Source organism: Aquimarina celericrescens (assembly GCF_042682765.1).
Taxonomy (GTDB): Bacteria; Bacteroidota; Bacteroidia; order Flavobacteriales; family Flavobacteriaceae; genus Aquimarina; species Aquimarina celericrescens.
Genome location: NZ_JBHUHY010000002.1, coordinates 692,056 through 749,726, shown reverse-complemented (window position 1 = coordinate 749,726; position 57,671 = coordinate 692,056). Strand labels below are relative to the sequence as shown.

Annotated in this window: 49 protein-coding genes (2 of these 49 only partly in view); 18 read left to right on the top strand and 31 right to left on the bottom strand. The window is 35.0% G+C overall.

Features of this window, described 5'->3' with window-relative positions; translation table 11 throughout:
• The 5 genes from ACFSJT_RS03275 to ACFSJT_RS03255 all read left to right on the top strand — a co-directional run.
• Positions 1–584 carry the 3' portion of a hypothetical protein gene (locus ACFSJT_RS03275; protein ID WP_378318767.1) on the top strand. Its footprint begins 88 nt before the window's first position, so only the last 584 of its 672 coding nucleotides appear in the window; its start codon lies beyond the left edge, outside the window; the stop codon is at positions 582–584.
• 19 nt (positions 585–603) lie between these two features.
• Positions 604–1,272 carry a TapB family protein gene (locus tag ACFSJT_RS03270; RefSeq protein WP_378318766.1) on the top strand — a complete coding sequence of 223 codons (669 nt, stop codon included), beginning with the start codon at positions 604–606 and terminating at the stop codon, positions 1,270–1,272.
• Positions 1,273–1,407: 135 nt separating this feature from the next.
• A complete protein-coding gene (locus tag ACFSJT_RS03265) occupies positions 1,408–2,007 on the top strand; it encodes an autotransporter outer membrane beta-barrel domain-containing protein (protein WP_378318765.1) in 600 nt (199 codons plus the stop codon).
• Positions 2,008–2,018: 11 nt separating this feature from the next.
• Positions 2,019–2,564 (top strand): hypothetical protein, encoded by a 546-nt coding sequence (locus tag ACFSJT_RS03260; RefSeq protein ID WP_378318764.1) that lies wholly within the window; start codon positions 2,019–2,021, stop codon positions 2,562–2,564.
• Between the two features lie 11 nt (positions 2,565–2,575).
• Positions 2,576–3,856, top strand: a complete 1,281-nt coding sequence (locus ACFSJT_RS03255; RefSeq protein ID WP_378318763.1) for a DUF6242 domain-containing protein — start codon at positions 2,576–2,578, stop codon at positions 3,854–3,856.
• Between the two features lie 61 nt (positions 3,857–3,917).
• Here ACFSJT_RS03255 and ACFSJT_RS03250 read toward each other — a convergent pair whose 3' ends face one another.
• The 4 genes from ACFSJT_RS03250 to ACFSJT_RS03235 all read right to left on the bottom strand — a co-directional run bounded on the left by ACFSJT_RS03250 (position 3,918) and on the right by ACFSJT_RS03235 (position 10,022).
• Complete coding sequence (locus ACFSJT_RS03250; RefSeq protein ID WP_378318762.1) at positions 3,918–5,651, bottom strand: amidohydrolase family protein; 1,734 nt, start codon at positions 5,649–5,651, stop codon at positions 3,918–3,920.
• Positions 5,652–5,683: 32 nt separating this feature from the next.
• On the bottom strand, positions 5,684–6,559 hold the full coding sequence (locus ACFSJT_RS03245) for a TolB family protein (RefSeq protein ID WP_378318761.1): 876 nt from the start codon (positions 6,557–6,559) through the stop codon (positions 5,684–5,686).
• A 70-nt stretch (positions 6,560–6,629) separates the two neighbouring features.
• Positions 6,630–7,748 carry an MFS transporter gene (locus ACFSJT_RS03240; RefSeq protein ID WP_378318899.1) on the bottom strand — a complete coding sequence of 373 codons (1,119 nt, stop codon included), beginning with the start codon at positions 7,746–7,748 and terminating at the stop codon, positions 6,630–6,632.
• Positions 7,749–7,814: 66 nt separating this feature from the next.
• Positions 7,815–10,022 carry a bifunctional alpha,alpha-trehalose-phosphate synthase (UDP-forming)/trehalose-phosphatase gene (locus tag ACFSJT_RS03235; RefSeq protein WP_378318760.1) on the bottom strand — a complete coding sequence of 736 codons (2,208 nt, stop codon included), beginning with the start codon at positions 10,020–10,022 and terminating at the stop codon, positions 7,815–7,817.
• Positions 10,023–10,201: 179 nt separating this feature from the next.
• On the opposite strand from ACFSJT_RS03235, the gene ACFSJT_RS03230 reads away from it, so the two are divergent.
• Positions 10,202–12,004 (top strand): glycoside hydrolase family 15 protein, encoded by a 1,803-nt coding sequence (locus tag ACFSJT_RS03230; protein WP_378318759.1) that lies wholly within the window; start codon positions 10,202–10,204, stop codon positions 12,002–12,004.
• A 48-nt stretch (positions 12,005–12,052) separates the two neighbouring features.
• On the opposite strand, the gene ACFSJT_RS03225 is transcribed toward ACFSJT_RS03230, so the two are convergent.
• From ACFSJT_RS03225 to ACFSJT_RS03190, 8 genes are all read right to left on the bottom strand, one after another.
• Positions 12,053–12,850 carry a sugar-binding protein gene (locus ACFSJT_RS03225; protein WP_378318758.1) on the bottom strand — a complete coding sequence of 266 codons (798 nt, stop codon included), beginning with the start codon at positions 12,848–12,850 and terminating at the stop codon, positions 12,053–12,055.
• Positions 12,851–12,988: 138 nt separating this feature from the next.
• Positions 12,989–15,268, bottom strand: a complete 2,280-nt coding sequence (locus ACFSJT_RS03220) for a starch-binding protein (protein WP_378318757.1) — start codon at positions 15,266–15,268, stop codon at positions 12,989–12,991.
• Positions 15,269–15,916: 648 nt separating this feature from the next.
• Positions 15,917–17,728, bottom strand: a complete 1,812-nt coding sequence (locus ACFSJT_RS03215) for an acyl-CoA dehydrogenase family protein (protein WP_378318756.1) — start codon at positions 17,726–17,728, stop codon at positions 15,917–15,919.
• Between the two features lie 36 nt (positions 17,729–17,764).
• Positions 17,765–18,955, bottom strand: a complete 1,191-nt coding sequence (locus tag ACFSJT_RS03210) for an acetyl-CoA C-acyltransferase (protein WP_378318755.1) — start codon at positions 18,953–18,955, stop codon at positions 17,765–17,767.
• 16 nt (positions 18,956–18,971) lie between these two features.
• Positions 18,972–19,352, bottom strand: coding sequence for a four helix bundle protein (locus tag ACFSJT_RS03205; RefSeq protein WP_378318754.1), 381 nt, complete (start codon positions 19,350–19,352; stop codon positions 18,972–18,974).
• Positions 19,353–19,390: 38 nt separating this feature from the next.
• Positions 19,391–21,796: a 3-hydroxyacyl-CoA dehydrogenase/enoyl-CoA hydratase family protein gene (locus ACFSJT_RS03200; protein ID WP_378318753.1), complete on the bottom strand. Its 2,406-nt coding sequence runs from the start codon at positions 21,794–21,796 to the stop codon at positions 19,391–19,393.
• 17 nt (positions 21,797–21,813) lie between these two features.
• Complete coding sequence (locus ACFSJT_RS03195) at positions 21,814–22,269, bottom strand: MarR family winged helix-turn-helix transcriptional regulator (protein ID WP_378318752.1); 456 nt, start codon at positions 22,267–22,269, stop codon at positions 21,814–21,816.
• 192 nt (positions 22,270–22,461) lie between these two features.
• Positions 22,462–24,234, bottom strand: coding sequence for an AMP-dependent synthetase/ligase (locus ACFSJT_RS03190; RefSeq protein WP_378318751.1), 1,773 nt, complete (start codon positions 24,232–24,234; stop codon positions 22,462–22,464).
• A gap of 480 nt (positions 24,235–24,714) precedes the next feature.
• Here ACFSJT_RS03190 and ACFSJT_RS03185 point away from each other — a divergent pair, with 480 nt between their 5' ends.
• The gene (locus tag ACFSJT_RS03185; protein WP_378318750.1) at positions 24,715–25,314 is read left to right on the top strand and encodes a DUF4136 domain-containing protein; all 600 of its coding nucleotides are present in this window, start codon (positions 24,715–24,717) and stop codon (positions 25,312–25,314) included.
• A 53-nt stretch (positions 25,315–25,367) separates the two neighbouring features.
• Here ACFSJT_RS03185 and purL read toward each other — a convergent pair whose 3' ends face one another.
• Together purL and ACFSJT_RS03175 are read right to left on the bottom strand one after the other, a co-directional pair.
• Positions 25,368–29,033 carry a phosphoribosylformylglycinamidine synthase gene (gene purL / locus ACFSJT_RS03180; RefSeq protein WP_378318749.1) on the bottom strand — a complete coding sequence of 1,222 codons (3,666 nt, stop codon included), beginning with the start codon at positions 29,031–29,033 and terminating at the stop codon, positions 25,368–25,370.
• A gap of 118 nt (positions 29,034–29,151) precedes the next feature.
• A complete protein-coding gene (locus ACFSJT_RS03175; RefSeq protein ID WP_378318748.1) occupies positions 29,152–30,363 on the bottom strand; it encodes an RsmB/NOP family class I SAM-dependent RNA methyltransferase in 1,212 nt (403 codons plus the stop codon).
• Between the two features lie 75 nt (positions 30,364–30,438).
• Here ACFSJT_RS03175 and ACFSJT_RS03170 point away from each other — a divergent pair, with 75 nt between their 5' ends.
• Positions 30,439–31,497, top strand: coding sequence for a sialidase family protein (locus tag ACFSJT_RS03170; RefSeq protein ID WP_378318747.1), 1,059 nt, complete (start codon positions 30,439–30,441; stop codon positions 31,495–31,497).
• A gap of 41 nt (positions 31,498–31,538) precedes the next feature.
• On the opposite strand, the gene ACFSJT_RS03165 is transcribed toward ACFSJT_RS03170, so the two are convergent.
• The 8 genes from ACFSJT_RS03165 to ACFSJT_RS03130 all read right to left on the bottom strand — a co-directional run bounded on the left by ACFSJT_RS03165 (position 31,539) and on the right by ACFSJT_RS03130 (position 40,202).
• A complete protein-coding gene (locus tag ACFSJT_RS03165; protein WP_378318746.1) occupies positions 31,539–31,991 on the bottom strand; it encodes a hypothetical protein in 453 nt (150 codons plus the stop codon).
• Between the two features lie 56 nt (positions 31,992–32,047).
• Positions 32,048–32,584 (bottom strand): hypothetical protein, encoded by a 537-nt coding sequence (locus tag ACFSJT_RS03160; protein ID WP_378318745.1) that lies wholly within the window; start codon positions 32,582–32,584, stop codon positions 32,048–32,050.
• A 31-nt stretch (positions 32,585–32,615) separates the two neighbouring features.
• Complete coding sequence (locus ACFSJT_RS03155) at positions 32,616–33,164, bottom strand: RNA polymerase sigma factor (protein ID WP_378318898.1); 549 nt, start codon at positions 33,162–33,164, stop codon at positions 32,616–32,618.
• 993 nt (positions 33,165–34,157) lie between these two features.
• Positions 34,158–35,981, bottom strand: a complete 1,824-nt coding sequence (locus tag ACFSJT_RS03150) for an ABC transporter ATP-binding protein (RefSeq protein ID WP_378318744.1) — start codon at positions 35,979–35,981, stop codon at positions 34,158–34,160.
• Between the two features lie 28 nt (positions 35,982–36,009).
• Positions 36,010–37,740, bottom strand: coding sequence for a phospho-sugar mutase (locus ACFSJT_RS03145; RefSeq protein WP_378318743.1), 1,731 nt, complete (start codon positions 37,738–37,740; stop codon positions 36,010–36,012).
• Between the two features lie 342 nt (positions 37,741–38,082).
• Entirely contained in the window at positions 38,083–39,030 is a 948-nt protein-coding gene (locus ACFSJT_RS03140; RefSeq protein ID WP_378318742.1) for a glycosyltransferase family 2 protein, read from the bottom strand.
• Between the two features lie 6 nt (positions 39,031–39,036).
• Positions 39,037–39,561, bottom strand: a complete 525-nt coding sequence (locus tag ACFSJT_RS03135; RefSeq protein WP_378318741.1) for a DUF4199 domain-containing protein — start codon at positions 39,559–39,561, stop codon at positions 39,037–39,039.
• Positions 39,562–39,698: 137 nt separating this feature from the next.
• The gene (locus tag ACFSJT_RS03130; protein WP_378318740.1) at positions 39,699–40,202 is read right to left on the bottom strand and encodes a DUF4199 domain-containing protein; all 504 of its coding nucleotides are present in this window, start codon (positions 40,200–40,202) and stop codon (positions 39,699–39,701) included.
• A 329-nt stretch (positions 40,203–40,531) separates the two neighbouring features.
• On the opposite strand from ACFSJT_RS03130, the gene ACFSJT_RS03125 reads away from it, so the two are divergent.
• From ACFSJT_RS03125 to ACFSJT_RS03115, 3 genes are all read left to right on the top strand, one after another.
• Entirely contained in the window at positions 40,532–40,987 is a 456-nt protein-coding gene (locus ACFSJT_RS03125; RefSeq protein ID WP_378318739.1) for a hypothetical protein, read from the top strand.
• Positions 40,988–41,146: 159 nt separating this feature from the next.
• Positions 41,147–41,398, top strand: a complete 252-nt coding sequence (locus tag ACFSJT_RS03120; RefSeq protein WP_210198042.1) for a type B 50S ribosomal protein L31 — start codon at positions 41,147–41,149, stop codon at positions 41,396–41,398.
• 268 nt (positions 41,399–41,666) lie between these two features.
• Positions 41,667–42,839 carry a GlmU family protein gene (locus ACFSJT_RS03115; RefSeq protein ID WP_378318738.1) on the top strand — a complete coding sequence of 391 codons (1,173 nt, stop codon included), beginning with the start codon at positions 41,667–41,669 and terminating at the stop codon, positions 42,837–42,839.
• 199 nt (positions 42,840–43,038) lie between these two features.
• Here the strand turns inward: ACFSJT_RS03115 and ACFSJT_RS03110 are convergent, their stop codons facing one another.
• On the bottom strand, positions 43,039–44,646 hold the full coding sequence (locus tag ACFSJT_RS03110; RefSeq protein ID WP_378318897.1) for an ABC transporter substrate-binding protein: 1,608 nt from the start codon (positions 44,644–44,646) through the stop codon (positions 43,039–43,041).
• Positions 44,647–44,804: 158 nt separating this feature from the next.
• On the opposite strand from ACFSJT_RS03110, the gene mtaB reads away from it, so the two are divergent.
• Complete coding sequence (gene mtaB, locus ACFSJT_RS03105) at positions 44,805–46,133, top strand: tRNA (N(6)-L-threonylcarbamoyladenosine(37)-C(2))-methylthiotransferase MtaB (RefSeq protein ID WP_378318737.1); 1,329 nt, start codon at positions 44,805–44,807, stop codon at positions 46,131–46,133.
• Between the two features lie 66 nt (positions 46,134–46,199).
• Here the strand turns inward: mtaB and ACFSJT_RS03100 are convergent, their stop codons facing one another.
• Positions 46,200–46,502, bottom strand: coding sequence for an N-acetyltransferase (locus ACFSJT_RS03100; protein ID WP_378318896.1), 303 nt, complete (start codon positions 46,500–46,502; stop codon positions 46,200–46,202).
• Between the two features lie 290 nt (positions 46,503–46,792).
• Between ACFSJT_RS03100 and ACFSJT_RS03095 the strand changes: the two genes are divergently transcribed.
• The 3 genes from ACFSJT_RS03095 to ACFSJT_RS03085 all read left to right on the top strand — a co-directional run bounded on the left by ACFSJT_RS03095 (position 46,793) and on the right by ACFSJT_RS03085 (position 48,908).
• Positions 46,793–47,464 carry an alpha/beta fold hydrolase gene (locus ACFSJT_RS03095; RefSeq protein WP_378318736.1) on the top strand — a complete coding sequence of 224 codons (672 nt, stop codon included), beginning with the start codon at positions 46,793–46,795 and terminating at the stop codon, positions 47,462–47,464.
• 64 nt (positions 47,465–47,528) lie between these two features.
• Positions 47,529–48,476: a lytic transglycosylase domain-containing protein gene (locus ACFSJT_RS03090; protein WP_378318735.1), complete on the top strand. Its 948-nt coding sequence runs from the start codon at positions 47,529–47,531 to the stop codon at positions 48,474–48,476.
• A gap of 63 nt (positions 48,477–48,539) precedes the next feature.
• A complete protein-coding gene (locus ACFSJT_RS03085) occupies positions 48,540–48,908 on the top strand; it encodes a sulfite exporter TauE/SafE family protein (RefSeq protein WP_378318734.1) in 369 nt (122 codons plus the stop codon).
• Between the two features lie 7 nt (positions 48,909–48,915).
• On the opposite strand, the gene ACFSJT_RS03080 is transcribed toward ACFSJT_RS03085, so the two are convergent.
• Together ACFSJT_RS03080 and ACFSJT_RS03075 are read right to left on the bottom strand one after the other, a co-directional pair.
• Positions 48,916–49,779 carry a TlpA family protein disulfide reductase gene (locus tag ACFSJT_RS03080; protein WP_378318733.1) on the bottom strand — a complete coding sequence of 288 codons (864 nt, stop codon included), beginning with the start codon at positions 49,777–49,779 and terminating at the stop codon, positions 48,916–48,918.
• Positions 49,780–49,928: 149 nt separating this feature from the next.
• Positions 49,929–50,444 carry a DUF2892 domain-containing protein gene (locus ACFSJT_RS03075; RefSeq protein WP_378318732.1) on the bottom strand — a complete coding sequence of 172 codons (516 nt, stop codon included), beginning with the start codon at positions 50,442–50,444 and terminating at the stop codon, positions 49,929–49,931.
• Positions 50,445–50,618: 174 nt separating this feature from the next.
• Between ACFSJT_RS03075 and rpmH the strand changes: the two genes are divergently transcribed.
• From rpmH to ACFSJT_RS03060, 3 genes are all read left to right on the top strand, one after another.
• Positions 50,619–50,777: a 50S ribosomal protein L34 gene (rpmH, locus tag ACFSJT_RS03070; RefSeq protein WP_073314535.1), complete on the top strand. Its 159-nt coding sequence runs from the start codon at positions 50,619–50,621 to the stop codon at positions 50,775–50,777.
• A 105-nt stretch (positions 50,778–50,882) separates the two neighbouring features.
• Positions 50,883–53,735, top strand: a complete 2,853-nt coding sequence (gene carB, locus ACFSJT_RS03065; RefSeq protein WP_378318731.1) for a carbamoyl-phosphate synthase large subunit — start codon at positions 50,883–50,885, stop codon at positions 53,733–53,735.
• A gap of 295 nt (positions 53,736–54,030) precedes the next feature.
• The gene (locus ACFSJT_RS03060; RefSeq protein WP_378318730.1) at positions 54,031–54,384 is read left to right on the top strand and encodes a T9SS type A sorting domain-containing protein; all 354 of its coding nucleotides are present in this window, start codon (positions 54,031–54,033) and stop codon (positions 54,382–54,384) included.
• Between the two features lie 3 nt (positions 54,385–54,387).
• On the opposite strand, the gene ACFSJT_RS03055 is transcribed toward ACFSJT_RS03060, so the two are convergent.
• From ACFSJT_RS03055 to ACFSJT_RS03035, 5 genes are all read right to left on the bottom strand, one after another.
• A complete protein-coding gene (locus ACFSJT_RS03055; RefSeq protein ID WP_378318729.1) occupies positions 54,388–54,768 on the bottom strand; it encodes a hypothetical protein in 381 nt (126 codons plus the stop codon).
• A gap of 71 nt (positions 54,769–54,839) precedes the next feature.
• Positions 54,840–55,388, bottom strand: coding sequence for an acyl-CoA thioesterase (locus ACFSJT_RS03050; protein ID WP_378318728.1), 549 nt, complete (start codon positions 55,386–55,388; stop codon positions 54,840–54,842).
• 1 nt (position 55,389) lies between these two features.
• Positions 55,390–55,758: a 6-phosphogluconate dehydrogenase gene (locus ACFSJT_RS03045; RefSeq protein ID WP_378318727.1), complete on the bottom strand. Its 369-nt coding sequence runs from the start codon at positions 55,756–55,758 to the stop codon at positions 55,390–55,392.
• Between the two features lie 2 nt (positions 55,759–55,760).
• The gene (locus ACFSJT_RS03040; RefSeq protein WP_378318726.1) at positions 55,761–56,912 is read right to left on the bottom strand and encodes a serine hydrolase domain-containing protein; all 1,152 of its coding nucleotides are present in this window, start codon (positions 56,910–56,912) and stop codon (positions 55,761–55,763) included.
• Between the two features lie 214 nt (positions 56,913–57,126).
• A protein-coding gene (locus tag ACFSJT_RS03035; protein WP_378318725.1) for a DNA recombination protein RmuC crosses the window boundary here: on the bottom strand, positions 57,127–57,671 show its end. 799 nt of this gene lie beyond the right edge of the window; the window shows 545 of its 1,344 coding nt (coding positions 800–1,344); its start codon lies beyond the right edge, outside the window; the stop codon is at positions 57,127–57,129.

The following is a 57,671-nucleotide window of genomic DNA, read 5'->3' as shown; positions in this document are numbered from 1 at the left end:
ATACCATTTGGGTAGAAAATATCAAATTGGGCGAAAGTAACAAACGCACGTACGGGCCTTTAATAAAGCTCAAAACTGAATATGGTAGCCTTGAATGTGAACGACGATTTACGAATTGTCGCTGCGAAGATACTCATTTAGCTACGTTCTGTAGATGGAAAGTAGATTTTCTTGAAGTACCGCCACTTGAGTTTGAAGAACCACCTGTAGTTTATGACCCTTGCCAGGAAGTGCCATGCGGATGGAATCATACAGATCCATGGGATGTGTATGAAAATATTGATCCTCTAGAATTTGGATCTATAAAAGATCATTTGCAATTAGAGATTGAGCAACCTACCGCCGAAGCATTCATTGTTGCGCTTAATGAAGAACTACTGGTAGCACAATTCTACGAAGAAAACCAAATGATGGGAGAGCCTAGTTCGGAGCCTAATGTTTATTACTTGAATAATGAAATCATATTCGAAGAGTCTCTTGCCGAAGAAATTGGGTTGAATGGAACGATAATAGAACCCGGGGAGTACCCCATATTATACAATGAAGAAAACCAAACCTATAATGTGATATTCAAGGTTCACTAATAAATTTAAATTTAAGAAAATGAAAAAAGTAATATCTGTACTGATAATATTGATTACAATATCAGTAGCTGCTCAGGATAGCTGCTCGCCGTTTTATCCGTCAAAAGAAGGAAAAACTTATATCATTCATCACTATGATAAGAAAGATCGCTTATCTACAGTATCAGAAAATACGATAAGCGATAAAAGCTCCGGATCTATAGAAATCGTTTCTAAAGTAAAAGATAAAAGAGGGAAGGAGATAGTCTCCGGTAATTTTAAAGTAGTATGTAGTGGAGGGACCACAACGCTTACTCCCGAAGCCATTATAGCTCCTGGATTGTTAGAACAATATAGAAATATGGAATATAGTATTACCGGAGACGGTTTGTCCTTTCCTGCAAATCTGTCTGTCGGACAAGAATTGGCTGATGGTCAAATTGTAATGAAAGTAGATGCGGGGATTATGAATATGACTACAACGGTTACTATGACAGACCGCAAGGTCATAGGAAAAGAAAAAATGACTACTCCTGCAGGTACTTTTGATTGTTATGTGATTACCTACACAAATAAATTGGAAATGGGTATGGTACAAACCAACACATCTAAGCAATGGATTGCCAAAGGTATTGGGATGGTAAAAGAAGAAACCCGTAAACAAAACGGAAGATTGGTCACCACAAGCATTTTAAATCAAATCAAATAAACACCTTTTGAAATGAGCATAAATAGATTTCATCATCGCACACCAATCAATATGATTAAATTTTTTATGCGAATTCCTGAGTGTGCGTAAATTTTTAGTTTACTCATTTTCAATAAATTACAAAGCTTTAAACAGATGAAAAACACGATTACATTTTTAGCATTTTTATGGGTTACTGTTACTTTTCAAGCGCAGGACGAAAGTTTTACTGCAAAAACCAAAGGAACTTATTTCGCTAATGGTAGCTTGAATATATTTTCTACCACCAGAAAAGTGAACGATAATAAATCAGACGCTTTTACCATCGAATTTATGCCACGAGCTGGATATTTCATTATGGATCGTTTAGCTGTAGGTTTAGGGCTAGTGGTAAGCAGTAATAAAGAAACTACAGACTCCGGATTAGGAGAAATTGAAACCACGGTAACCGGTTTCGGAATCGCCCCACTGGCAAGATATTATTTTGAAAATAACATATTTGGAGAAGCAGCAGTTGGTTTTGGAACCACTAAAACAAAAATTGAGGGGAGCGGGTTTGGAGATAGCAATGTAAAATCCAATACGTTCGGATTCAGAATAGGAGCTGGATATGCTTTTTTTCTTGGAAATCATATTGCTTTAGAACCTAGTATAAACTACTCTTGGGAAGATATAAATCCCGAGGATGCACCATCTGGCTACGATGAAAGCCTTTCTTCAATTTTTTTAAATATAGGAATAACAGCATTTTTTTAAAACTAAAAATTATGAAAACAATAAAAAATGTTTGGGTAGCACTAGCATTGATTTTAGTATATGCATGTGATGCTGACGATGATACAGGGATTGATGAATCTCAACCGAGATTCAGTTTTAGAATTTCAGGAGATGGTTTTTCAAGAACTTTTACCAACGATGATGATCTGGAAAATATTCAACTTAATTTGAAGCATGATGCTGACTACGAATTCATTTTTTCTGGCGGTGATACCGGTGGGACAAAATTGATCCAAATGCAGTATCCTACAGATTATATAGAGTTTGATACAACACCATTTCCTCCTGCTCCCTGGGAACAAACGTTTCCATCGGGTTCTTTATCGGGAATTATCTTTTGGGAAGGTGATCCCAGTAATCCGATAACAGGAAATATCCTTAATGGAACTTTAAGACCTAATGGAGAATTAGTTTCAATCACCCTGTATTTTAGAGTAGAAGATTTTGGAGGAGAGGCAAGAACATCTAATGTAACCGATGGCTCCTTACAGATTTTGATCGATGATCACCCAACCGAACTTATTAACCTAAATTAATCACTTAAATTATGAAAACTTTAAAATTAATAGGTGCCATATGCATTTGTATGGTCTTTTTTTCTTGTAGCAGTGATGATGATGGTGGAAGTAATCCGCCGGTACTTGAGAGCATTACATTATTACAACCTGTACAGCAAGGAACTACGGTATCTGTACAACCGCTATTTACCTGGGATGCATTTGCCAGTGATGAAGAGGTTATTTATCAAATTCTGTTAGGGACATCAGAAGATAATCTCTCTGTTGTTAATAACGATTGGGACAATACAGATTATGTCTTTGGCGTTGATAATGATATTACTCTGGAAACAAGTACCGTATATTATTGGAGAATTCTTGCCAGCATCAATGGTACTCCTGTAGCAGAGAGTGAAATACAATCTTTTACTACAGAAACGATCAATGCCGTACTTCTAACCGAAAATGCTACATATTCTAAAAGGACCAGAGCCTCTGCAGCCGCTTTTAATAATAAATTATGGATTATAGGGGGTGCTGATGAAGCAGGTAATGATTTGAATGATATCTGGTCCAGCCTCGATGGGATTACCTGGAGTAATGAAGGTACATTTTCGTTTGGGACTGTTTTGGGGCATAAATTAATTGTCTTTAATAACAAACTATGGTTGTATGGAGGAATAATAAACGGATTTACTTCTACCAAAATTTACAGTTCTGATGACGGCGTTAATTGGATAGAAGAAACTGAAAGAACACCGTTCAGCCAATATAATCAAGTACGTATGGCTGTTTTAAATGATAGAATATATAGAATAGCTGGTTATAATGCGAACTTTGATGATCTATCCGACGAACGTGCTGTATATAGCAGCACTGATGGTCTCAATTGGGATTTGTTGGCGTCCAACCACGGTTTTGTTAGCAAATACAGTTTCTGGGTTGAAGGCATCGGAAATCAGTTAATTGCTATCGAACCTTCTACTGATGAAGTATCTATAACTTTATACAGTAGTCAAGATGGAATTACTTGGAATAACCTAAGAAGCTGGGAAACTGCAGAAAGAGGATATTTTTCTGTTAAGCCTTTTAAGATAAACGACAAAATTATTTTGGTGACTCCACCAGCTTCCAACTTTGCTTTGGTTTCGACATTTTATGAATCTGAAAATGGTATTGATTGGACCTTGGCTACATCTTCTAATCAAACATTTTTAGAACCAAGAGATTATGATTTTGTGAATCTAAACGGGAAGCTATATGCTATCGGCGGTACCACAATAACGACACAAACCCTTTCAGCAGATAACCAGGTTTGGATACTTAATTAGCCTTTGATTCCCCATTTTCTAGTAAGAAAGGTTCTGAAGTTTAGGTTTTAGAACCTTTCTCTTACTTAATAAAAGTAACTTTAGAAATTTTTCCATCTTCAACTTCGTAGATCGCTATTACACTTGAATACTTTTCTCCAAATCTAACATATTCTCTGTCTACTACTTTATTGCCTAATACAATCCGGTTTTTTATTTCACAATATAAATTCGGAACTCGATCAAACATATTCTTGAAGTTTTTCTTCATTTGTTCCTTCCCGTCCATAGAAAGTTCTTCCGGAAAATTATAAATTTTAATATCCTCTGCATAGGTACCCATAAAAGCTTCAATATCTCGGGCATTGTACGCATTTACCTGGCGCTGCACGATCTCTTCTGGTGTTTCTTTAATTAATGTTTTGATATTTAAAACTTTACCATCCTTAAGAACTTCAGCAATGTGATTCAGGTTTTGAATATCGACTATCGGGTTTTTATCCAATAGGATTAAATCGGCTAATTTTCCTTCTTCCACAGTACCTAAAAGCTTTTCCAAACCAAATCCAGTAGCGGCATTAATGGTAGATGCTTTTAGGATATCCATATTCGATATACCCGATTTTTGCATGGCTTCCAATTCCTGAATATATGAAGAAGCATGCGTGGTCCCGATATTACCTGCATCTGTTCCCGTTGCAACATTAACTTTCTTGTCTATAAGAATTTTAAGATTACATAGCATAATACTATCCTCTTTTTGGTATCTGTTTTCTAACCATTCACTATCTTTTCTTAGTTTTTGTATTCTTTCAGGAACTTCTTTATCAGAAAGCTTTTTCATATCGGTTAATGATCTGTAAACCATTGGATTTGCAAATACTAGATCTTGAGGATGATTATCGGGTTTTGCGAGAAAAGATTTTCCATAGTTTTTGGAAACTATTAATGTGGGGATGTAGGTCACCTTATTTTTTTTCAGAAGATCTGCAAATTCGTCATCCACGATTTCATCTTGTATACTATGAACTAAAATATCTGCACCAGCCTGTACTGCTAATTTTGCAGTTTTGAGATTCGTAGCATGCACAGTGAGCTTTAAATTATGCTCATGGGCTAATTTTGAAATATATTCAACAACAGGATAGGATTGTTCTGCAGTAATTCCACGACCCGTGATATACCATATTTTAATAAAATCAGGTCGAAACGGTAGCATTTTATTGAACAGCGCAGTGGCGTGTTCTATAGTTGTAATTTTTTCAATAGGAATATCTTTAAGTTTAGAAAATGCTTCCGGCTGATAAGGAGAAAACAAAGGTCCTGTAACGTAAACGTTAGGTGAAAGATTACTTTTTGCAATACTATCCCTGATGTGAAAATTATAAAAAGGGCCTCCTACATCCATTACCGAAGTGATACCTAATCGTAAATATCTTTTAAAACTATCGGGAACCATATCTTTTGCAAACTGAATTTCATCTTCATACGAAACGATATGTTTTAGGTCTAATGCATCTGGACGTGTATACAGGCCTCCGGTCTGGAAAAAGTGTATATGGGTATCGATCATCCCGGGCATTACGTATCTGTCTGTTCCGTCAATGCGTATAGCAGTTTCTTTAGGGGTAATTTTTTTTGAAGATATGGTGACAATTTTATCACCTTCAATTAAGAGGTGCTGTTTTGGTTTTATCTTACCGGTAGTAACATCTATTATATTTGTATTTTCTATAAGAACAGAAGAGGTAGTTTGTGCCTCAATTGTAACTTTGCAAAGCAAGAAAAGGCAAAGTAGCATTAAAATTTGTTTCATTATTTGTGTGTTTAATAAGATAGACTGTTAATTTAATGATTTCCTTCGGATGATCTTTCGGAAACAACAGCCAGTTTGCTCGAATTTGAATTGGAAGCCAAGCGAGTGATCTGTTGCATTTCTGGGTTATCGAAGGTATAAAAAACACTCCAATCGATATCTTTTGAAGGGTTAAATTTATAAATTGTATTTCCTTTTCCCATAAGAATGGTACCATTGATCAACCAACACATATCCTCAGCTTCAGGAATAGTATTTATAATTTTTTTGGTGGCTCCCGAGATGGGATCCAATGACTTTATTTCCCAGGTATCATTTTCTTTACTGATATAACTTATCAATTTTGAATTAGGAATCCTATGTAATGATCTTCCTACTTTTTTCTGAAACGTGTAACTTGTATTATCTTTTATATTTGAAATAACAAGGGACATGGCTTCATCTTCGAGTACGGATGATACGATTATATATTTATTAAACCAAGTGTGATAGCCTACCTTCAGGCTTTCAAGCAAAACTGTTGATTTTCCTGTTTTGTAATCATAGGTATAGAGACGTTGTTTACCATCGTTATCTAATCGTATGGCAGAAACCCGTTTTTGATTGGGGATTTTGATAGGTGAGTATTCACTGCCATCAGGTGTATCAGTTATCCAGTTGGTTTTTTTATCTCTAATGTTATAGGCGGCAATATCAGTTTCACTATCACGTGTAGAAGAAAACAGAACAATATCGTCATTGTAAAATGAAGGTTGATTGTCGTAGCCTTCATTATTCGAAATATTTCTTTGATTACTTAACCCTGGGGTATTATTTTTATTGTTAATGTCAAATAGATAAACTTCAGTATTAGATTGAGAAGAAGCGAATAAAGTGGCCAGTAAAGAAATGACAAGTATATTTCTCATTGTTTTTGTTTTCTAAAGTACATCGAATAGCAATTTGTTTTTCTTAAGAATATGTTAAGACTATTTGGTGTTATTTTCGTAGAGCATATAATCCTATGATCGGTCCTATGCTCAAGAATAGATATAATAAAGTAGGATCAATTTTTTCCAGCAGAAATGACAGCAATTGTATGCTTATGATAGTAATTGCAAATCCAATACTGTTAGTGATGGTCAATGCTGTTCCTCTTAACTCTGGTGGTGAGGTTGCAGCAACCATTGTAGAAAATTGGGGTGAATCTGATATGACCACCATTCCCCAGATACAAAGGGCAATGATGAACCATTGAGGGGGTAATAAAAAAAGTAGAGGAGAGGTTACACAAAACACTCCGGAAATTAACAATGAATTATACGCTACTTTTCGGCTTCCGGTGCGTAAGGAAATTAAACCTCCCAAGATACATGATACCGTTCCAATAGCTATGACAATAAAAGACCAGAATGAAATTTGTAACTCAATCCGGTGTATATCTGCATATGTTTTGAGAATAACGGGTACAAACCCCCAAAACGCATAGAGTTCCCACATATGGCCAAAATAACCAAAAGCAGCCTTTCTAAAGTTGGCAATACCAAATATTTGGGTTATTACGCCAAGTTGTAATTTGGATACAGGCCTGCGATAAGGACCATCTGCTACAAGTAGCCACATACTTAGTCCTCCAACAAAAGCTAAAATAGAGGTGGATATGATCACAGCTTTGTAATCACTGCTCCATGAAAACTCATTGATAAAATGTGGGAAAGCAGTACCTAAAACTAGTGCTCCAACTAAATATCCCAATGCTCTTCCTAATCCACCTTTATAATAATCTGATGCTATTTTCATACCAACGGGATAAATTCCAGCAAGAAAAAAACCAGTACCAAAACGTGCTGTTAATAAATTGAAGATCGTGATATTTGGAATCAGTAATAAAAGGTTACAAATACTACCTAAGAAAGCACAGATCATAAATATTCGAGAAGGAGAAAATCTGTCTGCCAGAGTTAGTAAGGCAAAAGTTAGTGTTCCTGCAATGAATCCAAATTGAACAAAAGATAAAAGATATCCTAGAATATTAAATTCAACATTGAATTGTACAGCTAAATCATCAATGACTGCATTACCTGCAAACCACAAAGAAGTGCAAAAAAATTGCGAAATAATTATTGTCGGAAGTATGTAGAATTTTGGTTTCAGATTTGAATCGTATTTGTATTTGGTTTTAAATTATTTGAAAGCTGATAAAAGTTGATAAACTTGATCAATATCATCTACATAGTATTGTGCTACAGTTTTCTTTATTCCAACTTTTACGGTATGAGCCTCTCTTGGTAATTCTTTAAACATATGCTCGTCTGTCCAGTCATCCCCAATGGCAAATATAAAATCATAAGTGGTATCTAATAGCATTTTTGACGCAGATTTTCCTTTGCTTACTCCACTCACTTTGATTTCTAAAACTTTATCTCCTTCCAAAATTTCAAGATTATGATTGGCAATTAATTGTTGGATGGTGGTTTTTAACTCAGTTGACCTTTTCTTTCCCAAATCGGGATCTACATTTCTAAAATGCCAGGCTAACGAATATCTTTTTTCTTCTACAAGGGAGCCAGGAGTACGATCGGTGAAAGATTCGAGAATAGGACAGATAGATTCAAACCATTTGTTATCTACTCTTTCCATGAGTTCCCAATCTTTACCATTTTCTTTTAACCAAGCTCCATGTTCGGTTATTAGTGTATAATCCTTATGACCAAACCATTTTTGAATGGTATCGCGATCTCTTCCTGTGATGATAATCACTTTGGTGTCAGGTTGTTGGTGTAATGTATCTAAAGTATCAAAGACTCTTTGCGTTGGTTTTGCATTTTCTGGTAATTTTTCAAAAGGCACCATAGTCCCGTCATAATCAAGGAATAATATTTTCTTTGAAGATGCTTTATATTTGTTAGCGATTTCTTCTCGTAGAGTACTATTAATTTTCTTCAAAATATACTTTTTGGTATCATTTTTAGTTGCTTCCAAAGCTTCAAAAAAATCACTGGCCCATTTTTCAACATTGTACCTTTTTAGGCGTTTTTGTAGAGCATTATTACGTTTTATTTGTTCTTCTTCTGGCATTTCCAAAGCAAATTTCAGCGTATCTGCTATTTCTTCAAAGTTATTCGGATTAATAATAAGTGCTTCTCCCATTTCGTTTGAAGCTCCTGTCATTTCACTCAGTATTAAAACCCCTTTTTTATCAACTCTCGAAGCGATATATTCTTTAGCCACCAGATTCATTCCATCTCGAATAGGTGTTAAAAGGGCGACTTCGCTCGATGTATATAGATCGATAAGGTTTTCAAAGGGCATAGAACGATAAAAATACCAAATAGGAGTCCAGCTTACCTCGGCAAATTTTCCGTTAATTCGGCCTACCAATTGATCGATTTCATTTTTTAGTTTTTGATATTGAGGTACATTGGCGCGAGAAGGAACAGCGAGCATTACAAGCCGAGCTTTTCCTTTAAACTGCGGGTATTTATCTAAAAAATATTCAAAAGCCCTTAGGCGATTGGCAATCCCTTTGGTATAATCAAGCCGATCTATAGAAAGGATTAGTTTCGCTTGATTGCTACCTTCTTTGAGATGTTTGTTTATTTCCTGTTGTATTTCGGTTTGCTCTTTATTCGATTTCTGATCGTGAGTTTTTGCGGCATTATGAAATTTATCATAATCAATACCCATCGGGAAGGAGTCCACCTTTACCATTCGGTTATCTAAATGAATATTATTAAAATTTATCTCATGTCCAAGAATTCTCTGTACTGCGCTTAAAAAATGCCTTTCATAGTCATACGTGTGAAAACCAATTAAATCTGCACCTAACATTCCTTTTAACAAATCTTCTCGACAGGGAATAGTTCTAAAAACTTCGTAAGAAGGGAAGGGGATATGTAAAAAGAATCCAATAGATGTATCAGGTTTTTTCTTGCGTATTAAATCGGGTAAGAGTAATAGTTGATAATCATGTACCCAAACGGTATCTCCATCTTCTATATGTTGTAACACAACGTCGGCAAATTTTTGGTTTACCATTTTGTAGGTTTCCCAGGTACTTTTTTCAAACTCTGTATATTCCATAAAATAATGAAATAACGGCCAGAGCGTATTATTACTAAAACCGTAATAAAAACCTTCAATATCGTCTTCGGTTAGTGGTACTCCAACACACTGATGCTTTTTTAATGCTGCATTTACTTGAGTTTTTAAATCTAGATTAAATTCTTCTTCTGTCAGTCCACTCCAACCAATCCATAAACTGTCGCTCTGCGAGTGTACCGATTTCATACCCGTTGCCAATCCTCCAACACTTGGTACTGTTTCGATAGTATTATCATGGATTTTTAATTGTAAGGGTAGTCTATTTGAGATTATGATAGTTTTACTCATAAAGTGGGTTAAAGTTGGTTGATTTTTTTCGAATTTTGTTAAATTTCGGAAAAAGAAGATTAAAAAACGGCTATTTAAAGGAAATTTATGAAATGGTGTGACGATACATTTCGATTAGACTAAAAATGAATTGTCATGCGATTTCCTTCTGACCTTAAAACGCACTAATAAATTAATGGATGAATAATCTTGACTATGGTATTATTGGGAACTGCCAAAGTGCAGCTCTAATTTCAAAATATGGTTCTCTAGACTGGTGTTGTCTGCCAAATTTCGATTCATATTCTGTTTTCGCAAAAATATTAGATGAAAATAAAGGAGGAAGCTTTGAAATAGAAGTAAGTGACGACTATGTTATTTCTCAGAAATATATTCATAAAACTAATATTTTGGTGACAGAGTTTAGTAACGGAGAGGATATTTTTGAATGTATTGATTTTATGCCCAGGTATAAAAACGATGACGGAACATATTATGCACCGTCGGATATTGTTCGATACATAAAATTAGTTTCGGGTGCGCCAAAATTTAAAATTAAATATGACCCCAAGTTGGAATATGCTATGGGGACAACTAATCATGAAATAAAGGAGGAGTATATAAAAAGCGTTACCAACGAAGAAAAATATGATACCCTGTATCTATATTCTGATCTTGACCTTGTTTCTGTTCTGGCCGGGGAAGAAATTGTTTTACAGGACCACGCTTTTTTCTTAATTAGTTATCATGAAAAAATATTAAAACAATCTTTGGAGCGGTGTTATTTGAAACTACAGCGCACAAGGGTATATTGGCTAAACTGGAGCGAGAATACCACTTCATACAAAATATATAATGATCAAATCCTGCGAAGTGCATTAGTATTGAAGCTTCTAAGTTATGATAAGTCAGGAGCTGTACTGGCCGCAGCAACTACATCGCTTCCGGAAACCATAGGAGAGGTGCGTAATTGGGATTATCGTTTTTGTTGGATCCGTGATGCATCCATGGTAATTAAAGTAATTTCTAATCTTGGGCACAAAAGATTGGCCCAACGCTTTCTTCAGTTCATTATTGATATTATCCCTGATAAAGATGAGAAAATTCAGATTATGTACGGGATTAATGGTGAGAAAAGATTAACTGAAAAGACTCTGGACCATCTTGAAGGGTACAAAAAATCAAGTCCAGTAAGAATTGGTAATGCCGCTTATCACCAGAAGCAAAATGATATATATGGAATTTTGATGGATGTTATCTATCAACAATTTATGAAATTTGACTGTAATTTGGATAATAGTGAAGGGTTGTGGACAATCTGTAAAAGTATTGTGCATATTGTAAATGTTAATTGGGAAAAACCTGATAAAGGAATTTGGGAATTCAGGACCGAAGAAAGACATTTTACCTTCTCAAAATTATTATGCTGGGTAGCTGTAGATAGAGCTATAAAAATTGGTAAATTGATCAATAAAACCAATAAAAATGAAAGGTGGATAGTTTTAAGGGATCGTATACATAATGACATCTATCAAAACGCCTGGAACGAAGAAAAGCAAGCATATACCCAATCTTACGGCTCACCTGATCTGGATGCTTCAACATTATTGATGGAGCCCTATGGATTTATTGAGGCAACAGATCCACGTTTTGTGAGTACGGTTATGGCGACAGAAAAAGAGCTCTGTAATGATGGCCTCATGTACCGATACAAAAATAAAGATGATTTTGGATTGCCATCTTCATCCTTTACCATCTGTAGTTTTTGGTTTATTAATAGCTTGTACAAAATAGGAGAGCAGGAGAAGGCTAAGAAGCTATTTGATCAATTATTAGGCTATAGCAATCATTTGGGACTTTTTAGCGAGGATATCGATTTTAAAACCAAAAGATTGCTGGGTAATTTTCCCCAGGCATATTCTCACTTGGCACTAATTGAGACTGCTGCTAATTTTTCGGGAGGTGTAACTAAAGAGGAGAAGCTCATGGAAACTATACATTAATCTGGATATAAATCATATAAAGTTTCTGAGGTGGTCTGGGTGTAAAGCTTATTCTTTTAGTACAATAGTGCCAAAAACATCAGCATTGATCCAACCCAAATTTTTTTCTTCACCAGGAATAAAAACAGAACCAATAAAGTTTTCTCGTTCTTTACTACCATCATTATCGTTATATGCTAGTGCAAAACCAAGTTTCTGATCTTTTTTAAGTATAATTGGATCGTTTATTTTGCCTTCTTCATAAGTGTCATCATAAACAATGATCTCAAATTCCCATATAGACACGTCGTCATTAGTAACTCTTTTTGTGGTTACATGGTTGTTATAAAGTAATGGTTTTTTATCAGTACCCAGATCGACTACGTTCCCATCTAAAGCGACATGATATGCAAAAGCATTATTTGAATATTGATGATCCCCACCAGAATTGTCTGCATCGATAAAAATTTCAACACAATCATCATCCCACCATAATTTTAAAGGATCTTTATGCTGATCGAATAGGAGGTTGTCTTTAACTTCTACCAAAATATAGAGAGCTTCGGGAGTCCAGACCAATTTATAGCGCCCAAAAAAGTCACCAAAAGTATAAGGATCTCCTATCCATCTTTGATCTAGACCATACCAAAGAGCCTCTTTCCAGGCGGGATCATCCATCTTTCCGTCTAGCTTAGGCACAATAACAGCTTTTTCTACTTCTCTAATCTGATGATCTTTTTTGATGTTAGATTGAAAAGCATCCATAGGGGCTATACTAGAACTTTGTGAGATATTATAAATGACTTTCTTTTTGCAGGATATTACAAATAATAAAGCGATACTAAACAGAATAGCTATTCGGTTCATAAGTAGAGTTTGATGCATGATTTAGTATAAATGTAAGAAACAAAATTTAAAAAGCGGTTGCTACCAATGTATAAGTAACAACCGCTTTTGATTCTAACAGTAGAATTACTGAAAGTAAAAAACAAGAGGGCAAAAAAATTATTGTTTGATCACTTTTAGTTGGTTAATAGTACTTCCATTAAGGCGTATAGTATAAAAATATATTCCTGGCCTTTTTAAACTCATATTTCCAAGGTCAATGGTTTGGTTTCCTGAAGACACGTTTTTACTGTAAATGGTTTTGGTTTTTCCAATAATATCAGAAACAGTTACTTGCAATACTCCTTTTTCCATGGTAGCAACATATAATTTACTTTGATTAGAAATAGGATTTGGAGAAATTATTGCTGAGCTTTTAAGTAAAACAAGTTTCTTTTGATTATCAATACTTTCTAAGATACTTCTTGAAGGACATCCCGTTGTACAATCATTAGACCAGGCTCCCGTTCTTTTACCGCTAGTACTACCTGTTACACTAAACCATCCATTAGTGCCTCTGGTAAGATCTACGGTCTGTTGATTTCCTCCATTATTGAAAACTACACCAACGTTATTTGCAGATACCTCACTTGGTAAGGTAAAGGTATTTCTACACCACGAAGTACCGCTAACATTAGCCATAGACTGGCCGGGCCATCCGGGAGTTCCAGAGAGCGTTTGGTTGGTGGCTTTGTTGTATAAATAAACATTGGTAGTATTACCCCAGCCACCACCTGGTTTTCTAAAGTTAAGAGTAACTTGATTAGAATTTGAAGATCCACTACATGCTGTTGCGCACGTATCAGACCATGTTCCATTGGTATACCATCCTGTGGTGCTTCGCGATAAATTATTGGTTTGATTACCTCCATCATTAAAAATGACTCTAATATTATTTGCTGAGGTTCCTGCTTGTGGAGTTATTGTAAAAGAATACCAATCGGTTCCAGAAATGTTTGTCATTTGCTGTCCTGGCCATCCTGATGTTCCGGGCAAGGTTACATTCGCCGAAGCATCAAAGAAATATGCATTTACGTTGTTTCCCCATCCGTTCGGTTTTTTATAGTTTACCGTAAAAGGAGCGACAGTTTCTCCACCTGGATTGCTTCCACCCTGAGTCCATACTGCATAATCACTACCTGAAGTCTGCAATACCCATCCGTTTCCATTAGGGGACCAATTACCACTACCTAATTTCATTGCAATTGTTCCACTTCTACCATCTATATACGCTGCATATAGATCATTTCTTGCTTCAGCAATATTTATTGTAGAACCTGCATAGACTCTAACACTTTTTCTTACCGCAATAAGATCCTTGATTGCGTTACGAACTCCTGATCCACCATCAAAAAAATGTGTCCAGAACACGGCAGGGTTACCAGGGTGTGTTAAGATATATGCATACCCTTTTCTTAAGTTGGTTTCACCTCCCGGAAAAACATAGTTTGATCCACAACATTGTTGTGCAAATCCAGTATCATGATTATCTAAAAATGTAACAGATTTAGTAGGATTTATACCAATCATGCCAGATGGTCTACCTTGTCCGTCCCTTAAATAGGAAAGATTATTATCTCTAATGGCATTTTGCAAACTAACTTTAGTATTAAAATCAAATGCAGAAGAAGATTGTTGAGCAAAATTAACGAAGTTGTTGGTCTGTACTCTACTGCTTTCCAACAATTCTCCAACCGCAAAATACGGATTGGTAGCATCGTTATACTCTTTATTATAAATAGGATCATAGCCATGAACAAAATCATATCTCCAACCATCAAAGCCAATATCATTTTTCAAGAAATTCATCCATTTAATAATTTCTGCTCTTACAGCCGGATTTTTATGATCTAAATCTCTGGCGGCTGCAAAAGTACCGTTAGAGCCGTCAGATTTTAAGGCGGTTCCGGGTACATAATCTCCATTAATACTAAATTCTACAGGGCCAGGTACAAAATTTCTTCCTTCATCATCTGCGGTGATGTAAAAAGTTGGCCAGGCGGGATTAGTGAATGTTACGGCATCATTGGTGCCTACACGATGATTAATGACAATATCACTTAATACTTTTATATCCAGAGCATGATATTGATTGATAAGGTTCCTAAGTTGAGCTTCTGTACCATAAGCACTATTAAAATTATATAATTCTCTGGGCAAATATCCTTGGGGAGCGGCAGAATTACTTGGAGGTGGCATCCAAATCATATCGATACCGGCATCTTTAATAAGGTTTCTATTTTGTGATACAACATCATACCATGTTTGACCTGTGGGTTGATTTTGTACATTCCAGTCGAACGCCTGAAAAAGTACATCTTCATCTTGTGCCTTACTGTTGATGCAAAAGATTAGCATTAGCAATGCTACTAAAACTGGTTTTAAGTTTTTTCGTTTCATTTGTACGATTTTTTTAGGTTTAGATCAATTAAGATCTAGGTTTTATAATGAGTTTGTGTTTAATGTGAAGCTATCTTCACAAATTGGTAATCAATAAACTAAGTGTGTGAATTACATAAAATGATTGATGTTAAGGCTACAAAGAGGTATAACCTCTTCATTAGCAATACAGTTATATGCTGCAGGATTTGATAAAAGGAAAAATTCTAAATGTTTGTTGCATGCTACTATTGATAAAAACGGGCACCAGAGTAAAGTTTCCTCATAGATAAATCAAAAAATGAATATTACTTATTGTTGTTAAATAAACGTGGCTCAGACATACTCACAATATTAGTTGGAGGAGAGGATGATTTCATAATTAGCAAAATTTTAATTAGTAAAGTGTTTTTTGTGTTATATTTTCACTAAGTTATTACGAAATAGTCAATATGGTAAGCGTTATTATACACTACAACGTTTTCGTGTTGATAAATAAATAATTTTTTAAAGAAAAGACAGTATTCTAAACGATGTATTGAAGTATTCCGTTTTTTTAGACGAATAAATTCATAAAAAAACCGCTTTACCCAATGAAAAGCGGTTTTTTAAATCAAAATTAAACAACTCCCTAGTTTAGTGCCATAGGGAGGGCAATATTAGAACCGATTATCCTAGAAAATATCCATTTTCCTCGGCGATTTTATCAGCAATTTTAGTTCTTAATGCAACTACATTGGGTTGATTAGCATACTTTGTGAAACGTTTAAGTCCCATAAGCATCATTCGTTGCTCATCACCTTCGGCAAAAGAAACGATAGCTTCTTTTCCTTTTTTAATTGCGATATCAACAGCATTATAGAGATACAATTGAGACATTGCTATTTGCGTCTCTTGAGCTGCTTCACCAAAACGTTTTGCATTTTTCTCTGTTCGCAAAATTGCAGATTCAGCCATGTATATTTCAATTAAAATATCTGAGGCAGCCAAAAGCAACTGCTGGTGTTCTTCTAATTTAGGTCCAAATTTCTGGACTGCTGATCCTGCCACCATCAAGAATACTTTCTTAAGTTTAGCAATAATTTCTTTCTCTTCAGAAAATAAAACTGAATAATCTGGAGTATCAAAAGATGGAATACCGGTAAGCTCATCGGCAACTTTCATGGCAGGTCCTAAAAGATCTACATGGCCTTTCATAGCTTTCTTAACCAGCATTCCTACGGCTAGCATACGGTTAATTTCGTTCGTTCCTTCATAGATACGTGCAATTCTAGCATCTCTCCAAGCAGATTCCATAGGTGTATCCGCAGAGAATCCCATACCTCCAAAAATTTGTATTCCTTCATCTGTAGTATTTTGGACATCTTCAGAAACTGCTACTTTCAAGATAGAACATTCGATCGCATATTCTTCTACACCTTTAAGTTCTGCTTCCTGATGAGAATTTCCTTCCGCTTGACGGATAGCTATTCTATCTTCTATATTCTTGGCAGCTCTATATGAAGCCGCTTCATCGGCATAGGTATTGGTTGCCATTTCGGCAATCTTAGCTTTAATTGCACCAAAATTGATAATTGGTGTTTTAAACTGAATACGTTCGTTGGCATATTTAGTTGCTTCTCCGATCACTCTTCTTTGTGCATCTAAACAAGCAGCCGCTAGTTTTATACGACCTACGTTTAACGCATTCATTGCGATTTTGAATCCGTTTCCTCTTTCCGATAACATATTCTCAACCGGTACTTTGGTGTCACTAAAAAATACCTGACGCGTAGAAGAGGAATGAATACCTAATTTCTTTTCTTCATCTCCTAAAGTTATACCATTGGAAGGATCATTTTCAACAATAAATCCAGTAATGTTTTTATCGTCTTCAATACGAGCAAAAACGATAAATAGATTACAGAATCCCGCATTCGAGATCCACATTTTTTGTCCAGAAATTAAATAATGCTTACCATCATCAGAAAGTACGGCTTTTGTCTTACCAGAATTTGCATCGGATCCAGCTCCGGGCTCAGTTAAACAATATGCTCCAAACCATTCTCCTGTAGCCAGTTTCGGGACATATTTTTTCTTCTGCTCTTCATTACCATATAAGGTAATGGGCATTGTACCAATACCAGTATGTGCGCCAAAGGCAGTACTAAATGATCCTGTAGCTCCAGAGATATAGTCACAAACCAACATCGTTGATACAAATCCCATTCCTAAACCATCATACTCTTCTGGAACAGCAACACCTAGAAGACCAAGTTCACCTGCCTTTTTCATACACTCTTCTGTGAAAGCATAGTCTTTCGATTCAAATCTTTCCCAGTGAGCCCATAATTCACGGTCAACAAATTCTTTTGTGCTGTCGCGCATCATTTTTTGCTCCTCAGAAAAATCTTCTGGAGTAAATACATCTTCACAGTTCGTTTCTTTGACAAGGAATTGTCCTCCTCTAAGAATTTCTTTGTTTACAGTTTCTGTACTCATTTTATTAGTATTATTTTCTTTTTATTATTCTTTATATTAATTCAAAAATTCATAAATACCGGCGGCGCCTTGTCCTGTTCCTACACACATGGTCACCATACCGTATTTTCCTTTCATGTCACGCTTACGCATTTCATCAAACAATTGTACTGATAGTTTACCTCCTGTGCATCCTAGCGGATGTCCTAGTGCAATGGCACCACCATTTACATTTACAATATCTTGGTTAAGGTCTAATTCTCTTATCACTGCAAGAGATTGAGATGCAAAAGCCTCGTTAAGTTCTATTAATTCAATATCATTTTGTTTTAGACCTGCTTGCTTTAAAGCTTTTGGAATAGCTTTAACAGGACCGATTCCCATTATTCTAGGTTCAACTCCTGCAGCAGCATAATTTACCATGCGGGCGATAGGTTCAAGATTTAGTTCTTTCACCATTTCTTCACTCATTACCATTACAAAAGCAGCTCCATCGCTCATCTGAGAAGAATTACCTGCCGTTACGCTACCTCCTGCAGCAAAAACGGGCCTTAGTTTGGCAAGAACCTCTTTACTGGTTCCTGCACGAGGGCCTTCATCCTTGGTAACTGTATATGATCTGGTTGCTTTTTTTCCGTTCTCATCTACATATACTTGTTCTACGTGAATAGGTACAATTTGATCCTGAAAACGATCTTCAGCCTGCGCTTTTAAAGCTTTCATATGAGAATGATAAGCAAACTCATCCTGATCTTCGCGGGATACTTTATACTGATCTGCAACAGCTTCAGCAGTATTACCCATTCCCCAATAATAATCTTCATGTCCAGATTTGGCCAAATCATAGTTTAGTTCGGTCTTATAACCTGTCATAGGCACTGCGCTCATACTTTCTGCACCACCTGCAATGATACAATCTGCCATTCCTGCCTGTATCTTTGCAGTAGCCATACCAATAGTTTCAATTCCTGAAGAGCAGAATCTATTTACGGTTACACCAGGAACATCAATAGATTCTAAGCCCATTAACGAAATCAAACGTGCCATGTTTAACCCTTGAGATCCTTCTGGCATTGCATTACCTACAATTACATCATCAATGCGTGCTTTATCAAGTTGAGGAAGCTCTTTCATCATATGCTGAATAGTTTCGGCAGCCAACTCATCTGTTCTTTTAAATCTAAATACTCCGCGAGGTGCTTTTCCCACGGCTGTTCTATATGCTTTTACTATATATGCTGTTTTCATTTTTAATTAATAGATTTTAGATATTAGTATTGAGTACTGAGGTTTTATTTTCTATGCTTTTCTGAAATGAATAATTCATTTTTTGGATTTCAGTAAGCATATCAATACTTGGTTGTACTTTTTCCTTTGACAAGAGATTTAGCTCTATAGTTAATATTAATTGTGTTTGAAGCTCATAAGCTGAACCATTGGCAATACTCAAAAAATGTTTAAATTCTTTATTCGAATTTCTTCCGGCTCCTTCTGCAATATTGGAAGAAATTGAAACCACACTACGTTTAATTTGAGAAATTATACCGTATTTTTCATTAGAAGGTAGTGCACTGGTTAATTTATAAACTGATTTGGCCAAATCGATTGACTTTTTCCATATTTTTAAATCTTCAACTTTATGCATTATCTTTTTTCTAAATACTCAATACTAAATTCTCAATACTAATTACGTAACGGTTTTCCTTTTTTCAACATGTGCTCGATACGTTCTAACGTTTTACGCTCGGTACAAAGTGATAAGAAAGCTTCTCTTTCAAGATCTAATAGGTATTGTTCTGTAACAAGCGTAGGTTCAGATAAATCTCCACCAGCCATTACATATCCTAATTTATTAGCAATTTTATGATCGTGTTCAGAAATATATCTACTAGCTTCCATAGAATCTGTACCTACCAGAAACATCCCTAGAGCCTGCTTACCAAGTACTTTAATATCTTTACGGCGAGGAGGTTGTGTATATCCCTGTTCTGCCATTAGTTTAGCGTATGCTTTTGCAGTTGCGATTTGGCGATCTTTATTTACAACAACGATATCCTTTCCTTTTTGGAGAAGATTTGTGTCAAAAGCCTCATAAGCCGAGGTTGATACTTTTGCCATACCAATGGTTAAGAAATGCTCCTGAAGGATATTAAGTTCTACATCATCTTTCTTGAAAAGATCTGAAGCTCGTAATGCCATTTCTTTAGATCCACCACCTCCAGGGATTACGCCAACACCAAATTCTACAAGTCCCATATAGGTTTCGGCAGCAGCTACTACCTTATCAGCATGAAGTGAAATTTCACAACCACCACCAAGAGTCATACCGTGAGGCGCAACAACTGTTGGTATAGATGAATAACGCATACGCATCATAGAATCCTGGAAATATTTTATCGCCATGTTCAGCTCGTCATATTCTTGCTCTACAGCCATCATAAAAATCATTCCGATATTAGCTCCTACAGAAAAATTTGCTGCCTGATTACCAACTACCAATCCCTGGAAGTCTTTTTCGGCCATATCTATTGCTTTATTGAGTCCTGCAAGGACATCTCCGCCAATAGTGTTCATTTTACTTTGGAATTCTACATTTAAAATTCCGTCACCAAGATCTTCAACGACAACACCACTATTTTTGAAGACTTCAGAAGATTTACGGATATTATCAAGAATAATAAATGCATCTTGTCCGGGAACTTTAACTTGCTCTTTCTTTGGAATATCATAGTAATATGTAGCGCCTTCTTTAACCGTATAAAAGGAAGTGATCCCAGAAGCTATCATTTCATGTACCCAGGCTGCAGGTTCATGACCTTCAGTTTTCATCATTTCGATACCTTTCTCAACACCTACAGCATCCCAAATCTGGAACGGGCCATGTTCCCATCCAAATCCAGCTTTCATAGCATCATCTATTTTATAAAGGTCATCAGTAATTTCTGGAATGCGATTAGACACATAGGCAAACAGTGCTGAAAGATTTTTACGATAAAATTCTCCCGCTTTGTCTTTACCCGATACCAAAATTTTAAAACGATCCACTACTTTATCAATCGTTTTTGTCATTTCCAGAGTGGGGAAGGAAGCTCTTTTATTGCCTCTGTATTCCATGGTATCCAGATCCAAAGAAAGTATATCTTTTTTTCCTTCTGCAGAAACATTCTTCTTATAGAATCCCTGACCGGTCTTACTTCCCAACCATTTATTTTCCATCATGGTATTGATAAAATCTGGAAGTTTGAACAATTCATGTCGTTCATCATCCGGGCAGTTTTCTGCAATACCATTGGCAACATGCACTAAAGTATCTAGACCAACAACGTCTACAGTACGAAAAGTTGCAGATTTAGGTCGTCCTATTACAGGACCTGTTAACTTGTCAACTTCTTCGATAGTTAATCCCATATCTTTTACCATATGGAATAAACTCATAATACTAAAAATACCAATTCTGTTACCTATAAAAGCGGGAGTATCTTTGGCTATTACAGATGTTTTTCCTAAAAACTGTTCACCATATCCGTTGAGGAAATCCAAGACTTCTTGAGAAGTTTGTGGTCCTGGAATGATCTCAAATAATTTCAAATACCGCGCAGGGTTAAAAAAGTGTGTTCCACAGAAATGCTTCTGGAAATCCTCGCTTCGTCCTTCGCTCATGAATTTTATAGGAATACCAGAGGTGTTTGAAGTAATTAGGGTACCTGGTGTTCTATGTTTTTCAAGATTTTCAAAAACAATTTTTTTGATATCAAGTCTTTCCACAACAACCTCTATGATCCAATCAACATCGGCGACTTTTGCGATATCATCTTCAAGGTTACCTGTAGTAATTCTACTTGCAAATTTTTGATGATAAATAGGTGAAGGTTTAGACTTAAGCGCTGCGGTAAGTGAATCATTTACCAGTCGATTACGTACCACTTTATCTTCAAGAGTAAGCCCTTTTGCTTTTTCCTTGTCGTTTAGTTCTCTGGGAACTATATCTAATAATAGCACTTCGGCACCAATATTAGCGAAATGACATGCTATACCGGATCCCATAATTCCTGATCCGACGACTGCAACTTTTTTAATGGTTCTTTTCATTTTTTAACTTAAAGTTGTTAAGGTGTTATAGATTCTTGTTTTGTGTACACTTTTTTGGAAGCGATAAGATCGTTGATCATTTGAAATACCTCTAAGAAGATATCCAATTTCTCTTTTGGAATATGTTTTTTGACAGCATTATCAAAAGCGAAAACTACCTCTTTTGAAAAATCTCTCATTTCTACACCAAAAGGGGTCAAATATATTAATACACCACGACCGTCCTGAGGATTTTTTTTCCTGAAAATCAATCCTTTTTCTTCCATGGTTTTCAAAGTACGCGATAGACTTGTAGCTTCCATTCCCATTTTGGGGCCTAACGAAGTAGATGGAGTACCGTTTTCTGGATCGATACTCAATAAAGCGAATCCAGTAGCCATCGTACTTCCTTTTTTGCTCGCTTCTTCATTATACATTTTTGCTACTGCCATCCAAGTGGCTCTGAGCGCATAATCAATTGTTTTTTCCCTCATTCAAAAAATATTGTGAGGTAAAGGTAAGAAAATTTATTATGCACGCATAATAAAATAAGATAAAATATTTGAGACTATTCGAAGTAAGTTACGTTTTTCTAATGAATTAATAAAAAAACTCCCCATAAAATGAGGAGTTTACTGATTTATAGTTAAGCCTATACGCATATGCTATGTAATCAGTGAATTGAATTAGCCATAAATCTTGGAGTATAATGTTGCGTATTTTTCTTTTATTATTTTCCTTCTCAATTTCATAGTTGGGGTAAGATGACCAGCATCTATACTCCACTCGTCTGCGGTGAGTTCGAATTTTTTAACACGTTCCCATTTACCAAACTTTTCGTTATGCTCGTCTACCTCTTCCTGGTAACGATCAATTACCTTTTGGTTAGAAATTATTGTTTCAAAAGAGTCACCTACTTCCAGACCTTTTCGTTCTGCCCAATCTTTTAAAAATTCAAAATTTGGTTGTATTAAAGCGGCAGGCATTTTTTCTCCTTCACCAATAACCATTATCTGCTCAATAAAACGGGATTGTTTCATTGCGTTCTCAATTAATTGCGGTGCTACATATTTGCCTCCAGAAGTTTTGAACATTTCTTTTTTGCGGTCGGTGATACGTAAGAAACCTTCGCTATCTATTTCACCGATATCACCAGTATGAAAATATCCATCTTTCAGGGCTTCTTTAGTTTTTTCTTCATCTTTATAATATCCTTGCATTACCTGAGGACCCTTCACCAAAATTTCACCATCTTCGGCAATTTTCACTTCTGTATTAGGGAGCATTTTCCCAACTGTTCCTATCTTAAACCCTCTATTTCTTACATCGTTAACAGAAATTACAGGAGAAGTTTCGGTAAGACCATAGCCCTCCATTACAGGAAGTCCAGCGGCATTAAATACTCTTGCTAACCTAGGTTGTAAGGCAGCACTTCCTGAGGCAATTACTTTCATATTGTTTCCTAGTGCTTCTTGCCATTTGCTAAAAATAAGTTTTCTGGCGATACCTAATTTCTTTTCATATAACCATCCATTGGCACCATAAGGTTCATACTTTAATCCTAGCTCTACGGCCCAAAAGAAAAGCTTCTTTTTGATTCCGGTAAGATCTGCACCTTTGGCAATAATCTTATCATAGACTTTTTCTAGTAATCTTGGTACGGCTGTCATTACATCTGGTTTAACCTCTTTTAGATTATCACTTATGGTCTCCAGAGATTCAGCAAAATAAATAGACACACCACAATATTGATAAAAGTACATAGTCATCCTTTCATAAATGTGACAAACCGGTAAGAAACTAAGGGCTTTACTATTTCCACTTTCCAAGGGAAATCTCGTAGAACTTGCTATTGCGTTACTCACAATATTTTTATGACTAAGCATTACACCTTTTGGTCTTCCTGTAGTACCAGATGTATATATTAAGGTAGCCAGATCTTCTTCTTTAATAGAGGCCATGATCTTTTCTACCTCTTCTTGAGTACTATTATCTTTACCAAGTTCTAAAACTTCATTCCAGCTTTTACATCCTGGGATGTCATTAAAGGAATACACATCTTTCAGGGATGGTACATTGGCTTGTATGTTTTTAACTTTTTGATATACTTCTTCATCAGAAACAAAACAGTAAACGGACTCTGAGTGATTTAAAACATATTCATAATCTTCCTGGGATATGGTGGGGTAAATAGGTACATCCTGAGCACCAATTTGAAGAACGCCAATATCAATAATATTCCATTCTGTTCTGTTAGTGGAAGATATAATTGCTACTTTATCATTAGGTTTTACTCCTAGTTTTAATAATCCACGACTAATTTGGTTTGCTTTTTCTACATATTCTGCTGATGATGTTGCGACCCATTCGCCATCATATTTGGTGACTAAAGCCTTGTCTAAATTAAATTTTTCTAGTTGATAGTGTGGAAAATCAAATAGTCTAGTAATTGTCGTCATAAGTTGTTTTAAATTTTTTTTAGCAGTTTTAGATGCTTTAAAAACTACTATGCGTGCATAGTTTTGCAAATTATAAAAAATCTAATAATACGCAACTCTAATATATAAAAAAAGGCGATGTATTTTGATAACTCTTTAATATTTTATTGTTTTTATTGACGATTAAGGGTTAAGGGGTAAAAACAAAGCATATTTTCGTATCTAACGTATTTTTTCCGGTATGGTTTAATTTTGGATACAGGATTTTGAAGAAGAGACTTAAATATCGTGTGCTCTATCAAGTTTTAATATTTTATGATTTCTTATTTTTTCTCTATATTTTTTATTTTTTCTTAACAAATCACTTCGAATACTGTTGTTTATTGATACTATCTGAGTGACATATATAATAAAATCGTTAAAAAGATATTAAACTACGGATAGCATTAATGATGCTAATAAGATGAAGGTAATTTTGGTTAAAATTAAAACCTTTACGTTATGAAAACGAAACACTTATTATTTTTGACAGGACTACTGGTGTTTACTTTGTTTGGCTGTGGGCCTGCAGTTCAAACGGTTAAAATGTCAGATGAAGATCTTAGCAAGTATAGCACATTTGCATATTTGCCCAATAGTAATTTCGACGATTCGAATATCGGATATAACGATAAAACGGTAGGATCCAAAGTCATAGAAAGAGTAAATTCTAATCTTTCTAAAGCAGGGTATACTCTTGATCGTGAAAACCCAGATCTATTGGTATTGATTAGGACTAAAACTGATACGGAAACAGAAACGTACACAGATCCAATTTACGCTACTTATCCTTATGCTGATCTTACCCCTGCGGTGAGTCCTTATTATGATCCGTTCTATTACACTAATTATTATGATTATAATCAGATTGTGGGTTATGAGACAGATGTTTACAAATATAAGGAAGGCACCCTTATAGTCGATCTGGTTGATAGAAAGTCTAAAAAAGTTATCTGGAGGGGGACAGCTTCAGATCAAATCTATAAAGACAACAATTCTAAAGCGATATCAACTTATGTAGATGATATATTTGATCAATTTCCAAATGTAGCCGGTTACTAGAAGTTATAGGAAGTACTAATAATTCATCATATTTCTTAATGAAATATGATGGATTATTTTTTTTCTAACCATTTTCTTGCATTCACAAAAGCTTCAATCCATGGGGATACTTCATCATGTCTTCCTTTTGGATAATGAGCCCAGTTCCACTGAAAAATAGAGCGTTCGATATGTGGCATCATTACCAAATGGCGTCCTGTCTGATCACTCATCATCGCTGTATTATAATCTGATCCGTTTGGATTAGCTGGATATTCTTTATAACCATATTTGGCTACGATGTTATACTGATCTTCAGAAAGTGGTAGGTTGAACTTTCCTTCTCCATGAGAAATCCATACCCCTAAAGTGCTTCCTGCCATAGAGGATAACATCACAGAATTGTTCTCCTGAATTTTTACAGAAGTAAATCCACTTTCATGTTTATGGGATTGGTTATGAACCAATTTTCCATGTACTTTATGCTCTGGATTAATGACTTCCAGTTCCATAAATAACTGGCAACCATTACAAATTCCAACAGAAAGTGTGTCTTCTCGTTTAAAGAAGTTTTTTAAAGCCGCATTTGCTTTTTCATTGTATAAAAATGCACCTGCCCATCCTTTGGCAGAACCTAAAACGTCACTATTCGAAAAGCCACCAACAGCACCTATAAACTGAATATCTTCTAGAGTTTCACGACCTGAAATTAAATCAGTCATATGTACATCTTTTACATCAAAACCTGCCAGATACATAGCATTGGCCATTTCGCGTTCAGAATTACTTCCTTTTTCACGAATAATAGCTGCTTTTGGCCTTGGTTTAGAATCATCCAACAAAGGTTTTCTTCCCATAAAGTGAATAGGGAATTCAAACTGCAGCGGTTGTTTTGCAAAATTTTCATACCTGTCTTTTGCTAAATTATTGGCCGTTTGCTTCTGATCTAATAAGAAGGACGTTTTAAACCATTTGCTTCTTAATTCTTTAACATCAAGATTGAAAGAATCATCTCCGTTTTTGATCCTTATGGAACCTCCTTCTTTTGCTTTTCCTATATTGAAATATTCAATACCATTTTCAGTAAGCACTGACTCAATATTGGAATTAAGAGAACTCTGAAAAACAATTCCTGAATTTTCTGCAAACAAGAGTTTTATAGAATCAGATTCTTTAATCTGATTTAAATCAAGCTCTGCACCGAGATTGACATCTGCAAAGCATAGTTCTAATAATGTGGTAATCAAACCTCCTGACGCTACGTCATGGCCTGCAACTATTTTATTTTTTCTTATTAAACCTTGAATTACATTGAAAGTTTTCCTGAAATTGGGAGCATTTTGAATGCTCGGAGCTTCAGAACCAATTTTATTCACTATCTGAGCAAACGAAGAACCTCCTAATTTATATTTGTCATTAGATAGGTTAATGTAATAAATATCACCACCATTTTTTTGAAGCACTGGTTCTACTACTTTATTGATGTCATCACAATTAGCTGCAGCAGAAATTATTACCGTCCCCGGAGCAATGACTTCTTCATTGGGATATTTTTGCTTCATCGACAAAGAATCTTTACCCGTAGGTACATTGATCCCCAAATCAATAGCAAAATCTGATATTGCTTTGACCGCCTTATATAGTCTGGCATCTTCGCCTTCATTTTTACACGGCCACATCCAGTTGGCAGATAAAGAAACAGAGGTCAACCCTTCTTTAAGCGGAGCCCAAATAATGTTAGTTAATGCTTCAGAGATAGAATTTTTGCTTCCGGCTTCGGGATCAATCAATCCAGAAATAGGGGAGTGACCAATGCTGGTAGCAATGCCTTCGGTACTTTTATAATCTAAAGCCATGACACCACAATTATTTAGGGGTAATTGTAGTGGCCCCGCACATTGTTGTTTTGCAACACGGCCACCAACACAGCGATCAACCTTATTAGTTAACCAGTCTTTACAGGCGACAGCTTCGAGTTGTAATACACTTTCTAAGTACCCCTGAAAATCTTTAATATCATAACTTAGGCCATCGTAATTGCGAGTAATGGTTTGATCATTCATGATCGTCTTAGGAGAACTGCCAAACATATCTACTAAAGCAAGATCCATGGGTTTGTCACCTTTAGTTTTGGATTCAAACGTAAAGCGATGATCACCTGTTACGTCTCCCACCTGATACATAGGAGAACGCTCACGCGCAGCAATACGCTTAAGAGTATCTATATGTTTTTGTGCAATAACTAACCCCATACGTTCTTGAGATTCGTTACCGATGATTTCTTTTGCAGATAAAGTAGGATCACCTACCGGTAATTTATCAAGGTCGATTTTACCACCGGTTTCTTCAACCAGTTCTGAAAGACAGTTCAAATGGCCACCGGCACCATGATCATGAATGGAAACAATAGTATTTTCTTCACTTTCAACCATACCTCGAATGGCATTAGCAGCACGTTTTTGCATTTCGGGATTAGAGCGTTGAACGGCGTTCAATTCGATACCGCTGCTAAACTCTCCTGTATCAGCAGAAGATACCGCAGCACCACCCATACCAATGCGATAATTTTCTCCGCCAAGAATGACAATTTTGTCTCCGGTTTCGGGAGTGTCTTTTAGAGCTTGCTCGGCTTTTCCGTAGCCAATACCACCGGCTTGCATAATTACTTTATCAAAACCTAGTTTTCTGGCGTGCTCTTCGTGCTCGAAGGTTAAAACAGATCCCGTAATAAGCGGCTGCCCAAATTTGTTGCCAAAATCTGAAGCTCCATTAGAAGCTTTGATCAAAATATCCATCGGAGTTTGATATAACCAATCTCTTTCGTCCATGGCTCGTTCCCAAGGACGATTTTCTTCTAACCTTGAATAAGAAGTCATGTACACTGCGGTTCCTGCAAGAGGTAAAGAACCTTTTCCACCAGCTAACCGATCTCTTATTTCACCGCCAGAACCGGTAGCAGCTCCATTAAATGGCTCTACCGTAGTCGGGAAGTTATGTGTTTCAGCTTTAAGAGAGATTACACTTTCGAACTCACTCTCTTGATAATAATCCGGTTTATCGGCTGTTTTTGGAGCAAACTGAGTAGCTTTTGGCCCTTTTATAAAGGCAACATTGTCTTTATATGCAGAAACTATATCGTTTGGATTCGTTTCAGATGTCTTTTTAATTAATTTGAATAGTGACGATGGTTGTTCTTCTCCATCGATTACAAAAGTTCCATTAAATATTTTGTGACGGCAATGCTCTGAATTTACTTGCGAGAATCCGAACACCTCAGAATCGGTAAGTTTTCTCCCTATTTTTTTGCTTACACCTTCAAGATATTCTATTTCTTCCTCGCTTAGGGCGAGACCTTCACTCTTATTATAGGATGCAATATCATCAATTTCAAGAATTGGATCTGGTTGAATATTAACAGTATAAATATCTTGATCTAGACTATCATATTTTTGCGAAAGCATAGGGTCAAAATCGATAAAATCTTTTGGTACCGCGGTAAACTCTTCAATTCTAATGATACCTTCGATACCCATATTCTGCGTTATTTCAACCGCGTTGGTGCTCCATGGAGTGACCATTGCAGCACGTGGACCAACAAAAAAAGCGTCGATAGACGCCACAAATAATTTAGATTGGTTGCCAAATAGCCAGGTAAGTTTTTCTGTAGTTAAAGGGGATATTTCTTGATTGGTTTGAACCGCAAATACGGTCTCGTTTTGGTTTCCGAAGAAATGAATCATTTTATGGGTACATTGTGTTGTGTTGAACAAGCTGCAAATTTACTATTTTATTAGCAAAGAATAGCATAAAATTAGAATTCAATGGCAGAGTTATTCACCAAATTTTGAACAATACCTGTTAAGATTGTTTTTCTAATAAAGCCATATAAAATCCATCAAAACCGGATTGGTGAGATAATATTTTTTTGTCTTTAACCAATTTAAAATCTGCTCCGGCTTCTTTTGACAGGAAATTGTTCACTTGATCCTGATTTTCTGAAGGTAAAATCGAGCAAGTAGCGTATACCAGCTTACCTCCTGGTTTTACCATTTTGGAATAGCTTTCTAAAATATCGGATTGTGTTTGTCTGATTTTTTCTAAAAATTCGGGTTGTAATTTCCATTTGGCATCTGGATTTCTGCGTAACACTCCCAAACCACTACAAGGTGCATCAATTAATACCCGATCTGCTTTGTCATGAAGTTTTTTGATATCTTTCGTACTTTCGATAACTCTTGGTTCAATATTATGGGCACCGGCTCTTCGCGCTCTTCTTTTTAGCTCTTTCAATTTATTGGCGTAAATATCCATAGCAATGATCTGTCCTTTATTTTGCATCAAAGCTGCAAGGTGAAGTGTTTTACCACCAGCACCTGCACAGGCATCTACTACTCGTTGTCCTGGCTTTACATCAAGGAAATCTGCTACTAATTGTGAAGACGCATCTTGTACTTCAAATAAGCCTTTTTTAAAAGCCTCGGTACTAAAAACATTAGTTCTTTCTACGAGTTGAAGAGCATTAGGATTACCTTTGATAAATTCGGTATCAATGTTTTCATCTTCAAGCGCTCCTCTTAATTTATCCCTTGATATTTTGAGTGTATTCGCACGTAGGATTACAGGAGCTTGTTGATTTAAAGCATGAATCTCTTTATCCCAATGTTTTCCTAGTTCTTTTTGACCTAATTCGTCTAGCCAATCAGGAATAGATTCTTTAAATTTTCTGATATTGCTTAATTCATCAAATCGGCCTTTAATACGCCTGGTAGGGGTAGGGGCGATTTGTTTCCAATCGGGTAATGAAATACCTCTTAACGTCGCCCAGACTGCAAAGACTCTCCATAGATTTTCTCTGGAAAAAGGCTCTTTTACTTCTGCAATCTCTGCATACAACCGCTTCCAACGTACTATTTCATACACTGTTTCTGCGACAAAACTACGATCACGAGATCCCCATCGTTTATCCCGTTTCAGTAATTTTTGCACCACCTTATCAGCATACTCACCCTTGTTGAATATTTTATCCAAACCATCGATTACTGCAAAGACCAGGTTTCTATGTAAGCGCATTGTATTATTTTTTTAGGTCTGCAAAGGTATACCTTTGTTACCAAATACAGTTATATTTGGGTATAATTATTGACTATGAGACTCACTATTATCGCATTATTTGGACTAACGCTAACTTTTTGCAAACCAAAAGACAGGGTAGTGGCTCATGATTTCTCTAAAGTTGATATTGAAGTTATATTAAAGGATTCTTTTAGTATTAGAGCTATCGCAGTATATTATGATACTCTTCTGGGTTTCGGATTTAATAAAGGATATGGTTTTATAAACCTAAAAACTCACAAAACTCATATAATAAATTTTGAAAAAGCTGATCCTAATGAAATAAAAAGTAATGAGATTGCAGAGCAACGCGCGGTAAGTTTTGCGGACAATTCATTTTTCTCTTTGGGGATTGGTTCTCCGGTAAGATTAAGAAAGATTAATTTTGATAATAAAGAAGAAAGGATAGTTTATACAGAGGATCATAAAAAAGCATTTTATGATTCCCTTACTTTTTGGAACGATTCTGAAGGAATTGCCATGGGAGACCCAACCGATGATTGCTTATCTATAATTATTACGCGAGATGGTGGAGACCGTTGGGAGAAAGTTTCCTGCGTTAACCTACCTAAAACAATCGAAGGTGAAGCCGCATTTGCTGCCAGTAATGGCAATATTGCTATAGTCGATGATCATACCTGGATTATATCTGGAGGCATGAAATCCCGAGTGTTTTATTCACCTGATAAAGGTAGGAACTGGGAAGTTTTTGAAACGCCTATTGTGCAGGGTAGTTCAACCACAGGAGGATATTCCATTGATTTTTACGATAAAGAAAATGGAATTATCTACGGGGGTGACTATACAAAACCAGAAAGTAATCTTGCCAACAAGGCTATTACAACAGATGGTGGTAGAAGCTGGCGTCTAATTAAAGATGGATCTGATTATAAAAGTTGTGTTAGATATGTGCCTAATGGTGGGAGTAAAGAAATTGTGGCGATTGGGTTTACGGGTATTTCTATCTCGAATGATTATGGCCAACATTGGAGAGAACTGAGCAAAGAAAGTTTTTATACGCTACGATTTATAAATGATAGCACTGCAATAGCTGCAGGAAAAGGAAGAGTGGCTAGATTGTCTTTTAAATAGAAAAGAGTCTACTGATCGAAAGCCTCTGTTTGTAAACTTCTTTAATCATTTCTTCGGTTCCGCCATTGCCTAATACGTTCTAACAGTCTTTTGTTAAAATCGTTTTCTGCTTTTATAAGTCTTAAAATCTTTTTATTAGATATAACAGTCTGTAGATCTTTGATAAGTGTTTTTCTGGCCTGCGTTTTTTGAGTTTCGGCTTCTAAATAATTACTTAAAAACTCTCCTGCTTGCCGATCGCTTAGCCCATCAGATCCTTCATTAGCATCCTTAAGAGCTCTTATAAGCTTACGCTCTTCTTTTTTAAGTTTTTCTAGCGTTTCTTCATGTGTGTTGTATATTGGCCAAAATTGTTGAGCTTCTTTACTGCTCAAATTTAACTGCTCGGTAATATAAGCCACTTTGAATGCTTTGATCTTTTCTCCCGCAGGATTTTGACCGATGGCATTTAGCGATACAAAAGCTATACCTATACATAGTAATATCTTATTCATCAATTTAAATTTTTATAACCTTCATTTGGATATTAAAAATACCCATTTCATCCATTTTAATCTGTAAGTATGATTTCATCTACCAAATCTTTATCAGATAAATATTCCAATAATTCTTCTTCAGAAATAACTTTTTCTTCAAAAAAATCAGAATATTTAGTTTCTTCATTTATTAAGAAAGCCATATCATCATTACTCAAGTCGATATTACCCTCTATAAAATAATCTTGAATATCAGCTAATTCTATATCATCAATCCCTTGAAGAGGGTCATTTTCTTTGTTCATAAATACTGAAATGATAACGGCAATCATAGCAGCAATCCCTGAAACATACAAAAGGTTTCTTTTGGAGAATAAAGAAATGATCTTTCCTTTATTCTCCCGATCATTTAATTTTTGTCTTAACGTATCCTCTAGAGAATCAAAATAACCATTAGGCACCTTAAAACCCGAGTCATTTTTGATAGATGATGGTTGCTCCTCTTTTATGTCAAAAGCAATTTTTTTTGAAAGTTTTTTTTCTAAACTTTCAAAATAATCTTCTGGCACCTTGAAACCGGCATTATTTTTATGTAAGTTATCTTTTTTCACTGCATATATGACTTATCAAATGTAAAAAGGTTTAATCATTTTTTAAAAACTCTTCTATCTTTTTAGAGGCTAAGTGGTATGATGCTTTTAAGGCACCTTCACTGGTTTCTAAAATTTCGGACATTTCTCTATATTTCAATTCCTGAAAATACTTCATATTAAATACTTGTTGTTGTTTTTGAGGTAATGTCGCGATTGCTTTTTGTAACTGTAGTTGCATTTCATTGCCCTCAAAGTATATATCGGCTTCCAGATTTTGTATAAGCCGAAGACTTAATTCTTCGTTGGTGATGTTATGTTTTTTTGCTTTTTGATTTAGAAATGTAATAGATTCATTAGTAGCAATACGATACAACCAAGAATAAAGTTTACTATCACCTTTAAATTTTTTTATGTTTTTATATACTTTAATGAATACATTTTGCAATACATCATCTGTATCATCGTGGTTTTTGACCATGTTCCTTATATGCCAATATAATCGTTGCTGATATAATGATACCAATTCACTAAATGCCGAATTAATATCGTTATCAGATTGCAGAGAGATGAGTAGGCGTTCTTCTTCTTCTTTATTTATGCTCAAGTAATTATATTTTATACGTTGGATTAATATGTAACCCTGCACATAAGACTAAAGTAAACAAAAAAGGTTTAATGTAGTAATTTAAGAATTATAGATTTACTTTTTTGTAAGAAATTGTAAGAATTTGTGTTAAAATTGATGTTAATTTACTTTTTTTTCGGATAAAATACATTTTATACTTGTCGAATTGAAAAAAAGTAGTATCTTTACAGCGTAATAAAGAATAAATACTTTCATTCTCCCCAAGATGAAAGGTTTTAATAAAAGTGAGTTTTAATTTTAGAGTAAGCCCCTAAATTAAGATGATTTGTGTGAAGAAAAAGAGTGCGTCCAGCACTCTTTTTTTTTATTATATTTTTTGTAAAATCATTTGAAGGACAAATAATCTTGTAAGATAAATACTACATTATAATTTTATTTAACAATTTTATTGTGTTAAAAAACATATTTTTTATGATAAAATACAATTTTTGTTTGGTAGATTAAAAAAAGATAGTATCTTTACATCGTAATAAAGAATAAATACTTTCATTCTCCCCAAGATGAAAGATTTTAATAAAAGTGAGTTTTAATTTTAGAGTAAGCCCCTAAATTAAGATGATTTGTGTGAAGAAAAAGAGTGCGTCCAGCACTCTTTTTTATTTGAAAATGTTTCTAAAATCTGGACTGAATACTTTCGGCTTGAATACATAACCTTATGGTTACGTAAGAATAATATTACAATTTTAGTAATTATTTTTAAAATTTATAGATGAAAAGTATTTTTTTTGGATAAAATAAATATTTTTCTTGCAGGAGTCGATTGTTAGCTTTATATTTGTACTATAATATTAGAATTGATTCTTTCATTTCCCCTAAGATGAAATGATTTTAATAAAAGTGAGTTTTAATTTTAGAGTAAGCCCCTAAATTAAGATGATTTGTGTGAAGAAAAAGAGTGCATCCAGCACTCTTTTTTATTTTAACAAATTGATTATCAGTTAAATATTAATCGAAAGATTGTAAAGTAACTAATCTTTGATAAGCTCCATTCTTGGCTATTAACTCTTCATGACGACCTTTTTCGATGATTTTTCCTTTTTGCATTACAACGATTAAATCTGAATTTTGTATCGTAGATAATCTATGAGCGATTACGATGCTTGTTCGGTTTTTCATCATATTTTCTAATGCCGACTGCACTAATCGTTCACTTTCTGTATCCAAAGCAGAAGTAGCCTCGTCTAATATCATAATCGGCGGATTTTTAAGAACCGCCCTTGCTATCGATAGACGTTGTTTCTGTCCACCACTTAGTTTATTACCACTGTCACCAATATTGGTTTCGATACCTTTTGGTAAGTCTTTCACAAATTCCCAGGCATTGGCAACCTTTAGTGCGTCGATAATTTCTTCTTCTGTAGCATGTTCGTCACCTATCAATAAATTATTTTTTATACTGTCATTAAAAAGAATAGAATCTTGAGTTACAAGACCCATCAGCCCTCGTAAGGATTCTTTAGTTAAATCTCGAATATCTGTATTATCAATTTTAATACTTCCTTTATTTACATCATAAAATCGGGTGACAAGATTAGCAATGGTAGATTTTCCGCTACCAGATTGTCCTACTAAGGCAATCGCACTCCCTTTGGGAACCCTTAACGAAAAATCATCAAGAACATATTCATCTTCATATTTGAAGGATATATTTTCTAAAGTTATGTCAGTATTGAAATCTCTTTTTTCTTGTGCATCTGGTTTGTCCTGTAAAGGAGAGGAGGTGTTCAAAATTTCGAGTACCCTTTCTGCTGCTGCATTTCCACGCTTTACACCATAACTTGCCTTTGAAATTGCTTTAGCAGGGGTAAGGATATTATATGCTAATCCCATATATACAATAAAAAGTCCTGGATCCAATGATTTTTCGACTAAAACCATTTGTCCACCATACCATAGGAGAATGGCAATTACTGTAATTCCTAAAAATTCACTTGTCGGGGAAGCTAAATTTTGCCGATTTAGTAGGGTATTTGAATAATTATAAAATCTAGATGTAGACTCTTTGAATTTTCGATTAAAAATCTTCTCAGCATTGAATCCCTTTATAACTTTGAGTCCACCTAAAGTTTCTTCGACTATGGACAAGAAGAATCCTTGCTCTTTCTGTACTTTGTCCGAGTGTTTTTTTAACCTCTTTCCAATTAATGAAATTAAAAATCCCGATATCGGTATAAATATGAAAACGAATACGGTCAGTTTTACACTAATAAGCAACATGGCACAAATAGTGAATAAGATCATTAGAGGTTCTCTTACAATAAGTTCAAGTATGGATAAAAAGGAATGTTGTATTTCCAGAACATCTGTAGAAATTCTAGCGATAGTATCCCCTTTACGTTTTTCGGAAAAGAAGGAAAGAGGTAAGTCTACGGTTTTTTTATATAATTCATTACGAATATCTTTTAGAACACCATTTCTGAGAAAAGTAATAAAATACATGGCCAGATAACTAAAAATGTTCTTCAGAAAGAACATACTAATAACTAAGGCAACCATAAAGATAAGTACATCGTCATTTCCTTGATCAGCTTTTTGTGTAACATAATAATTTAAATATGCCTCACTATATTCTCGTACCTTTAACAATCCATTCCATTCGGGTTTGATTTTTACCTTATCAGTTTTGCCAAATAATACATTCAGCATCGGAAATAAAGAAACCATAGCCAATGTCCCGAATAGGGCGTAAAAAATATTAGAAATAATATTTAAAATGGCATAAATTCTATAAGGTTTCGCAAAGCGAAGAATTTGTTTAAAATAATTCATTAAGTATGTAGAACAGTTGTACTGCTATTTAAGTTAATTTTAGATCTTTTTTGATAGCCTCAATTTTGCTATCTAATTGTTGCTGTACCTGGTCAAAGTCATTAACCGAGGCAAGAGACTCTTGAATACTGATGTAAAATTTAATTTTTGGTTCAGTCCCACTAGGCCTTGCGGCAATTTTGCTTCCTCCTTCAGTATAGAATATCAGAACATTTGATTTTGGTATGTCGATAGAGCTTTCAGAATGATACTGAAGATTTTTCGCAACACTAGTTTGATAATCTTCAATTAGGATAACTTTTTCATTATTGATATGTGTAGGCGGATCATTTCTTAAGTCTACCATAGTTTGTTTGATCTCTGCCGCCCCATCAATTCCCTTTTTTACTAAAGAAACCAAACTTTCTTTATAAAAACCGTGTTTGGTGTACAATTCTAATAAGGTTTTGTAAAAAGAGCTACCTTTTTCTTTAGTAAAGGCTACAATTTCACATGCAAGCAGGGTAGAGGTGACAGCATCTTTATCCCTCACAAAATCACCAACCATAAACCCAAAACTTTCTTCTCCACCGCCAATAAAATGTTTGTTAGGATAATCCTTGATTAACTTTGCTATCCATTTGAAACCAGTAAGTACCTCTTTATATTCGACACCATAAGCCTGTGAAAGACTTCTCATCATGGGGGTAGATACAATAGTCGAGGCGACAAATTCATTTCCTTTTAATCCTATATTGTTTTTATAGTGCTCTAATAAAAACCAGGTCATTACGATCATGGTCTGGTTGCCATTAAGTAATTGTAAGTCGCCATCGCTATTTCGAACCGCAATTCCTAATCGATCACAATCTGGATCTGTGCCGATAACAATGTCTGCATTCACCTTTTTGGCAAGATCCATTGCCATGGTTAATGCTTCTGGTTCTTCAGGATTTGGAGATTTTACTGTTGGAAAATTACCATCGGGTTCTGCCTGTTCTTCAACTATATGTACATTTTTATAACCAGCTTTTTTTAGTGTTTCTGGTACTGCAGTAATCGATGTACCGTGTAATGATGTAAAAACAATGGTTGTATTATCTTTAGCTTCCTGACTGGCTGCAAAACTTCCGTTTTTTACACATTGATCAATAAAAAGAGCATCAATTTCTTTGTCAATCGTTTGAATAAGATCAGGATTAGCCTTAAATTTTATATCTGAATATTGTAGTGTATTTATCTCGGCTATAATTTCACCATCTTGTGGTGGGACTAATTGTCCACCATCTTGCCAGTATACTTTATAGCCATTGTATTCTGGCGGATTATGACTGGCAGTTAATACAATACCACAATGACATCCCAATTCTTTAACGGCAAAAGATAGCTCTGGAGTAGGGCGTAGACTTGAGAACAAGAATACTTGAACTCCGTTAGCCGAAAAAACATCGGCTACCACCTTTGCCAAGGTATCGCTATTATTTCTACAGTCGTAGGCAATTACTGCTTTAGGTTGCTCTCCTGGAAATTGGGAAACAAGATAATTACTCAATCCTTGTGTACTTTTTCCTAACGTATATTTATTAATGCGATTAGTCCCAATACCCATGATGCCACGCATACCACCGGTACCAAATTCCAGATTTTTATAAAAGCTTTCTTTTAGTTCTTCTGGATTATTATGCTGTAAATTTTGAATTTCTTTTTGCGTACCCTGATCAAAAACAGAAGTTAACCATTCATTAACTCTTTTATTGATTTCTGAATCTGTGATTTGCATGTGCTTTAATTTTAATTGCAAAAATACTATTTAATACCATTTTTTACATGAAATTACTGTGTAAAATGGTTCGTCATATTGAACTTGATTCAGGATCTCTCATTGAATAGACGTATTAGATAAGAGAGATACTCAAATAAATTAAGTATGACGTATATATCATATACAAAACGAATTGATAAACTTGTCCCCGTGTTACCTCAGTTTTGTGGAAATTGAAGTATTATTGTTGGTTTTTAGTTTTTCTGTCACCCTTCGAGAGCATTTCGATAAACTCAGCATGCCACCTCAGGGTTCATTGATGTTGGGCTGAGGCCCTCGAAGCCCGTCATAAAAATGCTATCACAAATTAACCCTCTCAGAAATATTATACCGTTCTTTACTTCTTTTGCTGGTAAGGATAATCTCTCCCAAAAATCCGGCAAGAAAAAATTGAGTTCCCAGGATCATCGATGTTAAGGCGACATAAAATTCTGGACGCTGTGCAATGAGTCTTCCTGCAGTTTCTATGAAAAGTTTGTCAATCCCAAGATAAACAGCAAAACAAAAACCAACAATGAATAATAGGGTACCGATCAAACCAAAAAAGTGCATAGGGCGTTTGCCAAATCTCGACATAAACCAAATGGTCACCAGATCCAGAAAACCATTGATAAAACGATTCATCCCAAACTTGGTTTTACCGTATTTTCTAGCTTGATGCATTACAACTTTTTCACCAATTTTGGTAAATCCTGCATTTTTAGATAATACCGGGATATAGCGATGCATTTCGCCATGAACATCGATATTTTTGACCACTATATTTTTATAGGCTTTAAGGCCACAATTGAAATCATGTAATTTTACTCCAGACGTTCTTCTGGCAGCAGCATTAAACAATTTAGAAGGTAGATTTTTTGCAATAACCGAATCGTATCGTTTTTTCTTCCAGCCAGAGATCAAATCATAATCCTCTTGGTTGATCAGATCATACAATTCTGGGATTTCCTCGGGACTATCCTGTAGATCGGCATCCATAGTGATCACTACATCGCCTTTCGCTTCCTTAAATCCGGCATGTAGCGCCTGCGATTTTCCAAAATTTTTAAGGAAACGGATCCCTTTGACGTTGGTGTCTTTTTCAGAAAGTTGCATAATGGTATCCCAGGAACCATCGGTACTCCCGTCATCGATAAAGAGGATTTCATAAGAAAAAGAATTGGATTGCATAACTTTTGCAATCCAATTATATAATTCATTAAGTGACTCCTGCTCATTAAGCAGTGGTATGACCACAGATATATTCATAAAGTATTAAAAGTCTTGTTTCTTTTGCATTGCCAGCCCGGTAAAAAGTGAAATGATAAGTCCTAGAAACAAATTCCATATTAGAGCAAAAGCGCCAATCATGTAGGGCGATGTAAATTTTTTAGCCATTTCCAGGCTTTGATTTAATTGAGCTTCAGACATATCAGGATAACTTTCGATCATCTGTTCGCGTTGCGCTTGATTTATTTGATTCACAATCTCGGGTTCGATAACATTCATGAGCAGAATGGTCCAAATAACTCCTATAATTCCACCAATAAGTGCAATACCTACTCCAATTTTTAGCGCCTCACCCAATTTTAGAAACCCATTGTTGGCTGTTTTAAAGGCTTTAATTCCATAGATGATCACACCGGCAATAATAGCGATACCAATAACAGTATTTATCCAGTTTTGCTTAGCATATCCATCGGTGATATAGATGATCACTCCCATGATCACAGAGAGCATACCTAGAATTATCCCGTAGTTTATAATGATTTTTTTGGTAGAGGTTGTTTCATTTTCCATGTATACAATAGTTTTGGTTATGTATAACCATAAGTATTCAAAGATAGTAAAATGTTACAAGTTGGAGTCGAAATAAATTAAAAGGAAATTAATTGATAGATTTAAAAAAAAATAGTTTAATAATAATAATACAACTTCTAAAATGGATTTCGGTTTTTTTGCATGATGGCTCCTGCGAATAGAGAAATAATTACTCCTAGTACCAAATAAAGAATTAAGGTTATTGACATATTAATAAGATAATCATTTTCTTTATTCACTGTTTTATTTCGTTCTTGTGATTCTTTTGCCGTTAGATAATCGGTTGAATTAAACATCTCTTGAATTGTTTCGGCTGAAATTACCTCTACGAAAAAAATATCACCAATTTTTTGCATAACAATACTGATAAAAGTAATTCCAAATCCAACTTTTAAAGCTTGCCATAAGGTTAAAAAACCATGATTTTGGGATTTGTATTTATAAATACCATAAAATACGAATCCAATATAAAGGAACAATTCAAAAATAGAATAAGCCCAATTAGCAGTATCTCTATTACCAGTAATATGACGAGAAAAACCATATATAACCAAAATAGAACCAAGAATTAATCCATAGACTAATATATTTTTTTTGGTAGAAATAGTAGTTTCTTCCATATAGCAAAATTGTTATAAAATTGTTAATAATCTATATAGCATACAAATATAAAAAATATTGTAACTTCAAATAAATTAGCTTTTCATCGGGTTAATATACATTTTTATCGTATATTTACCAAATTAATTACGGTTTTTCCGTAAACAAAGGATGGCCTGAGATTGCGTTAAATAAGGAGTTTCGGGGATAAATAACTTAAAAATAAAATCGATTGAAATAAGACGATTTAGATCAAAAAGAGAGAAAAAATCCTGAAAAGGGCACTAAAAAATTTATTTTAAATACCCCAATTTTTAAAATTGATTAAATAACAATAAAATCAATGTTTATGAAAAAATTATTACTTTTGACTATCCTTTTTTCTTTAATTGGGATTACATCTTGTACAACGGATGAAGAAAATCTTGAATTTTCCCAAGAAGAGAAGGAACTTTTGGTTAAGCAAGCTTTAATTGAATTGAATAAAAGTGCCGTTAAAACAGGTAAATTTCAGCAATTTATGGAGTCCTTATCTCAAAAAACAGCCAATGATAACCTAAGTAGTTCAGATGTAGAAACTTTGTTTCAAGAGTTTTTGGGTGATCAATCACAGACCTTTTTGGATTTATATTATCAACTTGAGGCAATTAACATGACGGGTGAAGAATTCACACGGATTGCCGATCAATATGAATATCTGAAATCGGGAGTAAATAGTAAACATCAGAAGAGTACAGAGGGTTGTGGTATGAGCTTGGGATGTGCTATACTGGATTGGCTAAAACAAACTTCGGCACCAAACTAACAATCTATTTTGTGCACAACAATCAACAACAAAGATTTTACAAGAATTAAATCCATTTTCAGAAGAATAAAATGAAAATGGATTTCTTTGGTAAAAAACATTTTGCAATTCACAAAATAATTGTAAATTTGCACCTCGAATTTAGAAAAGATAATTAAGATGAGAAAAGATATTCACCCAGAAAATTATAGATTAGTTGCTTTTAAAGATATGTCTAACGATGAAGTTTTCTTAACGAAATCTACAGCAAATACTAAAGAAACTTTAGAAGTAGATGGTGTAGAGTACCCGTTAGTGAAATTAGAAATTTCAAGAGCTTCTCATCCGTTCTATACAGGAAAATCAAAATTGATCGATACTGCAGGACGTATCGACAAGTTCAAGAATAAATATGCCAAATTCAAAAAGTAATTTGGATATACAATATATTGAAAAGCCTTTCTCTACGCAGAAAGGCTTTTTTTGTTGCCCTTCGAGTATCCTCAGGGCCACTTAATAATTCGTTTTCGTGAGCACTGAGGCTCTCAAAGTGCGGATATGAAGCAACTCCACCCTTCCAGTATCCTCAGGGTTCGTTTAGATACTTATTTCAAAATAAAATAGCCAAACAACATTATTTTTAACACGAACGTCTTTATTTTTGCAATGATTCGAATTATTAACTTTTTGAGATCAGCGCATGAATTATATTCTTTTTGACGGAGCGTCACGTGATGCTTTATTACCTTTCACATTTACCAGACCGGTGGCAGAAATTCGGATAGGGATTTTAACTATTCGAGAGAAATGGGAGAAATACTTGGGATATACCACCTCTACGGTTACCGAAGAGTATTTGAGTGAGAAATTTCCTATGGTGGAATTGGCAGAGAATATTATGATTAATAGTTCTTTTTTACCTTCAGAAGATCTTGTAGAGAGAATTAAACATCTTACAGCGAATCAGGCTATCTTTTATCAAGAGGAACCTATTGCATTTCATGTAAAAGAAGATCAGGAAGTTGATTTCAAGTCCTATGAGGTTTTTCAATATGAGCAAAAAGTATTGACAGTCAAAAATACCTGGGATATATTTTCAAAAAATGAGGAAGCCATCAATCAGGATTTTGTTTTATTGACTAGTGGTAGAGAAAGTCAGCCTATCCCTGCAAGTAACAACGTGATCGCTCCAGAGCATATTTTTATTGAAGAAGGAGCGAAGCTGGAGTTTACGACGCTTAATGCCAGTAACGGACCTATTTATATTGGTAAGAATGCTGAAATCATGGAAGGTAGTATTATAAGAGGTCCTTTTGTGCTTTGTGATCATGCAGCGGTTAAAATGGGAGCAAAAATCTATGGGGGAACCACGGTAGGACCCTATTCTAAAGTAGGAGGTGAGGTCACCAATTCTGTCATCTTTGGGTATTCAAACAAAGGGCATGATGGTTATTTAGGTAACTCTGTATTGGGTGAGTGGTGTAATCTGGGTGCAGATACAAACACTTCTAATCTCAAAAATAATTATGCACCGGTACGATTATGGAGTTATGAAACTGAAGGTTTTGCCAAAACAGGATTGCAATTTTGCGGTTTGATGATGGGAGATCACTCCAAATGTGGTATCAATACCATGTTTAATACAGGAACAGTAGTGGGAGTAAGTGCTAATGTTTTTGGAAGTGGTTTTCCGCGTAATTTTATACCGAGCTATAGCTGGGGTGGTAGTGCCGGATTTACGACTTTTTTAACCAAAAAAGCTTTTGAAGTGGCAAAAGTGGTGATGTCTCGAAGAAAACTAGAATTTACTGAGGAAGATGAAAAGATTCTGGAGCATGTTTTCGAACAGACAAAACGATGGCGTAAAGAATAAGGGTTTATTAGCCTCAAAAATAGTTAAAGCTATGCACTTTAGTGCATTTACCTTTCAAGTTCTAAAGACATAATATAGTTTTTGGCAAGCAGTTCGCAGTTTGAGTAACTGCGAACTTCGGATTTGTTTGTCACTACTCAAAGGAGTTTCAATCCTTAAATTGGAAAACTTTTGGTACTTATAGTGTATGGTGGTTTGTTTACTTCGCTTTTTCTTTCCAAACTCGTTTTAAAATCAAGAAATTTTGCGGATTATTGGTAAGTCCCTTTACATTTTTCTGTGTAAATCGTACTACTTCATCATAATACAAAGGAACAATAGGCGCATGTGCAACTATAATCGAATCCATTTTGGCGTATTGTTGTTCTCTTACTTTTGTATCTGTAATCAAAAAACTTTCTTCGTATAATCTGTCAAAGGTTTCGTTTTTGAAATGTGTATAATTGGGTCCGTTCGGAGTATGATTTTTGCTGTAATACGGAGATAGAAAATTCTCGGCATCAGGATAATCGGCAATCCAGCTGGCTCTAAATACTTCAAGTTCACCACTCCATTTCTTTTGCCGTATCGTAGAGGGTGGCATTACGTCAACAATAATAGTTAGCCCTATTTTTTCGAGTTCACGTTGTATAAACTCACAAATGCTCTGGTAATTAGAGTCTGTGGCGATGCGAATGGTGGGATTACGGTCTCCTGTTTGATCTATGTACTTCTTTATGTACTCATATGCTTTTTCCGTATCATATTCGTATCCGGGAATATTGTCAAACCCTGGAATTCCTTTAGGGATAAAACCATTAATAGCAGGGGTACCGATTCCATTTTTAAGATAGGTAATCATCTTTTCCCTATCAAAACCATGATTTATAGCTTTTCTAAGTAATTCTGATTGTATTTCTTTCTTTTCCGTGTCCAGATAAAATCCTAAATACTCAGAGTTAAGATAGGGACCTTTGCTGATGTTGATTTGATCTTGGTATTTTTCACGAAGTTTACCAGTAGGTGTGAGTAGCTCATCTTTGTATGAAGCGTCCAGGCTATTTAACAGATCAATCTTTCCTTGTGCAAACTGCAAAAATTCACTTTGTTTATCTGGCAAAAATGTAATGGCTACTGCTTCTAGATATGGTAGTTGCTTTCCGTTTTCGTCCTTTTCAAAATACAATTCATTTCTGCGGAATACCAATTTCACATTTTCTTCCCAAAGTTTAAATTTAAAAGGGCCGGTACCTATAGGGTTGGATCTAAATTGATTTCCATAATAATCTACCACTTCTTTAGGAACTACAGAACAGTAGCGCATGCTCATTAATCCTAAAAATGCAGGAAAAGGTTTGTTGAGTTTGATCTCAAAAATAGTATCATTTATGGCGTGGTATTTAGAAACATTTTTTAGTACCCAGTTTCCTGGCGAAGCAACTTTTGGATCAACAAGTCTGTTAAAGCTATACGTAAAATCGTGAGCGGTGACTAACCTCGTGCCATTCTTGGTTTTGAATACTTCGTGTTTATGGAATTTAACATCATTTCTAAGAAAAAAGGTATATTTTAAACCATTTTCTGAAATCTCCCACCGCTTGGCAATATCAGGTATGATATGTAAAGAATCATCTAATTGCACAAGACCATTGTATAATTGATTGGTAGACCAAATATTAGGCACATTTCTTGCGAATGCGGGGTCTAGAGAACTAATATTTTCGAATTGATTATATCTAAATACCTCATGGTCTCTATTATTTTGAGAGGATTTTCCACAAGAAATTAGTGAAAAAAATAGATAAGTTATTGTTAAATAGTGAATTATAGAAATGGAATGATTGACTCTCAATTTTAGTAAACGAATTATTGTTGGTATATTTGCACCCTCAAAATTTATCCTTAATTTATTTGCTATTTTGACGGATGTAAGTAAAAGGTAAATATAACGAGATTTCTGTCTTCACGGAAATAAGACATGGTTTTATGAGAAAAAAAGTTGCTTTTTATACACTAGGTTGTAAACTGAATTTTTCGGAGACTTCTACAATTGCCAGAAATTTTACCGATGAAGGCTTTGATCGTGTTGATTTTTCTGAAAACGCAGATATTTATGTGATTAACACTTGTTCGGTTACAGAGAATGCTGATAAAAGATTTAAAACTATTGTCAAACAGGCGCAAAAGATCAATCCTGATGCTTTCGTTGCTGCTGTTGGATGTTATGCCCAATTAAAACCTGAAGAGTTAGCTGCAGTGGATGGGGTAGATCTGGTACTGGGAGCTACCGAGAAGTTTAAAATTACCGATTATATAAATGATCTCTCCAAAAATGATTTTGGCGAAGTGCATTCCTGTGAAATAGAAGAAGCAGATTTTTATGTGGGGAGTTATTCTATCGGAGATCGCACTCGAGCGTTCCTGAAAGTGCAAGATGGTTGCGATTATAAGTGTACTTATTGTACCATCCCATTGGCTAGAGGAATTTCTAGAAGTGATACCTTGGCGAATGTGTTGAAAAACGCAAAAGAGATTTCTGAAAAAGGAATTAAAGAGATCGTCCTTACCGGTGTCAATATCGGTGATTACGGTAAGGGAGAGTTTGGTAATAAAAAACACGAACATACTTTTTTTGAGTTGGTGCAGGCTTTGGATCAAGTCAAAGGCATTGAAAGGCTTAGAATATCGTCTATAGAACCAAATTTATTGAAAAATGAAACTATAGATTTTGTCGCAAATTCTAAAACATTTGTTCCGCATTTTCATATCCCGTTACAGTCTGGGAGTGATGAAATCCTTAAATTAATGCGACGCAGATATTTAAGTGATTTATATGTCGATAGGGTAAGAAAGATTAAAGAAGTGATGCCGCATGCATGTATAGGAGTAGATATAATCGTTGGTTTTCCCGGTGAAACCGAAGATCATTTTTTGGATACTTACAAGCTCTTGTCAGAGCTTGATATCTCATATCTACATGTATTTACCTATTCAGAAAGGGATAATACAATAGCAGCAGATCTTGCAGGTGTTGTTCCTTTAGGTGTTCGTAAAAAAAGAAGTAAAATGTTACGAGGCTTGTCTGCCAAGAAAAGAAGAGCGTTTTATGAGAGCCAATTAGGTGCAGAAAGAACTGTCTTATTTGAATCTGAAAATAAAGAAGGATATATTCATGGGTTTACTGAAAACTATGTAAAGGTACGAACGCCATGGAATCCTGCTTACGTAAATACATTGCATAGCATAAAGCTTAATGAAATTGACGATGACGGCGTGGTAAGATTTGATTTTGTCACAGAAGGAGTAAAAGCATAATGGTAAGACATAAAAAATCTGCATTAATGCAGATTTTTTATGTTTCAATACTATACAAAGAATATACTATATATTGATGCCCACAGGCAGTAAATCTTTATATTTTCTTCTGTTTTTACGCATGAACTTAGCGATAATAGGACTTGTAGGGACCAATCTTATGTTACGATCCTGAATCACATTAAATACAGCTACAATAAAATCCTCTTCGTATCCTTTTTCAATGTGTTCATCACTCATGATAAGTTTGGTTAGGAAAATTTTTCTTTCCTGTAGAGCGTACTCGATCTTTGCTTTTTGACCTTCAATTGTAGTTTCGAATTGTCTTAGAAATTCGTTATCGATGATTTCTAATTCAACATCACTCATGTTCTCCATATTTTTTTAAATTATGAGGTATTTAAATCATACATAAGGGGGGGTGAACCCAATATTCTAACCTGTTCTTATAAACACACAAAAAGTATCCAATCAAATATATTTACAGATTTGGCGTTATCCATTTAGTATGCCTAACTAAGATTTGTTAGTTAAAAATTCCCTTTTTATAAAAATTTAACTCAGTATTTCCTTTTCTAGGAAAAAGGAATACTATAATTTTGATATGCAAAGATACAAAAATTAGTGTTTTAAACGTATAACCCTCTGTTAAAATACCTATGTTGCAGGAAGTTAGCCATGTTTACTTTATTCCCGGAATGGCGGCAGACGTTTCTATTTTTGAACACATCAAGCTACCAGAAGATCAATATAGGATGTATACAATTCCTTGGAAGATCCCCCATAGGACAGAGTCTATCACCGAGTATGCAAAAAGAATGTGTGAAGAAATCAAGCACGATAATGCTGTACTGGTGGGAGTTTCATTTGGAGGAATTATGGTCCAGGAAATGAGTAAACACTTAAATGTAAAAAAATTGATTATAGTTTCCAGCGTAAAAAATAAATATGAACTACCTAAAAGAATTAAAATCGCTAGAAAAACCGGATTTTACAAATTGCTACCCACTTCTTTAGTTTCCAAAATAGATAATTGGGAAAAGTTAGCTTTTGGTGAATTTGCTAAGAAAAGGGCGGCGATGTATCAAAAATATCTTGCTGTTAATGATAAAACATATTTGGATTGGGCTATAGAAAAAATGGTTTGTTGGGATCAGGAAGAATATCCAGAAGAGATTATCCATATCCATGGTGAAAAGGATATTGTTTTTCCTATTTCAAACATTAAAAATTGCATCACAGTCCATAAAGGAACACATGTCATGATTGTGAATCGAGCACGATGGTTTAACAAACATTTACCTGAAATAATCAATGATAACTTGCAATAGTCTAACTTTTTACGTTATATTGTAGTACAAAATTTTATTCCCCCAACAAAACCTACTTGAAATAATGAAGATGATAAAAAAAGTTTTAGTTTTTTTAGGTGTTTTATTCACCTTTGGGATCTTTATCAATGCTACCAAGGACAAACCCCAAAAAACACAAGAACAAAAAATATTGGAAACTAATTTGGTGAATGACTATAACGTCTACGCCATACCAATGCCCGATAATCTCAATTTTGCAGGTGAACTCGTCCCTATTGCGAATCCTGATATCAGAGAAAGAATGGATAGGGAATTATTGGTAAATACTTATTGGCAATCTAATGGGTTGCTTCTCTTCAAAAGAGCAAATAAATACTTTCCAATTATAGAGCCTATTTTAAAAAAACAAGGTGTACCTGATGATTTTAAGTACTTAGCAGTTATTGAGAGTAGTCTGACACAAGCGGTTTCTCCTGCAAAAGCTACTGGGTTTTGGCAGATATTAAAAGGTACTGCCAAAGAATATGGGTTAGAAGTTAACCAAAACATTGATGAAAGATACCATATCGAAAAATCTACAGAAGTTGCTTGTAAATATCTTAAAAGTGCAAAAGAGAAATTTGGTTCCTGGACCCTTGCTGCAGCTGCTTATAACGCCGGACGCGCGGGTATCTTAAGACAAATGGAAAGACAAGAAGCATCCTCATATTATGATCTTTTGTTGGGAGAAGAAACGGGCAGATATGTTTTTAGAATAGTTGCGGTTAAAGAAATCATAAGTAACCCTCAAAAGTATGGCTTTAATTTCAAGGAAGAAGATTTATATAAACATATCCCTACTTTTAATGTATTAGTAGATGAACCTATTACCGATTTTAATGCTTTTGCAAAACAGTATGATATCAATTATAAGATTTTGAAACTTCATAATCCCTGGCTTAGAGAAACAAATTTGAATAATACCACCGGAAAAGAATATCTTATAAAAATTCCCAGAGAAGGCTATTATAAAACAGGAGTAGGGCAGTAGTTATTGGATTTTTGTTTTATTCAAAAATTTTTTTACTTAAGTTAGCTGTTTATAACAAACGGCATGAATATCTCAGTACTTGTTTCTTTAATTTTAATCGGTCTATTAGCGGGTTTTTTCAGTGGAACCTTAGGTATAGGGGGTAGTGTTATAATGATTCCTCTAATGCTTCTGTGGTTGAATTTTTCCCAGCATGAGGCACAAGGAACCAGTTTGGCGGTTCTAGCAGTTCCGGTAACTCTTTTGGCAGCTTATAATTATTACCAAGAAGGACATGTGAATTGGAAATATGCAGCTATAATCGCAATTACCTTTATCATAGGAGGTTACTTAGGTAGCAAATTAGCAATTTCCATTAATCAGACATTACTTAAAAAGATTTTTGGCGGAGTTCTTTTGTTGGTAGCAATAAAGATGATTTTCGGAAAATGATGATAATCTAATTCTTACGTCTCTGATTTTTTAAAGAATCTTTTTCTTGCTTATATTTTTCATATTCTTCATCAATTCTTCGCTCTTCATCGGTTCTTCCATCTTCACCAACTTTATTTTTCTTATTCTTTCTACCTTTTCCTTGATCTTGATTCAATGCGTTATCTAATTCTGCGTTTTCCTCTTCATCTAATAAACCTCTTGCGTCAAGATCGGCAATGATAAGTGAGACCCCTTTTGACAAAGAGTTAAAGTGTATGTTGTAAGAATTACTTAAGGATTCGCTGGAGTGGTGTGTTTCTATTTTTTGAATATTTAAAAGTTTTCTCTCTTCATTGGTGAAATACATCATTGGAAAACCCAGAGCATGTTTCAGTTTATTAACAATATGAGAATCTAAATTGGTTTTTTCGTCTACATATACTAATTTAATGTGCTCGCTGTATTCTTTACTCTTAGCCTTAAGATTTTCTTTTGTATCCCAAAAGAGTACCACAAAATCAATTTGATCATGAAATCGGTCTGCCAGGTCGTTTAAAGCCGGAATTTCTCCAATTCCAGGAACACACCAGGCAGCATAAGTAATAAGAAACAAAGGTTTTTCATATGTTGAGAAAGTAATGGGATCTTCCTTTATGGTATTTACCGTAAAATTATCCAAATAGGTACCATTAAGATGGTTGGTGACTAGAGAATCAAATAAAAATTTTGCTCTCTCCAAGTCATTTTCTCTGTAAGCGGCATCCATTTTTATATTGTATTTTACAATATGTGCCGATATAGCTGTTGAAAATGGAATTTTTACTTCTGGTTGAGCAAATAAATTGCCGTAAAATGAAAAGAGTATTCCTAGAGTTAATAATTTTCTCATTACAAAATAATTACAATCGCTAATGTACTATAAAGTCTTTAAAAAAACAGTATTTGCCGAGAAAACTTAATTTCTCGATAGTTCGTTTTAAAGGCTTTTAAGTGCCAAACTTTTATTAGATAACGTAATATATTAAGCAATTAGTGTGCCTAAATCTTTTTCATTTGCTGCTTCATCATCGTTATCTGATCTTTCAGCATATTATGTTTATCTAATTTTTTGGCTTCAGTAAGTAAAGTTTGTGCTTCTCTTTTTCTGCGCTTGGTCATTGCAATTCCCGCAAGATTTAATTTAGCAACCGCTAAATCCTGATTCATTGATAACCCTAATTTGATAGCTCTTTTCAGATATTTTTCGGCTTGCGTAATATTAGTTTGCGATAGCATAATGCCTAGAAGATAGTTATAGTATCCTTGTTGCTTCCTCGTAAGTGCGCTTTCGGGATTCTTAATTTTGTCTAACCATTTTCTGGCACCTTCAAAATCTTGTTTACGTAACCTCAAAAATGCAAGAAGAATTAGCTCGTTCTTAAAATACAAAAACACAAAAATTAGCGAAAGTAAAATGAGCATGATACCATTGCCAATATACCCTTCTATTATTTGCCACACGGCCCATCCTACAATCAATACTGCAATTACTAATTTTATATTTTTATTATACATCGAATTGTTTTATTTTTAAGTCGCCGCAAAGGTAATAAAAACAAATAAAAATATTTTGATATTTGGGTTTGTCAAAGTAAAAAGTCTTTGTATATTTGCCCGCAGTTTTTGGGGGAGATACTCAAAGATCTAAATAAAGAGATTTTTCAAGAAGATACATAAAGATAGATAGCAATGAAAAGAACGTTTCAACCATCGAAAAGAAAGAGAAAGAACAAACACGGTTTCAGAGAGCGTATGGCATCTGTAAATGGTAGAAAGGTATTAGCTCGTAGAAGAGCTAAGGGAAGAAAGAAGCTATCTGTTTCTTCAGAATTAAGACACAAGCACTAATGATAATGTGCTTTCAAAATATTAAAGGTGTTACTTCATGAGTAACGCCTTTTTTTATATCTAATCACCAAATTGAATAAGAAAAATAGTCCATAATTTTATCATATGCCTAAAAACGAAAAACTCAAAAGTATACTTATCATAGGGTCAGGACCTATTGTCATTGGTCAAGCCTGCGAATTTGATTATTCTGGAACTCAAGCATTAAGATCATTACGTGAAGATGGAATAGAAACCATTCTTATAAATTCTAATCCGGCCACCATTATGACAGATCCGTCTATGGCCGACCACGTATATCTTAAGTCATTAAACACCAAATCGATCATAGAGATTCTCAAAGAACATCCTCAAATTGATGCTGTATTGCCAACAATGGGAGGGCAAACGGCTTTGAATTTATGTATTGAGGCTGATGAAAAAGGTATTTGGGAAGATTTTGATGTAGAAATAATAGGGGTTGATATTGATGCTATAAACATTACTGAGGATCGCGAGCAGTTTAGAGAATTGATGTTAAAGATTGGAATTGGTATGGCTCCTCAGGCTACCGCCAATTCTTATTTAAAAGGTAAGGAAATTGCACAAGAATTTGGTTTTCCCCTAGTGATTAGAGCATCATACACCTTGGGTGGCGCCGGAGCTTCTTTTGTATATAAAGAAGAGGATTTTGACGAATTATTGACGCGTGGACTGGAAGTTTCCCCAATTCATGAGGTAATGATAGATAAGGCATTGATCGGTTGGAAAGAATATGAATTGGAATTACTGAGAGACAATAACGATAATGTAGTCATTATTTGTGCAATTGAAAATATGGACCCAATGGGAATCCATACAGGGGATTCTATTACTGTTGCTCCTGCAATGACGCTTAGTGATAAAACTTATCAACGTATGCGTGATATGGCTATACATATGATGCGTAGTATTGGGGATTTTGCAGGAGGATGTAACGTTCAATTTGCGGTGAGCCCAGATGAAAATGAGGACATTATTGCCATCGAAATAAACCCAAGGGTTTCTCGATCTTCAGCATTGGCATCTAAAGCAACAGGATATCCAATTGCTAAAATAGCTGCAAAATTGGCTATTGGATATACACTTGATGAACTGGATAACCAAATTACAAAATCAACTTCGGCATTATTTGAACCGACGTTGGATTATGTTATTGTAAAAATACCAAGATGGAATTTTGATAAATTCGAAGGATCTGATCGTACACTTGGACTCCAGATGAAATCTGTAGGGGAGGTGATGGCTATCGGTAGATCTTTTCAAGAAGCTTTACATAAAGCGACACAATCTCTGGAAATAAAGAGAAACGGTTTAGGAGCCGATGGTAAAGGATATAAAGATTACGATACCATCATAAAAAAACTTACCTACGCAAGTTGGGATCGCGTATTTGTGATTTATGATGCGATTCAGATGGGAATTCCTTTAAGTAGGATACATGAAATCACAAAAATTGATATGTGGTTCTTGAAACAATATGAAGAACTCTATAATCTGGAAAAAGAAATTTCTACGTATACCATTCAGTCCTTAACCAGGGAACTCATACTAGAAGCAAAGCAAAAAGGTTTTGCAGACAGACAGATTGCACATATGGTAGGGTGTTATGAGAGTGAAGTATACGATAAAAGAGACGAGCTTGGTATTAAGCGTGTATATAAATTAGTGGATACATGTGCAGCTGAGTTTAAAGCACAAACACCATATTTCTATTCTACTTTTGAAGCAGAGATAGAAACTCCTGAAGGAGAAATATACGTTTCAAACGAAAGTGCTGTTACTGATAGAAAGAAGATAGTTGTTTTGGGATCTGGACCTAATAGAATAGGACAGGGAATTGAGTTTGACTATTGTTGTGTGCATGGAGTTTTGGCATCTGCGGAGTGCGGATACGAAACCATCATGATTAATTGTAATCCTGAAACTGTTTCTACCGATTTCGATATTGCCGATAAACTATATTTTGAGCCTGTATTCTGGGAGCATATTTATGATATCATCAGGCACGAAAAACCCGAAGGAGTAATTGTTCAGCTGGGAGGTCAAACGGCTTTAAAACTTGCAGAGAAGCTAGATCGTTACGGAATTAAAATTATTGGAACAAGTTTTCAGTCATTGGATCTTGCAGAGGATAGAGGAAGTTTCTCAAAACTGTTGAAAGATAATAACATTCCATATCCAGAATTTGATACGGCTGAAACTGCAGATGAAGCATTAGAAGTGGCTGATCGACTTGATTTTCCAATTTTGGTAAGACCGTCTTATGTTTTAGGTGGCCAGGGAATGAAAATCGTGATCAATAAGCAGGAATTAGAAGAACATGTTGTTGATTTACTTCGTAAAATCCCAAATAACAAGCTTTTATTAGATCATTATCTGGATGGTGCAATTGAAGCAGAGGCAGACGCAATTTGCGATGGCGAAAACGTATATATTATTGGTATTATGGAGCATATAGAGCCTTGCGGAATTCATTCGGGAGACTCAAACGCTACATTGCCGCCTTTTAATCTGGGTGAATTTGTCATGCAACAGATTAAAGATCATACTCATAAAATTGCTTTGGCATTGAACACAGTGGGATTAATCAACATCCAATTTGCTATAAAAGATGATATGGTCTATATCATTGAAGCGAACCCCAGGGCGTCGCGTACAGTACCTTTTATTGCAAAAGCTTATGGCGAACCTTACGTAAATTATGCAACCAAAGTAATGCTGGGAGAGAAAAAGGTAACAGATTTTGACTTTAAACCCCATTTAGATGGTTATGCCATCAAACAACCGGTATTCTCTTTTAATAAATTTCCTAATGTGAATAAGAAGTTAGGACCAGAAATGAAAAGTACGGGAGAAAGTATCTTATTTATAGATGATCTCAAGGATGACCAGTTTTATGATCTGTATGCAAGACGTAAAATGTATTTGAGCAAATAAGAAGAATACGTTATTTCTCTATAGCTTTATAAAGAGGCTCAAAAGTTGTCATTCCGAGCATAGCGAAGGAATCTGTCAAATGTAAGTTACTGAAAAACAGATTACTTCAAAATTGAAATTTTTCGTAATGACGTTTTTTGAGTCTTTTCAGGCCTCTTTTTCATATTTTTTTCTAAAAAAGTGTTAATTATTTTCCTATTTGTATATTTATTAACTTTTTAAAAGTAAAACTGTTAGTATATTGTAGTAATCATATTAATGTACGATTGTTAATCTATTACCTAAAATATATATTATGAAAAAATTGCTACTAGTTACTTTATTTTTCGCCATAACGATAATATCTTATGGTAATGAAAGAGATACCCATAATCCTTTACCTGTAAATGATGAGATATTTTCTTTTGAAATCAAGCCTTCTATCACTTCAGAGTTTATAAGAATTGAAACTAATAAACCTGCACATTCTTTGCACATTAAAATTATTGATAAAGCAGGATTTATTCGAATGGAAAAAAAGCTTCATCTCAATAGAAACGTAGATGTTTCAGAATTACGAAAAGGATATTATCTGATCAAAATATACTCTGAAAATGACATGGCGATAAAGCGTTTTTATAAAGGTCAGGATGCTGTAAACAATAGATAATTTCTATTGCTCTAAGAAACCATCGGCTTCCCAATCGAGAATAATATCGATAGTTTCCTGTGGTAGTCGACCAGAAGGAGGCATGACATTATTTATACTCGTAGAAGTCATTCTTAAAACAAGATCTCTGTTTACTCCTATAATAGTTTCTGCGTAGGTACGTAAGGGAAAAGGAGCACCTTCTACCGGCGGATCCGTGTGACATCGAACACATTGTGCATCCATAATCGTTTTCACATCTGCGTTATAGGTAGTAATTTTGTTTGGGTTTGGATTGGTATCTGGATTTGGCTCTGGTTCTGGTTCTGTACTGTCATCGCTACCACAGTTAAAAGAAAGTAAGGCAATGAAAATTAACAGCATTTTTTTAAAAAAATTTTTCATAGTTTGGGGTTTTTGCAGAAATATACAAAGATAATAGCAATTATTACTATAACGCGATAACTCAAAATTAATTATAAATCGATCTTTACATTGTATTCCTTAAGGATTTCAAGGTGTGATTCAAGTTCAAATTCTGAAGCTTTAAAACGATCGCGCCTTGCTGTTGCTTCGTCCTTACGAATAATACTTCTAACAAATCTTCGTATCGCGGTTTTATTTTCCAAAATCAAGCCTGGTATCGGGATGCTTTTTCCTTCTTTATTCTTTGCAACCATAGTAAAATAGCTAGAGTTACAATGCTTTATAGTTCCGGTCTGTATATTTTCAGCTTCTACCCGAAGGCCTACCACCATAGAAGTATTTCCAACGTGGTTCACAGAGGCTTTCAAAGTTACTAGTTCACCAACTTCTATCGGTTTTAAAAAATCTACTTTGTCTACACTGGCTGTTACACAATAAGCTTCAGAATGTTTAGAGGCGCATGCAAAAGCAATTTGATCCATAAGCGATAAAATATAACCACCATGTATTTTTCCGCTAAAGTTAGAATGGGAGGGAAGCATTAATTGGGAAATGGTTATTCTCGACTCCCTGTTTGTTTTATACTTTTTGGTACTCATATTATTTATTTCTAAAATGAGGAGATTCTTCTTCTACAACATCAATGATAAAATATTTTGTATCGCCCAGCCAAGAAATTCGCGCAAAACGTTCTTTATATTTCAGTTTTACATATCTTCCCTGTAGCTTCTCAAGCTTATCAATGATATCCTTTTCTTTATCTTCTACAGAAAAGCTAAATATCTGTGCTCCAGAAATACCCTGACTAATCTCGCCTTCCCAAGTCTTAACGATAACACCTTTATTACTAAATTTTATAAGTTCACCGCTTCTGGTTCCTTCACTATAAGATGCGTAATACACAAAGGCGTACCAGGCTGCAAAAAGACCCAGGATTACAAGAATAATTATGACTAATACTTTTTTCATATTTATAATGCTTTATAGATCTTACTCATAAACTTATCAATTTGGTCAGGTTCTAACCATCGCGTAACCACCACCAGGTTTTGTTCCTGGTCAATAACTATAAAATTACCTCCAAATCCTGCGGCATAATACAAGTGTTCTGGTAAACCTTCCCAGTGTCTGTTACCTTTTAGATTCAGCCACCACATAAAACCATAGTTTGGATTTGCCTGAGATGGTTTTATGGCTTCTTTAATCCATTCTTTAGAAAGTAATTGTTTTCCATCCCATTTACCGTAATTTAAAAACAAAAGGCCAAATCGAGCATGATCTAGCGTATTAATAAATAACCCACCACCAGAATGGCCACCACCACTAACAGATTGCATTTTAATTCCGTCAATATTAACCCATGAATTGTCATATCCATACCATCTCCATGTAGTTGATGCACCAATGGGATCCATGATTTTTTCTTTTAAAACCAGCGGTAATGGCTTTCTCCAAACATTCAATAAGCAATAGGCTAGCACATTTACCCGCACGTCATTATATTCAAAAACGGTCCCGGGCGCGTTTAGTTTTCTGTATTTCCAATCATCAATACTTCCTTCTTTTGGTGGGCGATCGGCCCAATCGTAGCCACCCCACAATTGACCTGACCAATCTGAAGATTGTGTCAAGAGATGCCGCCATGTTATTTTTTTATTGTGAGTACCATCAAAAGTATGATCCCAAATATTTTTGTAGGTATAATCATCAACCGATGCTATTAATCCTTTATCTACAGCAAGCCCCGCCATCGTAGACAAATAGCTTTTGGTAACACTAAAAGTCATATCCACACGATCAACATCTCCCCACTTTGCAATGATATAACCGTTCTTAAGAATGACCCCGGCAGGACCTCCTCTCTTTTTGGTGGGACCCAATATGTTATGGTAGGGTTCACGTTCGAAACCTTTTAAAATTGCCTGCCGAAGATCTTTGGCACCAGAGTATTCTGTATCCTTTGCAAATTGAACAGCCTCTTGAAGTTTTTGAGCATCAATATTAAATTCTGAAGGTGTTTTTTCTTTCCAGTTTCCTTGTTTTGGAAAATAGGTTTGTTGTGCTATAAAAATATTAGCAGCGAATAAGCAAAACAGAAATACTACGATATTTTTATTTTTCATAGAATCCTTGTTATAGTTTTGGTAGCGATTACTGTTTTTGCCGTTCCGTACGACCCTAATATAAATAAAACATATCCAATAAAATAAACCATATTCTTCATAATATTCATTGTGGTATTAAAACAGATTTTCTGCTAGATATAGTATAATCACTTTTTCATCAATTTCTAGTATTTTCATGGTAAATCTATTTTTATACTATGAGATTTTGACATTATTCATCTTCTGTTGCTCTTTTTATAATGACTTCGGGGAGCGATTTCTTGGCTTTGGCTCCCATTTTTTTCAGTTTTTCTACGCTAGTGATTAAATTTCCGCGGCCTTCGACTAGCTTGTTCATTGCAGCCGAATAATCTTTTTTAGCGTCATCAATCTTCTTACCCACACCAGTTAGATCTTTTACCAAGCCTTCAAACTTATCGTACAAAGCACCTGCCTGGCGCGCAATTTCGATAGCGTTACGTTGCTGTTTTTCGTTGTTCCACATGGTGTCAATAGTACGCAATGTGGCCAAAAGAGTAGAAGGGGTTACAATGACTATATTTTTTTCAAAAGCTTGATTGTATAATTTATTTTCTTCATTAATTGCAATGGCAAAGGCTGGCTCTATAGGAATGAAAAGCAATACAAAATCCGGGGATTCTATATCATACAAATCCTGATAATTCTTTTCTGAAAGCTGATCAACATGACGTTTAAGAGCAACAATATGCTCTTTAAGGTAGTTCGTTTTTAAATTATCATCATCTTCATTTACAT

Excerpts from the sequence above, each read along its gene's own strand:
- ACFSJT_RS03225 (WP_378318758.1), bottom strand. The coding sequence starts at position 12,850 with ATGAACCGAATAGCTATTCTGTTTAGTATCGCTTTATTATTTGTAATA.
- ACFSJT_RS03250 (WP_378318762.1), bottom strand. The coding sequence starts at position 5,651 with ATGAAACAAATTTTAATGCTACTTTGCCTTTTCTTGCTTTGCAAAGTT.
- ACFSJT_RS03235 (WP_378318760.1), bottom strand. The coding sequence starts at position 10,022 with ATGAGTAAAACTATCATAATCTCAAATAGACTACCCTTACAATTAAAA.
- ACFSJT_RS03190 (WP_378318751.1), bottom strand. The coding sequence starts at position 24,234 with ATGACGACAATTACTAGACTATTTGATTTTCCACACTATCAACTAGAA.
- ACFSJT_RS03270 (WP_378318766.1), top strand. The coding sequence starts at position 604 with ATGAAAAAAGTAATATCTGTACTGATAATATTGATTACAATATCAGTA.
- ACFSJT_RS03205 (WP_378318754.1), bottom strand. The coding sequence starts at position 19,352 with ATGCATAAAGTTGAAGATTTAAAAATATGGAAAAAGTCAATCGATTTG.
- ACFSJT_RS03255 (WP_378318763.1), top strand. The coding sequence starts at position 2,576 with ATGAAAACTTTAAAATTAATAGGTGCCATATGCATTTGTATGGTCTTT.
- ACFSJT_RS03135 (WP_378318741.1), bottom strand. The coding sequence starts at position 39,561 with ATGGAAAATGAAACAACCTCTACCAAAAAAATCATTATAAACTACGGG.
- ACFSJT_RS03230 (WP_378318759.1), top strand. The coding sequence starts at position 10,202 with ATGAATAATCTTGACTATGGTATTATTGGGAACTGCCAAAGTGCAGCT.
- ACFSJT_RS03090 (WP_378318735.1), top strand. The coding sequence starts at position 47,529 with ATGAAGATGATAAAAAAAGTTTTAGTTTTTTTAGGTGTTTTATTCACC.
- carB (WP_378318731.1), top strand. The coding sequence starts at position 50,883 with ATGCCTAAAAACGAAAAACTCAAAAGTATACTTATCATAGGGTCAGGA.
- ACFSJT_RS03060 (WP_378318730.1), top strand. The coding sequence starts at position 54,031 with ATGAAAAAATTGCTACTAGTTACTTTATTTTTCGCCATAACGATAATA.
- ACFSJT_RS03175 (WP_378318748.1), bottom strand. The coding sequence starts at position 30,363 with ATGCGCTTACATAGAAACCTGGTCTTTGCAGTAATCGATGGTTTGGAT.
- ACFSJT_RS03245 (WP_378318761.1), bottom strand. The coding sequence starts at position 6,559 with ATGAGAAATATACTTGTCATTTCTTTACTGGCCACTTTATTCGCTTCT.
- ACFSJT_RS03100 (WP_378318896.1), bottom strand. The coding sequence starts at position 46,502 with ATGAGTGATGTTGAATTAGAAATCATCGATAACGAATTTCTAAGACAA.
- ACFSJT_RS03260 (WP_378318764.1), top strand. The coding sequence starts at position 2,019 with ATGAAAACAATAAAAAATGTTTGGGTAGCACTAGCATTGATTTTAGTA.
- ACFSJT_RS03185 (WP_378318750.1), top strand. The coding sequence starts at position 24,715 with ATGAAAACGAAACACTTATTATTTTTGACAGGACTACTGGTGTTTACT.
- ACFSJT_RS03150 (WP_378318744.1), bottom strand. The coding sequence starts at position 35,981 with ATGAATTATTTTAAACAAATTCTTCGCTTTGCGAAACCTTATAGAATT.
- rpmH (WP_073314535.1), top strand. The coding sequence starts at position 50,619 with ATGAAAAGAACGTTTCAACCATCGAAAAGAAAGAGAAAGAACAAACAC.
- ACFSJT_RS03145 (WP_378318743.1), bottom strand. The coding sequence starts at position 37,740 with ATGCAAATCACAGATTCAGAAATCAATAAAAGAGTTAATGAATGGTTA.
- ACFSJT_RS03080 (WP_378318733.1), bottom strand. The coding sequence starts at position 49,779 with ATGAGAAAATTATTAACTCTAGGAATACTCTTTTCATTTTACGGCAAT.
- ACFSJT_RS03215 (WP_378318756.1), bottom strand. The coding sequence starts at position 17,728 with ATGAGTACAGAAACTGTAAACAAAGAAATTCTTAGAGGAGGACAATTC.
- ACFSJT_RS03170 (WP_378318747.1), top strand. The coding sequence starts at position 30,439 with ATGAGACTCACTATTATCGCATTATTTGGACTAACGCTAACTTTTTGC.
- ACFSJT_RS03125 (WP_378318739.1), top strand. The coding sequence starts at position 40,532 with ATGAAAAAATTATTACTTTTGACTATCCTTTTTTCTTTAATTGGGATT.
- ACFSJT_RS03200 (WP_378318753.1), bottom strand. The coding sequence starts at position 21,796 with ATGAAAAGAACCATTAAAAAAGTTGCAGTCGTCGGATCAGGAATTATG.
- ACFSJT_RS03085 (WP_378318734.1), top strand. The coding sequence starts at position 48,540 with ATGAATATCTCAGTACTTGTTTCTTTAATTTTAATCGGTCTATTAGCG.
- ACFSJT_RS03165 (WP_378318746.1), bottom strand. The coding sequence starts at position 31,991 with ATGAATAAGATATTACTATGTATAGGTATAGCTTTTGTATCGCTAAAT.
- ACFSJT_RS03050 (WP_378318728.1), bottom strand. The coding sequence starts at position 55,388 with ATGAGTACCAAAAAGTATAAAACAAACAGGGAGTCGAGAATAACCATT.
- purL (WP_378318749.1), bottom strand. The coding sequence starts at position 29,033 with ATGATTCATTTCTTCGGAAACCAAAACGAGACCGTATTTGCGGTTCAA.
- ACFSJT_RS03115 (WP_378318738.1), top strand. The coding sequence starts at position 41,667 with ATGAATTATATTCTTTTTGACGGAGCGTCACGTGATGCTTTATTACCT.
- ACFSJT_RS03045 (WP_378318727.1), bottom strand. The coding sequence starts at position 55,758 with ATGAAAAAAGTATTAGTCATAATTATTCTTGTAATCCTGGGTCTTTTT.
- mtaB (WP_378318737.1), top strand. The coding sequence starts at position 44,805 with ATGAGAAAAAAAGTTGCTTTTTATACACTAGGTTGTAAACTGAATTTT.
- ACFSJT_RS03130 (WP_378318740.1), bottom strand. The coding sequence starts at position 40,202 with ATGGAAGAAACTACTATTTCTACCAAAAAAAATATATTAGTCTATGGA.
- ACFSJT_RS03220 (WP_378318757.1), bottom strand. The coding sequence starts at position 15,268 with ATGAAACGAAAAAACTTAAAACCAGTTTTAGTAGCATTGCTAATGCTA.
- ACFSJT_RS03195 (WP_378318752.1), bottom strand. The coding sequence starts at position 22,269 with ATGAGGGAAAAAACAATTGATTATGCGCTCAGAGCCACTTGGATGGCA.
- ACFSJT_RS03140 (WP_378318742.1), bottom strand. The coding sequence starts at position 39,030 with ATGAATATATCTGTGGTCATACCACTGCTTAATGAGCAGGAGTCACTT.
- ACFSJT_RS03040 (WP_378318726.1), bottom strand. The coding sequence starts at position 56,912 with ATGAAAAATAAAAATATCGTAGTATTTCTGTTTTGCTTATTCGCTGCT.
- ACFSJT_RS03210 (WP_378318755.1), bottom strand. The coding sequence starts at position 18,955 with ATGAAAACAGCATATATAGTAAAAGCATATAGAACAGCCGTGGGAAAA.
- ACFSJT_RS03120 (WP_210198042.1), top strand. The coding sequence starts at position 41,147 with ATGAGAAAAGATATTCACCCAGAAAATTATAGATTAGTTGCTTTTAAA.
- ACFSJT_RS03055 (WP_378318729.1), bottom strand. The coding sequence starts at position 54,768 with ATGAAAAATTTTTTTAAAAAAATGCTGTTAATTTTCATTGCCTTACTT.
- ACFSJT_RS03095 (WP_378318736.1), top strand. The coding sequence starts at position 46,793 with ATGTTGCAGGAAGTTAGCCATGTTTACTTTATTCCCGGAATGGCGGCA.
- ACFSJT_RS03265 (WP_378318765.1), top strand. The coding sequence starts at position 1,408 with ATGAAAAACACGATTACATTTTTAGCATTTTTATGGGTTACTGTTACT.
- ACFSJT_RS03075 (WP_378318732.1), bottom strand. The coding sequence starts at position 50,444 with ATGTATAATAAAAATATAAAATTAGTAATTGCAGTATTGATTGTAGGA.